54 protein-coding genes (2 of these 54 running past the window's edge) are annotated in these 57,054 nt (G+C 69.0%); 18 read left to right on the top strand and 36 right to left on the bottom strand.

All coding sequences use genetic code 11. The features are described 5' to 3' along the window. Both ABD808_RS29560 and ABD808_RS29555 read right to left on the bottom strand, forming a co-directional pair. Positions 1 to 146, bottom strand: the 5' end (the start) of a protein-coding gene (locus ABD808_RS29560; protein ID WP_344903365.1) for a MerR family transcriptional regulator. It extends 613 nt beyond the left edge of the window; only the first 146 of its 759 coding nucleotides appear in the window; it begins with the start codon at positions 144 to 146; its stop codon lies beyond the left edge, outside the window. 48 nt (positions 147 to 194) lie between these two features. After that, positions 195 to 1,295 (bottom strand): CapA family protein, encoded by a 1,101-nt coding sequence (locus ABD808_RS29555; protein ID WP_344903362.1) that lies wholly within the window; start codon positions 1,293 to 1,295, stop codon positions 195 to 197. Positions 1,296 to 1,473: 178 nt separating this feature from the next. Between ABD808_RS29555 and ABD808_RS29550 the strand changes: the two genes are divergently transcribed. Next, positions 1,474 to 2,388: a Rieske (2Fe-2S) protein gene (locus ABD808_RS29550; RefSeq protein WP_344903359.1), complete on the top strand. Its 915-nt coding sequence runs from the start codon at positions 1,474 to 1,476 to the stop codon at positions 2,386 to 2,388. Between the two features lie 23 nt (positions 2,389 to 2,411). On the opposite strand, the gene ABD808_RS29545 is transcribed toward ABD808_RS29550, so the two are convergent. From ABD808_RS29545 to ABD808_RS29530, 4 genes are all read right to left on the bottom strand, one after another. Beyond that, positions 2,412 to 2,891: a hypothetical protein gene (locus tag ABD808_RS29545; RefSeq protein WP_344903356.1), complete on the bottom strand. Its 480-nt coding sequence runs from the start codon at positions 2,889 to 2,891 to the stop codon at positions 2,412 to 2,414. A gap of 157 nt (positions 2,892 to 3,048) precedes the next feature. Continuing rightward, the gene (locus tag ABD808_RS29540; protein ID WP_344903353.1) at positions 3,049 to 3,288 is read right to left on the bottom strand and encodes a hypothetical protein; all 240 of its coding nucleotides are present in this window, start codon (positions 3,286 to 3,288) and stop codon (positions 3,049 to 3,051) included. Positions 3,289 to 3,367: 79 nt separating this feature from the next. Next, complete coding sequence (locus ABD808_RS29535; protein ID WP_344903350.1) at positions 3,368 to 4,138, bottom strand: sulfite exporter TauE/SafE family protein; 771 nt, start codon at positions 4,136 to 4,138, stop codon at positions 3,368 to 3,370. 106 nt (positions 4,139 to 4,244) lie between these two features. After that, entirely contained in the window at positions 4,245 to 5,033 is a 789-nt protein-coding gene (locus ABD808_RS29530; protein WP_344903347.1) for an ABC transporter ATP-binding protein, read from the bottom strand. 208 nt (positions 5,034 to 5,241) lie between these two features. On the opposite strand from ABD808_RS29530, the gene ABD808_RS29525 reads away from it, so the two are divergent. Continuing rightward, complete coding sequence (locus ABD808_RS29525) at positions 5,242 to 5,997, top strand: hypothetical protein (protein WP_344903344.1); 756 nt, start codon at positions 5,242 to 5,244, stop codon at positions 5,995 to 5,997. A gap of 96 nt (positions 5,998 to 6,093) precedes the next feature. On the opposite strand, the gene ABD808_RS29520 is transcribed toward ABD808_RS29525, so the two are convergent. The 5 genes from ABD808_RS29520 to ABD808_RS29500 all read right to left on the bottom strand — a co-directional run bounded on the left by ABD808_RS29520 (position 6,094) and on the right by ABD808_RS29500 (position 10,409). Next, entirely contained in the window at positions 6,094 to 6,810 is a 717-nt protein-coding gene (locus ABD808_RS29520; RefSeq protein WP_344903341.1) for an RDD family protein, read from the bottom strand. Positions 6,811 to 6,899: 89 nt separating this feature from the next. Beyond that, positions 6,900 to 7,349, bottom strand: a complete 450-nt coding sequence (locus ABD808_RS29515; protein WP_344903338.1) for a DUF2752 domain-containing protein — start codon at positions 7,347 to 7,349, stop codon at positions 6,900 to 6,902. 412 nt (positions 7,350 to 7,761) lie between these two features. Continuing rightward, positions 7,762 to 8,547: a PP2C family protein-serine/threonine phosphatase gene (locus ABD808_RS29510; protein ID WP_344903335.1), complete on the bottom strand. Its 786-nt coding sequence runs from the start codon at positions 8,545 to 8,547 to the stop codon at positions 7,762 to 7,764. Between the two features lie 36 nt (positions 8,548 to 8,583). After that, complete coding sequence (locus ABD808_RS29505; protein ID WP_344903333.1) at positions 8,584 to 9,270, bottom strand: response regulator; 687 nt, start codon at positions 9,268 to 9,270, stop codon at positions 8,584 to 8,586. After that, positions 9,267 to 10,409 carry a GAF domain-containing sensor histidine kinase gene (locus ABD808_RS29500; RefSeq protein ID WP_344903330.1) on the bottom strand — a complete coding sequence of 381 codons (1,143 nt, stop codon included), beginning with the start codon at positions 10,407 to 10,409 and terminating at the stop codon, positions 9,267 to 9,269. Before ABD808_RS29500 ends, ABD808_RS29505 begins: the two co-directional genes overlap by 4 nt. Before the next feature lie 213 nt (positions 10,410 to 10,622). Here ABD808_RS29500 and ABD808_RS29495 point away from each other — a divergent pair, with 213 nt between their 5' ends. The 5 genes from ABD808_RS29495 to ABD808_RS29475 all read left to right on the top strand — a co-directional run bounded on the left by ABD808_RS29495 (position 10,623) and on the right by ABD808_RS29475 (position 17,507). Then, the gene (locus ABD808_RS29495; RefSeq protein ID WP_344903327.1) at positions 10,623 to 11,297 is read left to right on the top strand and encodes an SDR family oxidoreductase; all 675 of its coding nucleotides are present in this window, start codon (positions 10,623 to 10,625) and stop codon (positions 11,295 to 11,297) included. Continuing rightward, entirely contained in the window at positions 11,294 to 12,679 is a 1,386-nt protein-coding gene (locus ABD808_RS29490) for an MFS transporter (RefSeq protein ID WP_344903325.1), read from the top strand. The genes ABD808_RS29495 and ABD808_RS29490 overlap by 4 nt, the downstream gene beginning before the upstream one ends. Beyond that, positions 12,676 to 13,716: an S-adenosylmethionine:tRNA ribosyltransferase-isomerase gene (locus ABD808_RS29485; protein WP_344903322.1), complete on the top strand. Its 1,041-nt coding sequence runs from the start codon at positions 12,676 to 12,678 to the stop codon at positions 13,714 to 13,716. The genes ABD808_RS29490 and ABD808_RS29485 overlap by 4 nt, the downstream gene beginning before the upstream one ends. A 56-nt stretch (positions 13,717 to 13,772) precedes the next feature. Further along, entirely contained in the window at positions 13,773 to 14,972 is a 1,200-nt protein-coding gene (serB, locus tag ABD808_RS29480; RefSeq protein WP_344903319.1) for a phosphoserine phosphatase SerB, read from the top strand. Between the two features lie 777 nt (positions 14,973 to 15,749). After that, positions 15,750 to 17,507 carry an FUSC family protein gene (locus ABD808_RS29475; protein WP_344903316.1) on the top strand — a complete coding sequence of 586 codons (1,758 nt, stop codon included), beginning with the start codon at positions 15,750 to 15,752 and terminating at the stop codon, positions 17,505 to 17,507. A 57-nt stretch (positions 17,508 to 17,564) separates the two neighbouring features. Here the strand turns inward: ABD808_RS29475 and ABD808_RS29470 are convergent, their stop codons facing one another. The 5 genes from ABD808_RS29470 to ABD808_RS29450 all read right to left on the bottom strand — a co-directional run bounded on the left by ABD808_RS29470 (position 17,565) and on the right by ABD808_RS29450 (position 22,900). Then, positions 17,565 to 18,029: a SixA phosphatase family protein gene (locus tag ABD808_RS29470; protein WP_344903313.1), complete on the bottom strand. Its 465-nt coding sequence runs from the start codon at positions 18,027 to 18,029 to the stop codon at positions 17,565 to 17,567. Between the two features lie 340 nt (positions 18,030 to 18,369). Then, positions 18,370 to 20,814, bottom strand: a complete 2,445-nt coding sequence (locus ABD808_RS29465; RefSeq protein WP_344903310.1) for a sodium-translocating pyrophosphatase — start codon at positions 20,812 to 20,814, stop codon at positions 18,370 to 18,372. A 798-nt stretch (positions 20,815 to 21,612) separates the two neighbouring features. Then, entirely contained in the window at positions 21,613 to 21,972 is a 360-nt protein-coding gene (locus ABD808_RS29460; RefSeq protein ID WP_344903307.1) for a hypothetical protein, read from the bottom strand. 117 nt (positions 21,973 to 22,089) lie between these two features. Next, positions 22,090 to 22,530 carry an ATP-binding protein gene (locus ABD808_RS29455; protein ID WP_344903304.1) on the bottom strand — a complete coding sequence of 147 codons (441 nt, stop codon included), beginning with the start codon at positions 22,528 to 22,530 and terminating at the stop codon, positions 22,090 to 22,092. 16 nt (positions 22,531 to 22,546) lie between these two features. Further along, positions 22,547 to 22,900 (bottom strand): STAS domain-containing protein, encoded by a 354-nt coding sequence (locus ABD808_RS29450; RefSeq protein ID WP_021597910.1) that lies wholly within the window; start codon positions 22,898 to 22,900, stop codon positions 22,547 to 22,549. A 253-nt stretch (positions 22,901 to 23,153) separates the two neighbouring features. Here ABD808_RS29450 and ABD808_RS29445 point away from each other — a divergent pair, with 253 nt between their 5' ends. After that, positions 23,154 to 25,478: a DEAD/DEAH box helicase gene (locus ABD808_RS29445; protein WP_344903300.1), complete on the top strand. Its 2,325-nt coding sequence runs from the start codon at positions 23,154 to 23,156 to the stop codon at positions 25,476 to 25,478. 411 nt (positions 25,479 to 25,889) lie between these two features. Here ABD808_RS29445 and ABD808_RS29440 read toward each other — a convergent pair whose 3' ends face one another. The 10 genes from ABD808_RS29440 to ABD808_RS29400 form a co-directional block, all read right to left on the bottom strand. After that, entirely contained in the window at positions 25,890 to 26,261 is a 372-nt protein-coding gene (locus tag ABD808_RS29440; protein ID WP_344903297.1) for a hypothetical protein, read from the bottom strand. A gap of 2,063 nt (positions 26,262 to 28,324) precedes the next feature. Then, complete coding sequence (locus ABD808_RS38680) at positions 28,325 to 28,726, bottom strand: Rv3654c family TadE-like protein (RefSeq protein WP_425548991.1); 402 nt, start codon at positions 28,724 to 28,726, stop codon at positions 28,325 to 28,327. Positions 28,727 to 29,013: 287 nt separating this feature from the next. Continuing rightward, on the bottom strand, positions 29,014 to 29,358 hold the full coding sequence (locus ABD808_RS29435; RefSeq protein ID WP_344903294.1) for a TadE family type IV pilus minor pilin: 345 nt from the start codon (positions 29,356 to 29,358) through the stop codon (positions 29,014 to 29,016). An 11-nt stretch (positions 29,359 to 29,369) separates the two neighbouring features. Then, positions 29,370 to 29,558, bottom strand: a complete 189-nt coding sequence (locus tag ABD808_RS29430; protein ID WP_344903291.1) for a DUF4244 domain-containing protein — start codon at positions 29,556 to 29,558, stop codon at positions 29,370 to 29,372. Between the two features lie 226 nt (positions 29,559 to 29,784). Then, complete coding sequence (locus tag ABD808_RS29425; RefSeq protein WP_344903288.1) at positions 29,785 to 30,339, bottom strand: type II secretion system F family protein; 555 nt, start codon at positions 30,337 to 30,339, stop codon at positions 29,785 to 29,787. A 996-nt stretch (positions 30,340 to 31,335) separates the two neighbouring features. Beyond that, complete coding sequence (locus ABD808_RS29420; RefSeq protein ID WP_344903285.1) at positions 31,336 to 32,031, bottom strand: type II secretion system F family protein; 696 nt, start codon at positions 32,029 to 32,031, stop codon at positions 31,336 to 31,338. Continuing rightward, positions 32,028 to 33,179: a TadA family conjugal transfer-associated ATPase gene (locus ABD808_RS29415; RefSeq protein ID WP_344903282.1), complete on the bottom strand. Its 1,152-nt coding sequence runs from the start codon at positions 33,177 to 33,179 to the stop codon at positions 32,028 to 32,030. Before ABD808_RS29415 ends, ABD808_RS29420 begins: the two co-directional genes overlap by 4 nt. 586 nt (positions 33,180 to 33,765) lie before the next feature. Continuing rightward, positions 33,766 to 34,845, bottom strand: a complete 1,080-nt coding sequence (ssd, locus tag ABD808_RS29410) for a septum site-determining protein Ssd (protein WP_344903279.1) — start codon at positions 34,843 to 34,845, stop codon at positions 33,766 to 33,768. A 956-nt stretch (positions 34,846 to 35,801) separates the two neighbouring features. Continuing rightward, positions 35,802 to 36,458: a pentapeptide repeat-containing protein gene (locus ABD808_RS29405; protein ID WP_344903276.1), complete on the bottom strand. Its 657-nt coding sequence runs from the start codon at positions 36,456 to 36,458 to the stop codon at positions 35,802 to 35,804. Beyond that, positions 36,451 to 37,212 (bottom strand): Fic family protein, encoded by a 762-nt coding sequence (locus ABD808_RS29400; RefSeq protein ID WP_344903273.1) that lies wholly within the window; start codon positions 37,210 to 37,212, stop codon positions 36,451 to 36,453. The genes ABD808_RS29405 and ABD808_RS29400 overlap by 8 nt, the downstream gene beginning before the upstream one ends. 250 nt (positions 37,213 to 37,462) lie before the next feature. On the opposite strand from ABD808_RS29400, the gene acs reads away from it, so the two are divergent. The 5 genes from acs (at position 37,463) to ABD808_RS29375 (ending at position 42,757) form a co-directional block, all read left to right on the top strand. Further along, on the top strand, positions 37,463 to 39,430 hold the full coding sequence (gene acs / locus ABD808_RS29395; protein ID WP_344903270.1) for an acetate--CoA ligase: 1,968 nt from the start codon (positions 37,463 to 37,465) through the stop codon (positions 39,428 to 39,430). A 211-nt stretch (positions 39,431 to 39,641) separates the two neighbouring features. Beyond that, positions 39,642 to 40,877 (top strand): Na+/H+ antiporter NhaA, encoded by a 1,236-nt coding sequence (gene nhaA, locus ABD808_RS29390; RefSeq protein WP_344903267.1) that lies wholly within the window; start codon positions 39,642 to 39,644, stop codon positions 40,875 to 40,877. Positions 40,878 to 40,892: 15 nt separating this feature from the next. Continuing rightward, positions 40,893 to 41,324, top strand: coding sequence for a phage holin family protein (locus ABD808_RS29385; RefSeq protein WP_344903264.1), 432 nt, complete (start codon positions 40,893 to 40,895; stop codon positions 41,322 to 41,324). Between the two features lie 8 nt (positions 41,325 to 41,332). Continuing rightward, entirely contained in the window at positions 41,333 to 42,256 is a 924-nt protein-coding gene (locus ABD808_RS29380; protein WP_344903261.1) for an alpha/beta fold hydrolase, read from the top strand. 141 nt (positions 42,257 to 42,397) lie between these two features. Then, positions 42,398 to 42,757 (top strand): DUF309 domain-containing protein, encoded by a 360-nt coding sequence (locus ABD808_RS29375; RefSeq protein WP_344903258.1) that lies wholly within the window; start codon positions 42,398 to 42,400, stop codon positions 42,755 to 42,757. Positions 42,758 to 42,828: 71 nt separating this feature from the next. On the opposite strand, the gene ABD808_RS29370 is transcribed toward ABD808_RS29375, so the two are convergent. From ABD808_RS29370 to nth, 3 genes are all read right to left on the bottom strand, one after another. Further along, complete coding sequence (locus tag ABD808_RS29370; RefSeq protein ID WP_344903255.1) at positions 42,829 to 44,025, bottom strand: MarP family serine protease; 1,197 nt, start codon at positions 44,023 to 44,025, stop codon at positions 42,829 to 42,831. Between the two features lie 174 nt (positions 44,026 to 44,199). After that, complete coding sequence (locus tag ABD808_RS29365; RefSeq protein WP_344903555.1) at positions 44,200 to 44,796, bottom strand: NUDIX hydrolase; 597 nt, start codon at positions 44,794 to 44,796, stop codon at positions 44,200 to 44,202. Between the two features lie 160 nt (positions 44,797 to 44,956). Then, positions 44,957 to 45,697 (bottom strand): endonuclease III, encoded by a 741-nt coding sequence (nth, locus tag ABD808_RS29360; protein WP_344903252.1) that lies wholly within the window; start codon positions 45,695 to 45,697, stop codon positions 44,957 to 44,959. 321 nt (positions 45,698 to 46,018) lie between these two features. On the opposite strand from nth, the gene ABD808_RS29355 reads away from it, so the two are divergent. After that, the gene (locus tag ABD808_RS29355) at positions 46,019 to 46,705 is read left to right on the top strand and encodes a Crp/Fnr family transcriptional regulator (protein ID WP_117397539.1); all 687 of its coding nucleotides are present in this window, start codon (positions 46,019 to 46,021) and stop codon (positions 46,703 to 46,705) included. A gap of 57 nt (positions 46,706 to 46,762) precedes the next feature. On the opposite strand, the gene ABD808_RS29350 is transcribed toward ABD808_RS29355, so the two are convergent. The 5 genes from ABD808_RS29350 to ABD808_RS29330 form a co-directional block, all read right to left on the bottom strand. Then, on the bottom strand, positions 46,763 to 47,566 hold the full coding sequence (locus ABD808_RS29350) for an MBL fold metallo-hydrolase (protein WP_344903247.1): 804 nt from the start codon (positions 47,564 to 47,566) through the stop codon (positions 46,763 to 46,765). Positions 47,567 to 47,706: 140 nt separating this feature from the next. Next, positions 47,707 to 48,582, bottom strand: coding sequence for an NUDIX hydrolase (locus ABD808_RS29345; protein ID WP_344903552.1), 876 nt, complete (start codon positions 48,580 to 48,582; stop codon positions 47,707 to 47,709). A gap of 52 nt (positions 48,583 to 48,634) precedes the next feature. Then, positions 48,635 to 49,096 carry a RidA family protein gene (locus tag ABD808_RS29340; RefSeq protein ID WP_344903242.1) on the bottom strand — a complete coding sequence of 154 codons (462 nt, stop codon included), beginning with the start codon at positions 49,094 to 49,096 and terminating at the stop codon, positions 48,635 to 48,637. Positions 49,097 to 49,143: 47 nt separating this feature from the next. Further along, positions 49,144 to 49,302, bottom strand: coding sequence for a Sp36 family protein (gene sp36 / locus ABD808_RS29335; RefSeq protein WP_021591512.1), 159 nt, complete (start codon positions 49,300 to 49,302; stop codon positions 49,144 to 49,146). Between the two features lie 408 nt (positions 49,303 to 49,710). Then, the gene (locus tag ABD808_RS29330) at positions 49,711 to 50,754 is read right to left on the bottom strand and encodes a slipin family protein (RefSeq protein WP_344903239.1); all 1,044 of its coding nucleotides are present in this window, start codon (positions 50,752 to 50,754) and stop codon (positions 49,711 to 49,713) included. Positions 50,755 to 51,010: 256 nt separating this feature from the next. Between ABD808_RS29330 and bagA the strand changes: the two genes are divergently transcribed. Beyond that, a complete protein-coding gene (bagA, locus tag ABD808_RS29325) occupies positions 51,011 to 52,006 on the top strand; it encodes an ATPase BagA (protein ID WP_344903236.1) in 996 nt (331 codons plus the stop codon). Between the two features lie 142 nt (positions 52,007 to 52,148). Continuing rightward, positions 52,149 to 53,348: an ATPase BagB gene (gene bagB / locus ABD808_RS29320; protein ID WP_344903233.1), complete on the top strand. Its 1,200-nt coding sequence runs from the start codon at positions 52,149 to 52,151 to the stop codon at positions 53,346 to 53,348. A gap of 243 nt (positions 53,349 to 53,591) precedes the next feature. Here bagB and ABD808_RS29315 read toward each other — a convergent pair whose 3' ends face one another. Then, positions 53,592 to 53,909: a putative quinol monooxygenase gene (locus tag ABD808_RS29315; RefSeq protein WP_344903230.1), complete on the bottom strand. Its 318-nt coding sequence runs from the start codon at positions 53,907 to 53,909 to the stop codon at positions 53,592 to 53,594. A gap of 63 nt (positions 53,910 to 53,972) precedes the next feature. Here ABD808_RS29315 and ABD808_RS29310 point away from each other — a divergent pair, with 63 nt between their 5' ends. Next, positions 53,973 to 54,353 carry a MerR family transcriptional regulator gene (locus ABD808_RS29310; RefSeq protein ID WP_344903227.1) on the top strand — a complete coding sequence of 127 codons (381 nt, stop codon included), beginning with the start codon at positions 53,973 to 53,975 and terminating at the stop codon, positions 54,351 to 54,353. Between the two features lie 487 nt (positions 54,354 to 54,840). Here the strand turns inward: ABD808_RS29310 and ABD808_RS29305 are convergent, their stop codons facing one another. Then, positions 54,841 to 55,152: a WhiB family transcriptional regulator gene (locus ABD808_RS29305; protein WP_117397528.1), complete on the bottom strand. Its 312-nt coding sequence runs from the start codon at positions 55,150 to 55,152 to the stop codon at positions 54,841 to 54,843. 330 nt (positions 55,153 to 55,482) lie between these two features. Here ABD808_RS29305 and ABD808_RS29300 point away from each other — a divergent pair, with 330 nt between their 5' ends. Then, positions 55,483 to 57,054 carry the 5' portion of a penicillin-binding protein gene (locus tag ABD808_RS29300; RefSeq protein WP_344903220.1) on the top strand. Its footprint extends 753 nt past the window's final position, so only the first 1,572 of its 2,325 coding nucleotides appear in the window; its start codon is at positions 55,483 to 55,485; the stop codon falls past the right edge of the window.

Below are 57,054 nucleotides of genomic sequence, written 5' to 3'. Positions count from 1 at the left end.
TGGGACGGCCGGTAGTACCGGTAGCCGGACGCCGGGTCCGTCCACGCCGGGACCAGCAACCCCAGGTCGTCGTAGTGCCGGAGTTGCTTGACGGTCAACCGGCACAGCCGCGCGAACCGTCCGATCGGCAGGAGATCCTCACTCACGGGCACCACCATGTCCTCTCCCCTAGTGGGAGAGTCCAACCGACGGGTTCAGGACGGGTGCGCCTGGAGCCCGGTGCAGTCACGCAGGCCGTTCCACCGTTGCAGGGCCGACTTCGCGGCCGCGCCCTTCAACGGGATGGGAAGACCCCCGGAAATCCGTGCCGGCGCCCACTTGTCCTTGACGACCTTGCCGTCCTGCACCTTGAGGAGCAGCACACCGGACTCGGCCGTCTTGCCGCTCGCGGAGTAGAACACGAAGTTGCCCATGCCGTAGTGGACATACGAGCCGTTCATGTAGCCGCCGCCCAGCGGAATGTGCGCGTGACCCCCGACCACGATGTCCGCGCCAGCCGCGACGAGCTGTTTGGCGAGTTCCTGTTGGCGTGGCAGCGGGCACGGCTTCAGCTCAGCGCCCCAATGCAGGTGGACGATGACGACGTCGGAGCCCTTACGCGCCTCCTTCACCGCCTGCACCATCCGTGGGACGTCCTTGGCCGACGCGAGCCCACCCTTGGTGTCGGTGGCCGTCCACGCCTGGATCAGGTTGTCGTCCAGTACCTGGGTCGCCCCGACGATGGCGAGTTTGTTGCCCTTCACAGTGACGCGGTAGGGACGGAACGCGGCATCGGCGTTCGCACCAATGCCAACGACCGGAAAACCACTGCGCTTGATGGCGGCCAGGGAGTCACGGAGCCCGCTCTCCATGTAGTCCATGCCGTGGTTGTTCGCCATGGACACGACGTCCACACCCGCGGCCTTGAGCGCCTTGAACGCGGTCGGCGGAGCACGGAACGTGAACGACTTGGGCGCGGGTGTCCCACCCGTCGTAATGGCCGTCTCCAGGTTGAGCATGGTGAAATCGGCCGCGCGCAACTGCTTCGCCACCGGCCCGAGCGCGGTCTCAACGTTCCCGAGCCGAGCCCTCAACTGGCCCTCGAAGTGCGTGTCACCCCCGAACGCCAGGATGATCGGCTCCTTGGCGGGCTTCTCCGGGCTCTCCGGACTCTCCGCGCCCGGCGACCCCTGACCGCCCGGCGCCGCCGTCGCGCCCTGCGCCTCGGGCTCGTCCGACCCGCCGCACCCCGCCGCGGCCAGCGCCAACGTCCCGGCCACGGCCACCGCGGCGACCGCCTTCCCACGCGCGCCCACAGCCCACCTCCGCCCTGGCCCGCCATGGACCTTCACCATCGAACGCGCCCAGCATGCCATGTGGGGCGTCGGGGGCGTGGTTTAGGGGATATCGGGCGCAGGTACGTATGACTGGTTGCGCCTGAACGCGGAAGACTAGTGTCGCGACGGGGTTCCAGCACGGCTGTGAGGGAGGGACATGAATCGCAGGGCGAACATCTTCCGGCGCGTGTCCCGGCCGCAGGGGTCGGCGCGGTTGGCCGACGCCACGGACAGCCTGGAGCAGATTCGCGGGCTCGACCACCTCATCCGCGTGCTGTCCACCGGGGTGCGGCGGACGCTGCGGCCCGGGCCCGTCAAGGACGCTCTGCACGGCGTCCCGCTCGGGCATCCCGCGCATCCGCGCCTCAACGATGTGCCCATGGGGTTCTGGATCTCCGCCGCCCTTCTGGATCTCATGCCCGGCGCGGGCCGCGCGTCCAGGACGCTCGTGGCCGCCGGGCTCGCCAGCGCCGTGCCGACCGCCCTGACCGGCATCGCCGACTGGTCGGCGCTGCACCGCGAGCAGCAGCGGGTCGGCCTCGTCCACGCGGCCGGGATGGCGACGGCGAGCACGCTGTACTCGGCGTCGCTCGTGGCCCGCTACCAGGGGCGGGACGGCGCCGGACGCGCCTTCGGCTTCGCGGGCCTCACCGTCCTGTTCGCGGGCGGCTTCCTCGGCGGCCATCTGGCGTTCCGGCAGGCCGCGGGCGCCAGCCACGCCGACCAGGTCGGCCACCTCGTCTCGCTCGGCTGGCACGACCTGTGCGCGGCCGACGAACTGCCCGACGGCTGGCCCGTGCACCGGCGCCTCGGCTACATCGGCCTGTTCGTGCTGCGAACGGGCGACGACATCCACGTCCTCGCCGACCGGTGCAGCCACCTCGCCGGGCCGCTGCACCAGGGCCGGATCGTCACCGACGACAACGCCGACATCTGCGTCATCTGCCCGTGGCATGGCAGCACGTTCCGCGTGCAGGACGGCTCGGTCGTCCACGGCCCCGCCACCGCCCGCCAGCCCGCCTTCGAGTCCCGCGTGACGGACGAGGGCACCGTCCAGGTCCGCCCCACCTGACCCGCCCCGCCCCCGCCCGGCGGTCAGGTGTGCTGGGTGGTTCGGCGGGGTGGACGGTAGGCCCGCGGCCATCTGAAGGCGCGGGTGTCGGTCAGGACCTCCTCGTGGACGTCGGCGGGAGCGGTGTCCGCGGGCTGGTTCTGGGGTCCGGTTCCGCGGCCCGCGATCTCGGACGAGGTGATCGTGAGGTCGTAGTGGGTCCAGACCATGGCGGCGTTGTCGAGGCGGTGGGCCTCGGCGTGGAGGAGGTGCACGTCGGGGGAGTCGGCGACGATCAGCAGGACGGGCGCGCCACGGTCCAGATCGGTCGCGACGGGGTCGTCCGGCCAGATCGCCACGCGCAGGTGCCGGTCGTCGAGCACGCGCAGTTCCCCGCAGTCGGGGACGCTGATCCGCGGCGTGCCGTCCTCGGCGTTGATGATCATGATGGTGGGGCGCCGGCGCGCCTGGGAGCTCTTGATCGCGTTGAGGGACGTCGACAGGACGTCGGGCGCGACTGTCATCCGCATGTTCGCCTTACGTCGAAGGTCGGGTCGGGCCAGGAGCGATTCCGGGCGAACCGCTGCGTCCGCCCGGCCGAGCGGGAGCCGCTCGAACCTAACCAGTAGAACATGCGTTCGATTCTAGTGGAACGGTCTGACAGTCGTCACGCGGGTTCCGTCAGGCACCGTCCTCGGGATGCTGGTCGGACGTCGGATACTCGACCAGCGCGAGAACCCGGCTGGACATGAAGCGGGCCGTCCGGACGGCCGTGCCCGTACGCGTCACCTCGCTGACCTCCACGACCCCGCGGCGGGTCGCGATCTCCACGCGGCGGCCCGCCCGGCTCGCCACGACCTCGTACGTCCGCGTTCCCTCGCCTCCGGCGTCGATGACGATCTCGACCCTGTCGCCCTTCATCCGCGCGAACCTCCGGTAGTCGAACGTATATTCGACCTATACCCGCGAACCCGGGTCGCCAACCGTGCGGAAAGGCAGGTCAGGCCAGCAGATTCACGATCGCGACGGTGCCCACGACCACGATGACGACGCGCAGCACCAGCGGCGGGATGCGGCGGCCGACCCTCGCCCCGATCAGCCCGCCGGTCGTGGCGCCGGACGCGATCAGCAGCACCGCCCACCAGTTGATCTCGGTGTCGGAGAACAGCCACATCGCCGTGAACACCACGGCGGCGGACCCGTTCACAACGGCCGACAGCACGTTCTTGGCCGCGTTCACCCGTTGCAGGTCCTCGTCCAGCATGATGCCGAGGAGGGCGATGAGGATGATCCCCTGCGCGGCACCGAAGTAGCCGCCGTACATGCCCGCGAGCAGCACGCCCACCCACAGGGCGGGGCCGCCGTGCGGACGGTGCTCGCCCTCGCGCCGTCCCAGCACCCACTTCTGGAGGCGCGGCTGCGCCACCACCAGGATCAACGCGACCAGGATCAACGCGATGACGATGATGTCGAACGCCTCCGCCGGGAGGCCGAGCAGGAGGAGCGCGCCGACCACGGCCCCGACGATGGAGGCGCTGCCCAGGCGCAGCAGCCGTCCGCGCTGCCCACGCAGTTCCTCGCGGTATCCGTAGGCGCCGGTCGCGCTGCCGGGGACGAGCCCGATGTTGTTGGACACGTTCGCGACCACGGGCGGGTAACCGAGCGCCACCAGCGTCGGGAACGTGATCAGGGAGCCGGACCCGACGATCGTGTTGATGCCCCCGGCGGCGACCCCCGCCGCGAACACCGCGACCGCGTCCAGCACGTCCAAGTCAGAACCACCCCGGTATTAGGAGTTCCCAACGGCGCACACATCGTAGGGACATCCCTGTTACGCACCGTCAATCGGGGGTGGTTCGAGAGCCGATCAGACGAAATCAGCGGGTGGAACGTGCGTACCAGCGACCGTTCCGGCGGTCCACGGTCAGCGGAATCCCGAAGGTCGCGGACAGATGCTCGGCGGTGAACACCTCGTCCACCTTGCCGTGCGCGACGATCCCGCCGCCGCGCAGCAGCAGCGCGTGCGTGAAGCCCTCGGGGACCTCCTCCACATGGTGCGTGACCATCGCCATCGTGGGCGCGGCCGGGTCACCGGCGAGGGCGGCGAGACGCTCGACGAGCCGTTCGCGCCCGCCGAGGTCGAGGCCCGCCGCGGGCTCGTCGAGCAGCAGCAGCTCGGGGTCGGGCATCAGGGCGCGGGCGATCTGGACGCGCTTGCGCTCCCCCTCCGACAGCGTGGTGAACGTGCGCCGCATCAGGTCGGCGCAGCCGAGCGCGTCGAGCAGCGCGACCGCGCGGTCGACGTCGGTCGTGTCGTACTCCTCGCGCCAGCGGCCGAGGATCGCGTACGACGCGGTCAGCACCAGGTCGATGACCGTCTCACCGGACGGCACCTTCTCCGCGAGCGACGAACTGGCGAGGCCGATCCGGGGACGCAGCTCGAACACGTCCGTGCGGCCCAGCTCCTCCTCCAGGATCTCGGCCGTGCCCACGGTCGGGTGCGTCATCGCGCCCGCGATCTGGAGCAGGGTCGTCTTACCGGCGCCGTTCGGACCGACGATGACCCATCGGTCGCCCTCGTCCACCGTCCATGTGATGTCGCGCAGCAGCATCGAGCCGCCACGCCTGACCCCGACTCCGCGGAGTTGAAGCACCTCGCCGGCCATAGCGCGCCTTCATCCCCAATCCGCTGGTCCCTGATTCTCAGGAAAGAACCTATGCGATGCCGTCGCGGACGTGGCCCCCGGGTTTGCCCGCCGGAGACGGGCGCGCGGGGGCCACCCGCGGCGGGAGAGGTTCGTTACGACCGATGGCAGCGTCGGTCGGAGCGCTTAAGGTGGTTCGCATGCCCATCAGGGAGTGTTGGGAACGGCGATGAGCAAGGACGTTGCAACGGCGTTGGTCGCCTGGGGCAATGCCTGGCTGACGGGTCACGTCGGCCTGGACGAGGCGGTCGACGCGGTCGAGAAGAGTTGCGGGCCGCAGATCCTGGACGGCCGGCCCGCCGAGACGACGTTGCGCCGCGGCCTCGGCGACCTGCGCGTCGCCGGGATGTCGGCGCTGCGGCTGGCCCTGCCCCAACCGGGCGACCCGCTCGGGCTGACCGGGCCGCCCGACCTCAACCGCGCCGCGATCGACGCGGGCGCCGCCGTCATCGCCGTGCTCGGCGACCGGACGATGGGGCTCGTCCCCTCCGAGGACCTGCGCGGCTCGTCCTACGTCGGCGTCCGCTGGACGACGCACGGCGCGGCCCCCGGCATGCCGGACGTGCCGTCCCTCGCGGAGGCCGACCGGCAACTCACCCTCGCGATGCGGGACGCCACCGAGACGCTGCTGACCGTCGACGACGTCACCGGCGCCGCGCCCGAGGTCACCGACGCGCTCGCCGCGCTGCGCGACCCGGGGCGCGGCGACCATCCGCTCGCCCCCGGCTACCCGCCCCGCGCGCACCGGCTCGCCGCGCTCGCGGGACGGCTGTCACTCGTCGTCGACCTCGCCCGGCGGATGGACGACGGCGGGCTCAGCTCCGACCAGATGCAACGTCGCGGCGCGGCCCTGCGGTTGCTGGACGGAGCCGTCCGCCGGGCGCTCGTCGCCGCGTGCAACAGCGCGTTCGACCCCGTCCCGTAGAGTCCCGCAGAGTCCCGTAGCCGGGTCCCCCGACCAGCCCGGGCATAAGAAAACGGGGCGCCACGGAAGGGACGCCCCGCTCTTACGAACCCCTGATCAGGAGCGGACCACGATGGTGTTGCACACCTTGTCGGCGAAGGTCTGCTTGCGCTCGTCCCACAGCGGCCACAGGAAGCCGATGTAGCACAGCGCACCGTCGAGGAAGTGCGCGAGCCTGCGCACGAACGCCATGCCGAAGCCGATCGGCTGACCGGTCTGCGCGCTGACGAGGCGGATGCCCATCTGCCGCTTGCCGATGCTCTGCCCCGTCGTGCCCTCCTGGTAGCACAGCCACAGGCTCAGGCCGAACTCCAGCGCGAGGGCGAGCAGGTAGAACAGCACGGCGATCACGGCGGCGCCGCCACCGGCACTGGCGAGCAGGGCGGCGATGATGAAGAGCACGATGGTCGGTCCGGCGACGACCAGGCCGTCGATGATGGTGCCGCCCGCCCGCGAGCCCCACTCGGCCAGCTGGCCGGCCGACCCGTAGTGGTGGTGGTGGACCTCCTGGTAGGGCTGGCCCGCCTGCGCCGGGGGCTGCGCGCCGTAGCCGGGCTGCGCGGGCTGACCGTAGGGCGGCTGCGCGGGCGGCGGCGCGCCGTACCCGGGCTGCGCCGCTGGCTGACCGTAACCCGGCTGAGCGGGCTGGCCGTAGCCGGGCTGTGCGGGGGGCTGGCCATAGCCAGGTTGAGCTGGGGGCTGCTGACCGTACCCGGGCTGTTGCTGCCCGTAGCCCGGCTGCTGCTGACCGTAGGGGTCGTAGGGGTTACCCACACTTGCTCCTTATTGATTGACCCTTGTGGTTGTGTGACGCCCGCCGGACCCGGTGGGCTCCGCAAGTCTGGCTCAGGACCGACCTCGGCTCAAACTCGCAGAACACCGAACCGAACGAGCTGCCACAGTTCCGACCCCACGAGGGCGGCGCCGAGCATCCAGGCACGGGTCTTCGGCTGGAGTGCCCACCACCGTCCACCCGTCCCCAGCGGCGCGAACGCGAGGGCGATCGCACCGGTGAGGGCTACCGGGTTCGCGAGTACGGCCCGGCCCGGGTGGCCCGAGCCAAGCTCCGTGAACACGGTCGTCCCTCCGCAGAGGGGGCACGGGATTCCGGTGAACGCCCGAAGGGGACAGAGCACGCCGGGGTCGTTGACGCGGTGGATCCAGGAGACGGCGACGGCCGCGACGGCCATCGCCGCGACACGCAGCACCACACCCAGGGGTCCGTGCCGTGCCGCGGTGAGGGTCCGGCTGACGATCGCTCCGAGCGCGCCTTCCGGCACACCGGCGGCCGTCGCCCCGGGTGGTCCCCCCAACGAATCCTCCGCATCGAATGACATACAGATGAGTGACCCGTCATATCGGGTGCACCCGGAGGCGGGTCAAGCCCGGGCGACGATCCGCGATCGGACCGTTACCCCATGCTCGGTGACACCGCCCCAGGGCAAGAGTAGGACAAACCACCAGCTACGTGGGCGCCCTTTGATGCGATGTTTCGGACGAATCCCGGCGAACCCACCATTGACGCACCCCAGGTCACACGACACGCCACGACAAAACAGCAGCAAGAGCGAACCAGTCAGGGACGTACAAACCACGGCCACAAAAACACAACACGCGACAACACAACACGCGGAAGCGACACGACCCAGCACCGACAACACGGCGACAACACGCGACAGCAGGCGGCCAGGACGGACGCGGGCGGGGGGACGGGCTGCGAAAGCGTCAGGACTGCGCGGCGGCGCCCACGATCAGCGGCGCCTCGGCACCGGTCCGATGGTCGGCCTCGATGACGTCGGCGACGACGGCGGTGATGTTGTCGGGACCGCCGTTCTCACGAGCGGCCTCGATGAGCCGGTCGACGGCGCGCTGCGGATCGGCCTCGGCGGAGAGGATCTCGTAGATGCGCTGGGCGTCGACGGGCCCGCTCAGCCCGTCCGAGCAGAGCAGGTACCGGTCACCGAGACGTGCCTCGCGCAGCCGCAGGTCGGGCTCGCGGTCCTCGCGGCCGTCGAGCACCCGGTACAGGACGTGCGACAGCCGCGACGTCTCCGCCGGGTCGGCCGTCTGGCCCGCCTGTTCCGCCTCCGCCTTGAGGAGCTCGTCCATGGTGTGGTCCTGCGTCATCTGGAACAGCTCGCCGTCGCGCAGGAGGTAGCCGCGCGAGTCGCCGACATGCGCGAGCGCGACGGAGTCGCCCGACCACAACATGGCGGTGAGCGTGGTGCCCATCCGACTCAGGTCGGGACGTTCCTCCCGGACGATGCGCAGCTTCTCGTTCGCCTCGGCCACGGCGCGGCCCAGCATCTCGACGAGGTCGTCCTTGTGGGCGTCGGTGTCCAGTGAGCGCAGTGAGCCGATGACGGTGGAACTCGCGACCTCGCCGCCCGCGTAGCCGCCCATGCCGTCCGCGACGGCGATCAGCCGCGCACCGGCGTACCCCGAGTCCTCGTTGTTCTCTCGGTTGCAGCCGATGTCGCTGCCTGCTGCGTATCTGATAGCTACGTTCATACCAATTTCGATGACGATCCGGTCAGAGGAGTTGTATCAGTCGCGGGCGGCCGGCTCACCATCGGCGCCGGACGTGCCGACGCCGTGCCGGACGGCGAACAGCGCCGCCTGCGTTCGATCCTGGACTCCCAGTTTCATGAGCAGATTACTGACGTGCGTCTTGACCGTCTTCTCGGACACCACGAGCGCGCGGGCGATCTCACGATTGGATCTGCCCCGCGCGATGTGCACGAGCACCTCCCGTTCCCGTTCGGTCAGCGCGGCCAGGCCGCGGTCGTTGTGCGCCCGCGGCCCGCCCGCCAGCACCGCCTCGGCCGCGTCGGCCGCGAACAGCACATGGCCGTCGTTGACCGCGCGGATCGCCTGGACGAGTGCCTGCGGGTCGACGTCCTTGTACAGGTACCCGGCCGCCCCCGCCTGAACGGCGGGCAGCACGTGCCCCCGTTCGGTGACGCTGGTCAGGACCAGGACCCGTGCGGTCACCCCGCGAGCCCGCAGCTCCGTCAGCGCGGTCAGGCCGTCGGCGCCCGGCATCTTGAGGTCCATGAGCACGATATCGGGCTCCAGGGATTCGGCCAGCTTCACGGCCGACACGCCGTCCCCGGCCTCGCCGACGACCTCGATGTCGTCCTGGATGCCGAGGAAGGTGCACAGCCCCTGCCGGACGACCGGATGGTCGTCGACGATCAGGACCCGGATCGGCGCGCGCCCGGCGACGGTCACAGCGGCACCTCCAGCCGGACGGTCGTGCCCCGTCCCGGCGCGGCGTCGATCGTGAGGTCGCCGCCGATGGAGTCGGCGCGGTCGCGCATGGACGCGAGGCCCAGCCCGTTCTGCTGCTCGGGCGCGCCGGACGCGTCGAACCCGGACCCGTCGTCGGCGACCTCCAGGACGGCCTGTCCGTCGCGGGTGCAAAGACGTACTTCCACGGTTCGCGCACCCGCGTGCCGGAGCGCGTTGTAGAGCGCTTCCTGGGTGATGCGGAACGCGACGGCCTCCTGGTCTTCCGGGAGAACGACGGCCTCGTCGGCGGCGATCCGCACGTTCGCCTCGTGCGCCCGGTCGAGGACCTCGACGTGCTTGCGCAGCGAGGCGACCAGGCCGTCGGCGAGGTCGGCCGGACGCAGCTCGAAGATCACGGTGCGCAGCTCGGCGAGAGCCTCCGCGGCGAGCCGTTCGACCTGCTCCAGCTCCTTCACGGTCCGCACCGGGTCGCGTTCGGCCAGCGCGGACGCGGTACGGGCGGTGAGCCGCAGCGAGAACAGCTTCTGCGCGACGGCGTCGTGCAACTCGCGGGCCATGCGGTTGCGTTCGGCGACGACCGTCAGCTCGCGGTTGTGCTCGTACAGGCGGGCGTTCGTGATGGCGATCGCGGCGTGCGCGGCGAACAGGGTGAGGAGGTCTTCGTCGTCCTGGGTGAAGCCGCCGGGGCTGCGCTTGTTCGCGAGGAACACGATGCCGAGGACGTCCTCGCCGTCGCGGATCGGCACGCCGAGGAAGTCCTTCAGGACGGGATGCGCCTGCGGCCAGCCCTCGAACTCGGGCTCGCGGCGGATGTCGTCCAGCCGCTTGGGCGTGTCACCGCGCAGCATCGCGGCGAGCATGCCGTGCTGGCGGGGCAGCGGGCCGATGCGCTCCCACCGCTCCTCGGACACGCCCTCCACGACGAACTCGGCGAACGAGCCCTCGTCGTCGGGCACGCCGAGCGCCGCGTACCGGGCGCCGAGCAGCCGCGCCGCCGCCCGCACGATCACCTGGAGCACCTCGTGCACGGACAGGTGCCGGGTCACCGCGAGCACGGCGGAGCTCACGGCGTGCAGGGTCGCGCCCTCATCGCCGCGGACGCCGTCGCCCGTGTTCATCCCGGCCTCTCGTCTTCGCTGGCCGAGCGCCTGGCGGCGCTCACATGTGAAGACCGTACTCGCTGCGCGTCCGTTCTCGAATCCGCCCTCGGGAGGACCCGTCCGCCCGGGTGGCGCGGGTGCCCGGGACGCCGGTCCTACGACCATCTGACCACGGCCGGGACGGCCCGTCGGCCGATGCCGGAAACGCCACGCCTTCCTAGCGTCGAGAGCATGAACACAGCACTGATCACCGGGGCCTCGCGGGGACTCGGCCGGGCGCTGGCGCGCGAACTCGCCCGGGACGGCTGGCGGCTCGTCGTCGACGCCCGGGACGCGGCCGCGCTGTCCGCCGCGGCCCGCGACATCGGCGGTGACGTCACCGCCGTCACCGGGGACGTCACCGACCCGGCGCACCGCGCTGACCTCGTCCGGGCCGTGGACGGCGGGCTCGACCTGCTCGTCAACAACGCGAGCACCCTCGGCCCGACGCCGATGCACCGACTCGCGGCGCTGCCCGTCACCGACCTGGCGGACACGTTCGCGACGAACGTCCTGGCACCGCTCGCGCTGATCCAGAACGTCCTGCCGAGCCTGCGGTACCGGCGCGGCGCGATCCTCAACATCACCTCGGACGCGGCCGTCGAGAACTACGAGACGTGGGGCGGCTACGGCACGTCGAAGGCGGCGCTGGATCAGCTGTCGAACGTCCTGGCGGCGGAGGAGCCGGACGTCGCCGTCTGGTGGGCGGACCCGGGCGAGATGAACACCGACATGCTGCGCGCGTCCGGCGAGGACGCCGACGCCGCCCCGCCCCCCGAGGTCGCCGCCGCCGCGCTGCACCACCTCGTGATCGACCGGCCGCCGAGCGGCCGCTACCGGGCCGCCGACCTGGCCGAATCGCGATGACCGCCGTCCTCGAACCCGAGCGGGCGGCGCCCGACGCCGCGCGGGGCGTGCTGGGCGCCGGGTTCCGGGGGACGACGTTCGGGATCGTCATGGTCGTCACCCTGCTCGCGTTCGAGAGCATGGCCGTCGGCACCGTCATGCCGGTGATCGCGGACGACCTGGACGGCCTGTCCCTGTACGCGTGGGGCTTCAGCGCCACACTGATCATGAGCCTGCTGTCGACGGTGCTGGCGGGCGGCTGGATCGACCGGTCGGGCCCCGCGCGCCCGGTGATGGTCGGGCTCGGCACGTTCGTGGTCGGGCTCGTCGTCGCGGGCGCGGCGCCGTCCATGTGGCTGTTCGTCGGTGGACGCGCCGTCCAGGGCCTCGGCACGGGCGTCTCGCTGGTCGCGATCTACGTCGCGATCGCCCGCGTGTACCCGGAGGGCCTCCGCCCCCGCGTGTTCGCGGCGCTGTCGGCGGCGTGGGTGCTGCCGTCGCTGGTCGGCCCGGCGCTCGGCGGCCTCGTCGCCGAGCGGGCCGACTGGCGCCTGGTGTTCCTCGGGCTCGTCCCACTGGTGGTCCCGCCGACGCTGCTGCTGGTCCCCGCGCTGCGCGGCATCACGAAGGCGGACGGCATCACGAAGGCGGACGGCGTCCCGCCCGCGTCCAGGGGACGGCGTCCCGTGGCGGCCGTCGCGGTGGCGGCGGGGGCCGGGATCCTCCTGTACGGGCTGGACAGGCCCGGCTGGACGATGGCGCTCGCCGCCGTCGCCGGGCTCGCGGGCCTCGCGTTCGGGCTGCCGAGGCTGCTGCCCGCCGGGACGCTCCGGCTGCGGCGCGGGTTGCCGAGCGTCGTCCTCGTCCGGGGGCTGCTGTCGGGCGCGTTCGTCGGCATGGACGTGTTCATCCCGCTGGCTCTGACCCGGCTGCACGGGTTCAGCGCGACGCAGGCGGGGCTCGTGCTGACCGTCGGCGGGCTCGGCTGGTCGGCGGCGTCGCAGATCCAGGGCCGGTCGACCCGGCCGCGCGAGTTCTACGCGCGACTCGGCGCCGTCCTCGTCGGCACCGGGATCGTCTCCGCCGCGATCGCCGTCCAGGTCTCCGGCTGGCTCGTCGCGCCCGCGTGGATCATCGGCGGCGCCGGGATGGGATTCGCCATCAGCAGCCTGTCCGTCCTGCTCCTCGGCCTGTCGCCCGAGGACGAGCAGGGCGTCAACTCGTCCGCGCTCCAGATCAGCGACACCCTCGGCTCGTCCCTCGTGGTCGGCGTCGCGGGCGCGCTGGTCGCCGGTCTCGGCACCGACAGGCTCGGCACGGGCCTCGCCGTCGCCGGAGCGCTGTTCACCGTGATCGCGGCATCCGGGGTGATCGCCGCTCTTCGGCTGGAGGTCAGGACATGACCGTAAATTTCACTCTTCCTAGTGCTCTGGAGGCCCATGAGCCTCCGGAGGCGCGCGGCCGGACCCGCGACGGCGTCCGGCTCCTGGTCTCGCGCCGCGCCACCGACGAGGTCTCCCACCACGAGTTCCACGACCTGCCCGCCCTGCTCGACCCGGGCGACCTCCTCGTGGTCAACACCTCGTCGACACTTCCTGCCGCCGTCCGGCTCGACCGGATCAGCATCCACTTCTCCACCCCCGTCCCGGGCGCGGACGAACGGCTCTGGCTGATCGAACTGCGCCGCCTCACCGGCAAGACGAGCCACCCCTACAAGGGCGGCTGTCCGGGCGAATGGATCCCCCTCCCCGGCGGCGCGACCCTGACCCTGATCGGACGACACAAAGGCCATTCAGGGGAGGGATCGGACCGGCTCTGGGAGGCCCGGCTGAGCACGGACGTCGTCCCCTACCTGCGGACCCACGGCGTGCCGATCCGGTACGGATACGTGCGCCGCGACTGGCCGACCGCCGCCTACCAGACCGTCTTCGCCCACGACCGCGCCACCGGAAGCGCCGAGATGCCGAGCGCCGCCCGCCCGTTCACGACCGAACTGGTGACCCGGCTCGTCTCGCGCGGCGTCCTCATCGCCCCGATCACGCTGCACACCGGCGTCGCGTCCCCCGAGGCGCACGAACCGCCGTACGCCGAACGCTACGACGTCCCCGAGGTGACGGCCGCGCTCGTCAACCACGTCCGCGCCCGCCACGGCCGGGTGATCGCCGTGGGCACGACCGCCGTCCGCGCGCTGGAAACCTCGGCAGACGCGTCCGGCCACGTAAAAGCGTCCAGCGGCTGGACGGAACACATCGTGACCCCTGAAAACGGCGTCCGGGCAGTGGACGGCCTTATCAGCGGTCTGCACGAACCTCACTCGTCCCACCTGATGATGCTCACCGCCATCGCGGGCCGCGAGCTGCTCACCGCCACCTACGACGCCGCGCTCACCGAGGGTTACCTCTGGCACGAATTCGGAGACATCAATCTCATCCTGCCCTGAGCGGTGGACCTCGTGCACAAGCCGTTCACCTGGGCCCGGTACCGTTGTGTGCAGTTATGGACGGGTCAGCGCAGCGCACACTGCTCATCACGCTCACCGGACGCGACCGCCCCGGCGTGACGTCGCGTCTGTTCACCACACTCGCGGACTTCCCGCTCACGGTCGCCGACGTCGAGCAGGTCGTCATCCGAGGCAGGCTGATCCTCGGGGTCCTGGTGTCCTACACCGAGGGCGCCGACATCGGCCGCGTCTGGAACGCCGCCGAACGGGTCGCCAACGACCTCGACATGGAGATCGAACTCTCCACGGGCCGCGACAAGCGGACCCGGAGGCGCAGCGGCCGCCTGCACGTCACCGTCCTCGGCGCGCCCCTGAAGCCCGCCGCCATGGCCGGGATCGCCGGACGCATCTCCGCGCACGGCGCCAACATCGACCGCATCGGACGGCTCTCGCACAACCCCGTCACCTGCATCGAGATGAACGTGTCCGGCGCCGACCCCGACGCCCTGCGCGCGGGCCTGGCCGCCGAGGCCGCCGAACAGCAGGTGGACGTCGCCGTCCAGCAGGGCGGCCTGCACCGGCGCGCCAAACGCCTCATCGTCATGGACGTCGACTCCACCCTCATCCAGGGCGAGGTCATCGAACTGCTCGCCGAACACGCCGGGTGCCTGGACGAGGTCGCCAAGGTCACCGAGGCCGCCATGCGCGGCGACCTCGACTTCGAGGGCTCCCTCCGCGAACGGGTCGCCCTCCTCGCCGGGCTCGACGCGTCCGCCATCGACGACGTCCGGGGCGAACTCCAACTCGCCGCGGGCGCCCGCACCATGGTCCGCACCCTGAAACGCCTCGACTACGAGTTCGCCATCGTCAGCGGCGGCTTCACCCAGGTCACCGACGCCCTGGTCGACGACCTCGGCATCGACTACTCCGCCGCCAACACCCTGGAGATCGAGAACGGCACGATCACCGGCCGCATCACCGGCCCGGTCATCGACCGCGCGGGCAAGGCCACCGCCCTGGAACGCTTCGCCCGCGAAGCAGGCGTCCCCATCAGCCAGACGGTCGCCATAGGCGACGGCGCCAACGACCTGGACATGCTCCAGGCCGCTGGCCTGGGCATCGCCTACAACGCCAAACCCGTAGTCCGCCAGGCGGCCGACACAGCGGTCAACGTCCCCTACTTGGACACGATCCTCTTCCTCCTGGGCATCTCCCACGAAGAAGTAGAAGCCGCAGACGCCCAGGATGGGTGTTAGGGGGAGGTCAGGGGGCGACCCCTGGAACCCCTAACCGTGGCTGCGATTCTGTCCAAGTTGCCGGGACACGACTCAGCCCAAGCCCCATTTCGGTGACCACGCAGGGGCTCAACCGTTGCGATCGCGTCCGAAGGCTGGTGCGAGCGAAGCGAGAACCAGATCGCGAAGCGAGCCGCTAGGCGAGTCGAGAGCGATGCAGCGATCACACCGCAGTTCACGACGGTGGATTCCCTCCAGGGCCGAAGGAGGAGTGCACTGCAATAAACACAGGGTAAACAGATGAGTGTGTTGGGGCGGGTGCGGGCGGCCTTTGCCGGGGTTGGTGGGGCGGTGGCGCCGTTTTATGGGGTCGCCGCTGCGGTTGCCATGGCTGTGCCGTTGCTCGTTGGGTCGCTGACCGGGCACGGGGCGCAGGGGTCGATGATCGCGCTGGGCGCTTATCTGGTGGCGCTTCGGACTCCTGAGGGGCCTTACGGGGCTCGGGCCAGGGATCTTGGCGTTGGGGTGCTGGTCGTTTCGGTTGGGTCGGCGGTGGGCGGGTTGCTTGCCGGGCATGCCTGGCCGTCTGTCGTTGTTGTGCCGCCGCTGATCGCGCTTGGGGTCGCGGTGCCGCGGATCGGGCCTACGGCGGGGTTGGCGGTTCTGTTGAGTGCGGTTCGGCCGCCGTCCGCCGATGTCATTGGCATTGGGTTGCTGGAGTTGGTCGGTGGGCTGCTCACCGCTGGGCTGTTGCTGGCGCCGTGGCCCGCGCGGCGGTTGCGGCCCTTGCGGGTGGCGATGAGCGAGACCGCGGACGCCGTCGCCGAGGCGTTGGACGCGGTCGCGCAGGACGTCGGGTCGCCCGACGGCAGCCCTCTCGACGCGGTCGACCTCACGAATCCGGATCTGCTCGCCGTCACCCGCATCCCGGACTGGGAGGTCAAGCGGCGGGCGGCGTCCGCGGCGCTGACGGCGGCGCGCGCCACCTACGCGCTGTACCGGGCGGGCGGCGGGCGGAGCGACCCCACGAGACCCGAACGGCTCATCGACGCGCTGGGACGTGTCCTGCACGAAACTGTCACGCTCCAAGCCGTCCTGGAGGCCGCGAAGAACTACCCGCCGGACCGCGAATGGGAGCTGGAGACGCGGACGGCGATCTCGGCGCTCGCGGCGCGGCTGCGGCTGCTGTCCGGCGCGGTCGCCACGGCTGGTGAGGCGCCGCTCGGCGGGGAGGAGTCCGCCGCCGTCCGCCGGATGGGACGCGCCGCCGAGCAGATCAGACGCGCCGGGCTCGCCGGGGACGAGGATCTCGTCGCGGTCTCCCTGATCGAGCAGGTGCGCCGGTCCATCGACCGAATCGCGGGTGAGGTCGCGTCCACCCGGCGGCTCGTCACGGGCGGGCTGCGGGTCGGGCTGCACGCGCCCCGGATGCCGGACACGCTCGACCCGCTGCCGGTCTGGGTCCGGGTGCGCCGCGCCGTGCACACTCGCTCACCGACGTTCCGGCAGGTGGCGCGCGTCTTCGTGACGGCCGTCGTGTCGATGGCGATCGCGGCGGCGCTCGGTCTGTCTCACGCGCACTGGATGACGATCACGGCGATGTTGAGCCTGCGCGCCACCTACGGTGAGACGGTCGACCGGGTCGTCCAGCGCGTTGGAGGGACGGCGGCGGGCTCGATCGTCGCCGCCGTGATCCTCACCCTCGCGCCGGGCCCTCCGACCATCGCCGCGATTGTCTTCTGCTTCGCGCTGGCCGGTTTCGCCATGCGCGCGGTGAACTACGCCTACTGGGCCTTGTTCGGGACGCCCCTCGCGATGATGCTGCTCGACTTTTCCACCCCCGCCGACTGGCGCACCGCAGGCGAACGGATCATTCTGACCTTCGCCGGGACGCTCCTGACGTACGCCGCCGTCCGGCTGCTGTGGCCCGCCGGGCATCTCGAACGGCTGCCCGTCCAACTCGGGCGTCTCCTCGGCACGCACGCCCGCCTCGTCCGGACGACGGCGACGGTCCTCGCCGGGGAACTCGTCCGGCTGCCGCACGACGCGATCGTCTCCGCCGAACGGTCGGCGGAGGCCGTCGACCAGACCCGGACCCGGCTCGGCCAGGAACGGCTCCCCGACACCGATGTGATGGCCGACCTGCGCACAGCCGTGGACGCCGCGCACCGCACCCGCGACCACCTCATCGCCGTCGCCAGGCTGTCCCGCGCCGAGGCCGTGGACAGCGGCCCGATCCCCGAGATCCTCGACCGACTCGCCGACCAGATGGAGGAGGCCGCCGAGCAACTGGAGGACACCGACGATCTCGACCCGAAGGCCACCGCCCCCGCCGAGGAACTCCGGGCGGAACTCGCCGACCTCGACTCCCACCTGTCCAAACTCACCCGGCGGCGCCGCGCCGAGATCAAGTCGGGCGTCGGACGGGACGACCTCACGCCCGTGCAGCACGCCCTCGTCCAGGTGTCCGGCACCCGCTACACGATCAGGGCGCTACGCCGCGACACCGTCAAGGTCATCGAATCGTCCCTGGCGGCCGCCGCACCGCGCGCCTAGCCCTTTCGGCGTGCGGAGGGCAGGCGCCTAGCCCTTCGGCGTGCGGAGGGCAGGCGCCTAGCCCTTCGGCGTGCGGAGGGCCCGGAGCGTTCCGACGCCCGGCCGGACGTCCGCCCACGCCCCCGGCAACTCGATCACGGCGAGCGCGCACGTCGGAAAGGCGTCCGGCGCCTCGCCGGTCAGATCATGGACGAGCTGGTGCACCGACGGGTTGTGCCCGATCAGCAACACCCGCTCGACGTCGCCCGGCACCTGGTTGACCAGGTCGAGCAGCCCATCCGGGTCGTTGTCATAGATCCCGGACTCGAAGCTCACCTCGGCGTCGACATCGAGCCGCGCCAACGTCTCGCGCGTCCGCGCCGCCGTCGAACACAGCACGAGGCCGGGCACCAGATCGTGAGCCCGCAGCCACTCCCCGGTCGCCGTGGCGTCCCGCCGTCCACGATCGTTGAGGGTCCGGTCGATGTCAGGAATCCCCAACCCGGCGACAGCCTTGGCATGACGAAGCACGATAAGCGTCATCGTCCGATTGTATTTCCGTGCCCTGGCCCCTTACGTGGGTGCTCTGTCATGGGCACGCGGGACCGGCCATACGCTGTAGCCAAAGCGCGGTGTCCGCCGGACGGACGCCGGAGCATGGGAAGGCGGGAGGCGCTGTGGCGAGCGGCGACAAGTCGACGGTGTCGGGACCAAAGGGCTTCGCCATCATGCTCGGCGCGATGCTCATCATCATGCTGCTCCTCTGGGGCCTGGCCGCCCTCGTCGCCCCCTGACGAGTGCCGCGACATCCGTTCGCACGACCTTTGAACACAGCACAGAGCCCGGTGGCGGGTGCCACCGGGCTCTGTGGTCGTCGGAATGGTCAGGCCGTGTTGGCGGACGATTCCTCGGTACCCGAGTCGGACGCGGCGGCGCCGTTGGAGTCGGCGCCTACCGTGGCCTCCTCAGGGGCACTGTCCTCGATGGCGCCCCCCTTGGCCTTGCCGCTCTCCGTGGCCGCGGGCCCGCCGGTGGACTCGGCGATCGGGTCGGCGCGCCGCTTGGAGACGAGGATGGCGGCCACCACCACGGCGACGGACAGCGCGGTCACGACGACACGCAGGACGGTGTTGCCCGCGTAGGTCACGACCGCGTCCGCGATCAGCAGCGCGACCAGGTTCATCACCTTGATCAGCGGGTTGATGGCGGGACCGGCGGTGTCCTTGAAGGGGTCGCCGACCGTGTCACCGATGATCGTGGCCTCGTGCGCCTCGCTGCCCTTGCCGCCGAGGTGGCCCTCTTCGACGAGCTTCTTCGCGTTGTCCCAGGCGCCGCCGGAGTTGGAGAGGAACACCGCCATCAGGACGCCCGCCGCGATCGCGCCGCCCAGGTAGGCGCCGAGCGGCGCGTACCCGAGGGCGAAGCCGACCGCGATGGGGCTCATGATCGCCAGCAGTCCGGGGGTGGCGAGTTCGCGCTGCGCGTCCCGGGTGCAGATGTCCACGACCCGGTCGTAGTCGGGCTTCTCGGTGTAGTCCATGATCCCGGGCTTGGTGCGGAACTGCTCGCGCACCTCGACCACGACGCGTCCGGCCGCGCGGCCGACCGCCGAGATCGCCAGGCCGGAGAACAGGAACACCACGGCCGCGCCGACGATGAGGCCGATCAGCACGTTCGGGTTGTCGATCGACAGGCTGAAGGTGCTGAAGTCGCCCAGGGCGTCCTTGGCGTCGGCCGACGCGTCGTTCAACGCCGAGATCACCGTTGTTCTGAACGAGCCGAACAACGCCGTCGCGGCGAGGACCGCCGTGGCGATCGCGATGCCCTTGGTGATCGCCTTGGTGGTGTTGCCGACGGCGTCCAGCCGCTCCAGGATGGACGCGGCCTCGCCCTGCACGTCCCCGGACATCTCGGCGATGCCCTGGGCGTTGTCGGACACGGGGCCGAAGGTGTCCATCGAGACGATCACACCGACCGTGGTCAGCAGCCCGGTACCGGCCATCGCCACCGCGAACAACGCGACGGTGGTGTTGCCGAACCCGAGCAGGAACGCCCCGTACACGGCCCCGGCGATCACGAGCGCGGTGTAGACCGCGGACTCCAGGCCGAGCGAGATGCCGGACAGGATGACGGTAGCGGGGCCCGTCCGGGCACTGTTGGTGACCTCCTGGACGGGCTTGCGGTTCGTCTCGGTGAAGTAGCCGGTCAGCAGCTGGATCGCGCTGGCCAGCACGATGCCGATGATGACGGCGCCGAGCGCCACGAGGCGCGGGTCGGCGTCCAGGCCGCGGATCTCGGGGTCGGTGACGCCCTTCAGGTCGGCGAACGACGAGGGCAGGTACGCGAACGCGGCGATCGCTACCAGCACCGCCGAGATGGTCGCCGAGATGAAGAAGCCGCGGTTGATCGCGGTCATGCCGGAGCGGTCACCGGCGCGGGGCGCCACGGCGAAGATGCCGATCACCGCGGTGATGACGCCGATCATCGGGACGATCAGCGGGAACACCAGGCCCTCGGTGCCGAACGCCGCGGTGCCGAGGATCAGCGCCGCGACGAGCATGACCGCGTACGACTCGAACAGGTCGGCGGCCATGCCCGCGCAGTCGCCGACGTTGTCGCCCACGTTGTCGGCGATCGTCGCGGCGTTGCGGGGGTCGTCCTCCGGGATGCCCTGCTCGACCTTGCCGACGAGGTCGGCGCCGACGTCGGCGGCCTTGGTGAAGATGCCGCCGCCGACCCGCATGAACATGGCGAGCAGCGCGGCACCGAAACCGAAGCCCTCCAGCACCTTCGGCGCGTCACCCTGGTAGGCGAGGACGACGATCGCCGCGCCGAACAGACCGAGGCCGACGGTGAACATGCCCGCGACGCCGCCGGTGCGGAACGCGATCCGCATCGCGGTCCGCTCGCCGTCCTTCTCCCGCGCGGCCGCGGCGACCCGGACGTTGCCCCGGACCGCCAGCCACATGCCGGTGAACCCGGTGACGGCCGAGAACAGCGCACCGATGACGAAGAAGACCGACCGGCCGATCCGTTCACTGGTCGAGTCGGCGGGCAGTAGGAGCAGAACGAGCGGGATCAGGACCACGAAGACCGCGACCGTTCGGAACTGACGTTTCAGATAGGCGCTCGCACCTACCTGAACCGCCCGCGAGATCTCTTGCATTTTCGCGGTGCCCTGGCCCGCGGCCAGAACGTCGCGCACGAGACCCGCGGCGACGGCCAGTGCCAACAGTGCGATCACTGCGACGACGACGACCAGGGAGAGGTCGCCGCCGCCGAGATCCACTTCTGCGCTGGCCGGGCTTGACAGGGAAAGCCCAGACATCCGTCCTCCTCGACAGGGGTGTTGCGATCTCAACCGTCAAAAGACGATCTTTACCGCGTACCCCGCGAGTCATGATTTCGAACGCCTCGCACGGCAGCGCGGGTCCCGGGAGTCTACGCACGTGGCAGTCGAATGTTAAGGCCGCGCGGCCATGGACGATGATGTCGCCGAATTGCAACAAACGATACGCCGGAAATTGACATAAACGCCAGCCCATGCGGCATCTCCGCAGGTCAGCGAGGGTTAGCCCACTATTACCCCACGGCTACCACGACTCCCGCGCACCACGCCCGACACATCAGGCGTTACCCGTGCCACATTTAAGCTAGGCATTAACACGGAATATGTCCAGACCCAAATTTGTAGAACCAAGATCAACCACGCCAGATACCCACCTCTCACACCCCACCAACCCCACCCGTCCCACCACCCACGGCCCCCGCCGACCCACCACGCCACCCCACTCGGCCGGGTCAGCACCCCCGCGTCAGGAACACCACCAAAGCAACCCCAGCCCCGTCCTCCCCCACCACCTAACGCAGGCGAACGCGGGCCCCGGCTACGACGCGGCCGGAAACCACACCCACTACACCGACGGCCGAGACAACCCGACGATCCACTGAGTCAACAACCCGGGCCTGCCGGAGTCGGTCCCGTCGCCCTGCACCAACCACCCGCCCACAAGCCCGACACCACACCCCACCAGCCCGACACCACACCCCCCTAGTCCGACACCACACCCCACCCGCTCACCAGCTCGACACCACGCCACGCCCCACCCGTTCCAGCGAGCGTGTGTCAGTGCAGCCATCGGAGGGCGGCGTCGGCGGAGTCTTCGGGGGAGGTGTTGAAGGCGATGGCCGCGTCGGGGGCGTGTTGGCGGACCAGGTTGACGACCCTCTCGAAGAGTTCGAGCAGCGGCTCGTGCGTGCGGATGCCACCGCCTATCACCACGCAGGCGTACTCCGCGGCCCTCAGCGCCTCCGCGATCACTTCCTCGGGGCTCTCGTCTGGCACGACCAGGCACATGTCGGCGTCGATGCCGTACTCGTCGAAGCGGGCCCGGCCACGTGCCAGCGCCGCCAGGACCGGTGCGGGGTCCCAGCCCTCGATCCTGGCGGGGTCGACACCGACGACCAGTACTCGTCCGGCTGGCATGGCGTCCTCCTTCTCGCAGGGCTTCTCCGCCCCCGTGTGTGTTGCCCGTCGGGGGCGGAGAAAAGGACGGCGAAGGCCCCGCCTTGGGTGGCGGGGCCTTCGTCGGACGGGCGCGTGTCAGATGGTCGCCTCGGCTTCGGCCGGCCAGCTCATCCGTATCTGGACCCCCTTGGGCGTCGCGGCGATCTCCACGTCGTCGGCGAGCCCGGCGATGACGGCCAGGCCGAGTTCGGCGGTGCCCTCACCCAGGCCGAACTCGAACTCCTCGGTGTCCGGGGGCGCCGGGAGACCACCGGCCTCGTCGTCGCCGGGGACGGTGTCGCTCACGGTCACCTCGAAGCGCCGATTGGCGCCGCTCAGTTCGAGGCGGACGGGCTCGTCCGGGCAGTGCCGGCGGTGTGCCTCCACCGCCCGCGAGCACGCCTCCCCGACCGCGAGCCTGACCTCGTCCAACAATGGCTCCGCGACGCCGCTGCGGCGGGCCACGGCGGTCACGATCAGCCGGGCGGTCCGGACATGGACGGGCAGCGCGCTGAAGGACAGTTCAACAGTCGACATCTCAGCTACGGGCCGCCTACTTGGCGCCCTTGCGCTTCTCCTCGGCCTCGGCGATCGAGTCGTGGATGCCGAAGACCTTGGTCAGACCCGTGATCCGGAAGATCTTGAGGATCCGTTCCTGGGTGCACACGAGTTCCAGCGAACCGTCGTGGGCGCGCACCCGCTTGAGCCCGCCGACGAGGACGCCGAGGCCGGTGGAGTCGAGGAACTCCACCTTCTCCATGTCCACGAGCAGATGGAACTTCCCCTTGTTGACCAGGTCGATGAGCTTCTCGCGAAGCTTCGGCGCCGTGTAGACGTCGATCTCGCCCTCCACGTTGATGACGGTCAGGCCATCGTCGGTGGTGTAGTCGTTCACCTTCAGGTCCACAGATCCTCCAGCGCGCCGTGCAGCACTATCCAAGCTCGATTTTCCGACACCCCCGGGGAGGCGGTCGGCCATCGAGACAACGCCGTGATTCAACCACGCTCCAGCGCCCGGCACGCACGTTATCGCCCACACGGACGTAAGTTCGCGCCATCCCGTCTGACCTGCTGATCTCAGGGCCAGGGCAGGGGGGACGGGGCCCTCCGGCGCCAGGGCGTTCCCGTAGTTTTGCCCCGGCTGGCAAACTGAAAACCTCATGGGCGCCCAAAGAACCTCACCCCCTCTCGACCGGTTGCTCGCCGACCCCACGAGGCGCGAACGCATCACCCATGTCGAGAACGTTCCCGCACGTCAGGGCCGTCGTGCCGGATGGCCCGCCTGGTCCACGCCGCTGCTGGTCGAACGGCTCGCCGCCGCCGGCATCGAGGCGCCCTGGGAACACCAGGCCGCCGCCGCCGAACACGCCCACGCGGGCCGCTCTGTGATCATCGCCACAGGGACCGCCTCCGGGAAATCGCTCGCCTACCTGCTGCCTTCCATCGAAGCGATCTACGCGGAGGAGGAAAATCCGCGCCACGGGGGGACGGTGCTCTATCTGTCGCCCACCAAGGCGCTCGCGTCCGATCAGCTTCGCGCGCTCCGTTCGCTCCAGCTCACCCGCGTGCGGGCCGCGACATACGACGGCGATACACCACAGGACGAGCGAACATGGATCCGGCAGCACGCGAACTATGTGCTGACCAACCCGGACATGCTGCACCGGTCGATCCTGCCAAGCCATGCCCGCTGGTCGTCGTTCCTGCGCCGCCTCCGATACGTCGTCGTCGACGAGGCGCACGGGTACCGCGGCGTCTTCGGTTCCCATGTCGCGCACGTCCTGCGCCGGTTGCGCAGGCTCTGCGCACGCTACCGAGCGACTCCGACATTCATCCTCGCCTCGGCCACCACGTCCGAACCGGCGGCCGCCGCGTCCCGCCTCACCGGCCTGGACGTCGTCGCGGTCGACGACGACGCCTCACCGCGCGGCCCCGCGACATTCGCGCTCTGGGAGCCGCCGCTGACCGAGTTGCGCGGGGAACGCGGCGCACCCGTCCGCCGCACCGCCACAGCCGAAACAGGGGACCTGCTGGCCGACCTCGTCGTCGAGGACATCCAGACGCTCGCGTTCGTCCGTTCCAGACGCGGCGCGGAGTCGGTGGCCCTCAGCGCCAAGCGCGCTCTGCACGAAGTCGCGCCCGCCTTGGCCGAACAGGTCGCCGCCTACCGCGCGGGCTATCTGCCAGAGGAAAGGCGCGCCCTCGAAGCCGCTCTGCGTTCCCGTTCTCTCATCGGCTTGGCTAGCACGAACGCCCTCGAACTCGGTGTGGACGTCTCCGGGCTTGACGCCGTCGTCGTCTGCGGTTGGCCCGGCACCCGTGCGTCCCTGTGGCAGCAGGCCGGACGCGCCGGACGTTCCGGGCAGGCGTCCCTGTCCGTCCTGGTGGCCCGGGACGACCCACTCGACACGTTCCTCGTCCACCACCCCGAGGCGATCTTCGGAACTCCGGTCGAGGCGACCGTGCTCGACCCCGACAACCCGTACGTCCTGGAACCGCACCTTTGTTCGGCAGCGTCCGAGATGCCGCTCACGGAGGACGACTTCCCGCTGTTCGGCCCGGCGACCGCCGACCTGCTGCCCGACCTCGTCCGCCGCGGCTTCCTCCGCCGCCGTCCCGCCGGTTGGTACTGGACGCGCCGCGAGAAGGCCACCGGCTTGGCCGATATCCGAGGCACAGGCGGCGAACCCATCCAGGTCGTGGAAATGGGCACCGGACGCCTCCTCGGAACCGTCGACGAAGCGTCCGCGCACACCACCGTCCACGACGGCGCCGTCTACATTCATCAGGGCGATTCGTTCATCGTCCAAACCCTGGACCTGGACGACTCCGTGGCCCTGGTCGAACCAGCCGACCCCGACTACTCGACCACCGCCCGCGACGTCACCGACATCACGATCGTCGAGCAGCTCCGCTCCACCACCTGGGGTGACGCGACCCTCTCCTTCGGAACCGTAGAGGTCACCCGCCAGGTCGTCGCGTACCAGATGCGCCGACTCCAGACGGGCGAGATGCTCGGCGAGAAGCCCCTGGACCTTCCACCCCGCACCCTCCGCACCCGCGCCGTCTGGTGGACCCTCTCCGAGACGCAGATCTCCCGCCTGGACGACCTCGACCTCAGCGGCGCCGCCCACGCCGCCGAGCACGCGTCCATCGGCCTCCTCCCCCTCTTCGCCACCTGCGACCGCTGGGACATCGGAGGCGTCTCCACCGCCGCCCACCCCGACACCGGCCTGCTCACCGTCTTCGTGTACGACGGCCACGAGGGCGGAGCGGGCTTCGCCGAACGCGGCTACGCCGACGCCTCGTCCTGGCTCCGCGCCACCCGCGACGCGATCGAGTCCTGCGAATGCGAAACCGGCTGCCCGTCCTGCATCCAGTCACCCAAGTGCGGCAACGGCAACGACCCCCTGGACAAACACGGCGCCCTGGACCTCCTGGCCGTCCTCCTGTCCGAGGCCCCCAACCCCCCACCCACCCCCTGACCACCCAAACGAGCAGGCGAGACTTCCGCCCCGCCCCCGCTGACTCGCCGAACCCTCACCACAACCAGCACTGACCAACCCTGAACGGCGCGTCCACCATCCCGCCCACCCGAGACCCGCCGCCGCCTCCACACACAGGCCACCAATTCCAGCCGCCTACCGGCGAATACCTCCGCTTATGCGACGAACCGCGATGATCACTCCAGAAGGCATCACGCCACGCCGTGAAACCGGAGCCACCCACCCCTAAAGATCAAGCGGAAGCCCTCGAACAACGAGCCGAATCGCACCGGCCCCAAGCGTGATTCAAGCCACAACCCACCCACAGGAAGGCCTTCAAACTCGCCCGAATTAGCGACGGCGTCCTCGTTCGGCCCCATCACTCTCGATCATGGAGCGGCCCGGACGTGATCAGTTGGGAGCAACCCGCTGGACCGGCACCGCCGCCTGATCGTCCATCCCGCGCCGCGCCTGGGCAAGCGCCTGCTGCAACTTCCGCCGCTCCATCTCCAGCGTCTGCATGGACTCCTCATGCTCGTCCCGCAGGTCCTTGAGCTCTCGCCGCACGCCGATCGAACGCTTGAGTCCCAACGCCGCGATCATGACGCCGACCATCAGAACGATCGCGACCACGGCCCCGGCGAGGAACACATGCCACTGCTGTGTGATCCCCGGAATCTCGTCCCCGAACAGGACCATCTGGGCCTCACCTGAGTTGTCCAAAACCCCCGCGACACCCACCGCGACAGCGGCGAACACTACGATCAACCCCAAGAAGATCATGCGGAGGGTCTCCTCTCCATCGGGCCCTTCACCAGGGCCGAAGTCTCGGACGACAGGCGCGCATTGCCGGACTATCCGGGCGATCCGACTGGCAAGGCAGCCTAGACCCTGTCCAAACCGGTCGCTAGTCCCTCCTGATCAAGACAATCAACACATCCCCAAAACCGCCGCAACAACATCCACAGAACCCCCACCCCCAAACCACACGAACTCCCCACACACGAGCCACCGAGCCACCGAGCCACCGAGCCACCGAGCCACCGAGCCACCGAGCCACCGAGCCACCGAGCCACCGAGCCACCGAGCCACCGAGAACGGCCTACACCCGCGAAGCCCACACCCAAAGCCGCGACCTCACTGAACCAACCACCCACCCACCTCGCTGGCCGGCCCCGCTCTTCACACCAGCCCAGGAACCCCACACGCACCGAAACTCACCAAAACATCCCGATACTCCCCTGATGGTCCGAGACTCCTCGCTGTCGCAGCCATCCCCACCAAGACACAAGCGATCAGAACAGCATCACGCTCGATGACGCGCCCACCCACAGCCGCGACCCACCAAGAGGGCTCACTACGGCGGCAACCCGCTGAGACTGCTATCTACGGCGACGACCGCGCCCGGTCTTCGCACTGGAGCGGGATCGCGCGATACGGACGTCCACACCGCTCGAACGCCTCCCGGACGACACGGCCCGTCGCGGGGCCCTCGTTCTCCTCGCCGACGGCACGACGACCGCCGAAGTGTGGGAACGCGAATCCTTCACTTCTCTGGAATCGTCCTCCGAGCCACCGACGACGGGCGCCGCAGCCGGGGTCGTCTTCGCAAGTGCCTCGGCCTGCGCAATCCGCCGACGCGCCTGACTCACCCGTTCACGCCCGGTCCCGCCACGCGCGATGCGGGCTGCGGTGCCTCGGTCACTCGATCCAGCGAGAGCACCATGCGACCTGCGCGTCCAAGCCCCGAGATGAGCAGCTGCGACCAGCAGGATCAGCGCGATGCCGACACTCTTGCCCCATTCAAGGCGGCCGGTCGCCGCGACGTTCTGAGCTCCCGGCGACTCGGCCGCGACCTGCGGAGCCGGGTACGCGACTCCGGGCGTCGCGCCATCGGGCCGAACAGACGGAAGTGTGATCGGCGACTGGCCATTGAGCGGCGTCAGTGCGGCTCCGCCACCGGGCGATCCCGCACCCAGCCCCGGGGCCAACGGAGCGCCCCCGGTCAGCGCCGCCGAACCACCACTCACCGTGGCGCTCGCAGTCGCGGTACCCGAATACAACGATCTACCCGTTCCCGCAGGACGGCGCGCTCGGACGCCCACAGAGACCGGACCACTCGTCCGAGTCACCGGAAGCGTGGCGGAGCACTTCGTCCCCTGGCAGAGCGAGCCGACCGAACCAGACGTCGACCCAACCCCAGAACCCGAAAGCGTGTAACCAGTCAGGTCGTCCTCGGCACCGCGATTCCAGCCCACAACAAGCTCTCTGCCAGACACCCGCGCGGAGACCCCACTAGGCGTGGCTGGCGCAATGCGCACCTTGATGGTGCTGGAGTCATAAGTGTGACCGCTCTGCTTACCTCTCAAGGACACCGTGTAGTCGCCGTTCCGGTGGATGGGGAACGTCCCCGACAGGTTGCCCATGAGGATTCGCTCCTGCAGGAGCTTGCTACCGACCCCCGGTCCCTCGACCCACAGCTGCATCGTGAGAGCAAGGTCGAAGTGCGCCCTGGCGGTCAACTCCGAGCCACTCGTGACCACAGTGCGATTCGCAGGACTGATTACGCCGGTCGAAGCGGCCTGCGCAGGGAACGCGCCGAATACTGAGACACCCATCGCAAGCGGTGCCGCTAGCACGACCGCACCGATCCTGCGAATGATGGCCACGGCCTGACCCCTTCGACAACGTCCTGCTCGTCTCGTCCCGCCGAGGGCCGCCGGGACACCGTGCCGAGTGATAACTAGCTGCTACGGCACAGTAACGTACCACCGAGTAGCAAGGGTCACAGAGCAATGACGAAGAGCAATATGCTTCACCTTCCTCGACACCTCTCCCATTGACACTCAGTCCAACGAGCCGTGTCGTGAGGCTACGCCGCTCCGCACCACCGGACCAGCCCTTGCCCGCGACACCACCCTCAACTCGCCGAGACCCATCGGCGCCCCCACCTCCACCGTCACGGTGACCAGCACGTCCTGCCCCATCACCTGACAGCGCACCAGGCTCGCCCCAGACTCAAGGGCGATACTCCGCGCCTTCCCGCACGCGGACCCCGCCCCCTCCACCGCCCGACCGGCACCCGCCAGAGCCGCCAGATCAGCCGCCGCGTCCGCCCGATGCCGAGCACCCCGAACTCCGCCGACCCCCATCGCGGCGACTCCACCAACCCAGATAACAGCCGCAAAGGCCACAACCCAGATCGACCCCGCCCCCCGATCAGACCTCCACAAACCCAAGCCCCTCACCAACCCCCTCCACTCGCCACACCCCCAACGACCCACCCAGCAGCCCACGCCCAACGCCCAGCGCGGTGCACGAACAGCGCAGTGCACGAACAGCGCAGTGCACGAACAGCGCAGTGCACGAACAGCGCAGTGCACGAACAGCGCAGTGCACGAACAGCGCAGTGCACGAACAGCGCAGTGCACGAACAGCGCGGGGGGGAAGGGCTGCGCCGGGGGGGCAGCGCGCGGGGGGCGGCAGCGCGCGGTGGACGAGCAGCGCGCGGTGGGCGGTGGGGTGTGGGCATGGCTTAGCTTTCATCTGGGGGGACGCCGGGTTCTGTGGCGGCGGTTGCGCGGCCGTGGACGGTGAGGGCTGGGAGGTGCGCGGCCGCAGGTGGATTGACTGCGGCGGAGATGTCCACTTGGACGGTGGCTTTGTCTCGATGGACCTTGATCGTTGCCCCCTTGGGGACGGCCCTCGCTACGAACTCGCGCACGGCGGGGAGGGGTTCACCTCTTGCTGCGGCGCGGGCGCCGGCTTGGGCGGCATCCGTGCACGTGAGTTGGACGGAGGCGACCTTCAGACCCCACAGGGCGATCGCAGTGACCAGGACCAAGGCGGGGAGGGCCACGGCTATCTCCGCTGTGGCCATCCCGCGATCGTTCAGGCGGCGAGGTTGAGGGCCCTCTCGATGATCTGTAAGAGGAGAGACTTCACCTGTGAGCTGGTCACGATCTTGAACAGCACGCCGGCGAAAGCAGCTGCGGCGATCGTGCCGACCGCGTACTCGGCGGTCGACATCCCTTGGTCGTTTCCGGAACATCGGCGCACCACCACTTGTATGGCCCGCATACGGGCTCCTCATCGGTTCTGGAGTAAGCCATCCGGCAGACTCCTGGGCTGGTAGGCAAGGCGGCTGACAGGTAAGCGCTCTGGGCTCTTGGATGCCGCCTTCTGATGAAGGTTGTGCTTCTGTCGGTCGGGCGGGGAGTTGGTCGTGTTCGTTCGCGGTTCTCTTCCAGGCTGCTGGGGCATGGGGCCGGGCGGCGTGTGAATGCCAGCCTGTGGAAAACCCGGGTTATCCGGGGAGGACGATCGTTGAGGCGATCCCAGCGATGGCCGGAACGACTCCGAGCAACACGAAGGCGGGCAGGAAACACAGACCCAGTGGCGCGAGCGCTTGGATGCCAGCTGCTCGGGCTCTGGCGGCGGCTGCCGTGCGCGCGGCCTGCCTTTGGTCCCGCGCGAGGCGGCTGAGTGACGTCGCCAGCGCCGCACCAGTGGATGAGGCCCGAGCCGCCGTGCGCGCCAGAGGCGCGAGTATCGGTTCCTTACCGAGCGCAGACCACGCGGCGGCCGGATCGGCTCCTAGGCGGATCTGGATGGAAACACCTTCCAGTTCGTCTCCGAGTGGCCCGCCCACTGCATCTGCGACGGCGGCGACCGCCTCGTGCCAGGCAGCACCGCCACGCAGACAGGCGGCTAAAAGGTCCACCGCTATGGGGAGGTCGGCGGTGAGGCGTGCCTGCCTTCGTCTCCGTTCCGCATTGCCGAGGCGGCCGAACGAGAACCAGACGGTGGCTGCGAGCAGGACTCCGGTCACCCCGCCTACCGGCCCACCGAGCGTCACCATGCACAGCGCCCCTGCTGTGCCAGCTGCGATGCGTTGGAGAAGAACGTCGCGTCGTTGGGACGTTCCCGATGGTTGGTCGCGTCCGTTGTTGGCTGGTTGGTGAGGTTGGGTCTCCGCGACGCCGGAAACTCCGCTGGGCTGGTGGCGTGCGCTGTGAGGTTCCTGGTTCGTGAGACTGGGCCGCTCTTCTCGAAGATCATTTCTTCGCGACCAGGACGACCTGTGAGGACGGGCAAGCCTCCAGAATGATCGTCTCTTGGTTCTCCGTGACGGTTGTCTTCTGTTCTCTGCGCTTGCCCGGTCTCGGTGACCTTCCCCGTCGGCAGGTTGCCAGGTGACCCCTAACATGCGGGTCCCGGGACTCGGCCTCTCGCACTGCGGGCTCTGCTCCCAACGCCGGGGACTCTCGTCGTCGCGAGACTCGTTGTTGCGGCTCTGGCCTCCGATCCCTACGGGCCTTGTTTCATTGGCGGTGGGGCCGGGCGCTGCCGTGTGTGCGTCTCGGTCCTGGCACTGGATGGTGTTCTTGCCACCGTCTCGACTCGCTTCGCCTGTACCCGTGCCACGGTGAAGTTCGGTGTGTGCGAGTCGCGTTCTTAGGCCTTGGGGCACCCTGTCGGGGTCGGGGCCGTCTCCGTAATGAGGCTGCCCATGTGGTCGCTCAGGCACCTCATCGTCAACGGTCGGCTGGTTGATCTTCGTCCTGTGCGTGGCGCTGGCGTGGGTCTTTGTGGGTGTCTGGGCTGGCGCTTCTGTTTGGGGTGTAGGTCGGGCGTGGTTTGGATTGTCTTCTACGGAGTTGCTGGTCGGTCTTGGGGCGTGCTCGTTCGGTGGCTGGTTGCGTTGATGGGTTGCGGTTCTTGAGTGGGGTTGGGGCGGTCTTTGGAACTGGTCGGCGAGTCTCCGTGTGGCTGGGGGCGCGCCCCTGGCTAGGAAGAAGGCCGATGCTGCTGCGCAGAGCATGACCAGCAATGCCGTCATTGGTTTCACCTCCGGTCAGCGGGGGGATTCGGCGGATTTGGCCAGGTGGCGGGTCCAGTAGAGGCCCGTCAGGTTGAGGGCTGTGCCCGTGATCAAGCAACCGAGGCCCGGGAGCGTTCCGAGGAGGAAGTGGAGCGGGTGCACGCCTAGAGCTACGGCCAACGCCAGCCCTAGTAAGGGAAGTGCGGCGAGGAGGCGGGCTGTCGCACGAGGGGCGGCGAGCTGAACGGCTACATCCTGGCGTTGTGTCTCCTCATCGCGTAGGGCGGTGGCCAGGCCATCCAGGACGGTAGCGAGGGCTCCGCCGCGTTCGGCCCCTACGCGCCAGCAGGCTGCCAGGAGACGAAGGCCTTCGGCGCCTGGCCGTGTCGCCAGTCTTCCTAGGTGGTCGGATGGAGGGCTGGGGACGCTGAGCAGTTCCTTGGCGATGTGCGGGTCCAGGACGGTCGTCGCCGCGGTGAACGCCTCGTCGGGGGTTCGACCGGCGGAGAGCTCGGCGGCCATGGCGTCGCAGAGTTCGATCACTGAAGTGCGGCGTCGCTGGGGGAGGGTGCGTTGTTCGCGCCAGGCTTCGACTTTGGTCTTTACGAAGCCGAACGGGTCGCTGGATGGGTGAGTGACGAGGCGGTTCAGGCGGCGGACGGCGGGTGGCGGGGCCAGAAGCGTCCAGACCGCAGCGGCTGCGCAGAGGGCCACGGGTGTGTTGATCATGTGGTTCTCGCCAGCCGGGCGGAGAGGGCGGTAGCGCCGGGACCGGAGATGACCTCGCCGGATACGGTGAACGACACCGCCGGAACGACGCCGACCAGGCCGTCCGGGGCCCGGTTGAGGAGGCAAATCTCGGCCACCCGCCGGAGCCCGCCGCCAGGGTCACGAACCAGATGGACGACGATGTCCAAGGCTGCGGCCAGTTGGCTGTGGACGGCTTCCCGAGTCAGGCCCGCCGCACAGGCCAGTGCTTCGAGTCGAGCGGGCACGTCAGCCGCGGTGTTCGCGTGGAGTGTGCCGCATCCACCTTCATGACCCGTGTTCAAAGACTGGAGGAGCACTACTACTTCAGAGCCCCTGCACTCGCCTACTACGAGGCGGTCAGGGCGCATGCGGAGGGCTTGACGAACCAAGTCGTTCAGGGTGACGCCTCCGGCACCCTCCATGTTGGGTGGACGCGATTCCAGGCGGACCACATGTGGGTGGGACGGTCGCAGCTCGGCGGAGTCTTCGACCAGGACGAGCCGTTCTCGGGGGTCGGCCAGGGAGAGGAGGGAGCTGAGAATAGTCGTCTTGCCGGTTCCCGTGGCACCTGTGATCAGGAAGGCGGCGCGGGACTCGATCATGGCGGCGAGGAGTTCGGCGCCCTCGGGCGGGACGGTGTTGGCCGCGACCAGTTCGTCCAGCGTGAAGGTGCGGCGGCGGGGAAGCCGCAAGGAGATGCATGTCCCGGTGGCGGCTATCGGCGGGAGGATGGCGTGTAGGCGCACTCCTCCCGGGAGACGGGCGTCGGCGAAGGGAGAGGCGTCGTCGAGTCGGCGTCCGGCGGCTGCCGTGAGGCGCTGGGCCAGGCGGCGCACCGACTGTTCGTCCGGGAACCGCAGAGGGGTGCGGACCAGGCCGGAGCCGGTGTCGACCCAGATCTCGTCCGGGCCGTTCACAAGGACATCGGAGACGTCTGGGCTGCGTAGAAGTGGCTCGAGCGGTCCTGCGCCCACGAACTCGGCGCGTAACTCGTCGGCGAGCGTCAGGATCTCGCGGTCGCCCAGCAGGCGTTCTTCGGCCCGCAGGGCTGCGGCGACCCGTCCGGTGGTCGGTTCGCCGCCGAGATCGGCCAGTCGATCGCGGACGGCGTCGGCGAGCCTGGTCATGCTTCCTCCTTGTGGAAGGCGACCCTCCGTGCCCAGGGAAGGCCGCCCTCATCGCCCGACTTGCGCCCCGTTACGCGTCCGGGTGGCAGGGGTGGCCCCGCGCCTAACACAGGAGCTGTGGTCAGGGTGTTGTTGGCGGTTGGTTAGCCGTCGGCCTGTAATCGGCAGACCTGCGGCTAGCGGACGGCGGAGAGCTGCGGCTTGGGGACGGCCGAGCGGCTCCCGTTGGCGGTCGGTGGGGCTGCGACTTGGGGTGGTGAGAAGCCGCGGCGAGGCGGCCGGGGGCGGATAGTAGGCAGCCGGGCTGCGGATAGTGGGCGACCGGGTGGCCGCCGTTAGTGGTCGGGGGGAGCTACAACTTGGGGTGGTGAGAAGCTACGGCTGGTGGGCGGTCGGGTGGCTGCCGTTGGTGGTCGGTGGGGAGCTGCGGTTAGTGGTCGGTGGGGAAGGGGCCGTTGGTTGTAAGTGGGGAGTTGCGGCTTGTGGGCGGTAGGGAAGCTGCGGCTTGTGGGCGGCTGGGGGTGTGGTTAGAGGGCGGCCAGGGGTGTTGCTTGTGGTGGTGGAGGAGTTGTGGTTGTTGGGTGGGTCAGGCTGCTTCTTCTCGGTAGGCATAGGGCTGGAGGGCCAGGTCGGCGAGGGTTTTGGAGCAGAACTCGGTGAGTGGGCCTCGGCGGAGGGCTCGTTCGAGGGCGCCCTCGTCGATGGCGGCGGGGAGGCGGCGGTCGCGTTCGAAGGAGCCTGCGGACGTGAGGTCGAGGGCGTGGGCGACCGCGTCGGGGGTCAGGCCGCCGGGGGCCGGGCCCTGGACGACCAGGCGCAGCTCGGTGGTGTGGCGGCGGAGGGCGGTGGCGAGGCCGTCGGCGGCGACGGTGGCGCGGACCTCGGCGGGGACGAGTAGGAACGTGTTGTCGGCGGCCTGTAGGGCCGCGCGGCCGACGTCGCCCGGGTAGCGGGGGACGTCCACGATGACCAGGTCGAAGCCGCGTGCGGCCGCGTCGAACAGGGAGCGGGCCGCCTCGTCGGAGACGGGGACGGGCTCGCCGCGCCGCCATGACAGGACCGACAGGTCGCCGCAACGCGGCAGTGTCTCGTGCAGGGTGGCGGTGTTGAGTCGTCCCTTGCGTTCGGCCAGGTCGTGCCAGCGGACGCCCTCGTGTTCCTCCAGCCCGAGCATGAGGTCGACGCCGCCGCCGAACGGGTCGGCGTCCACGAGGAGGGTGCGCAGGCCCTGGCCGGAGGCTGTGAGGCCGAGCGCGGTCGCCAGGACGCTGGCGCCCGCGCCGCCTCGGGCGCCGACGACGCAGATGGTGGTGGCCCAGCCGCTCTCGGGTTCGCTGGCGCTGGCGAACGCGTCGATCAGCCAGTCCTCATGGTCGGGGAGGGCGGCGACGTCCTGGGCGCCGACCTCCACCGCCAGGCGGTACGTCTCGGGCGTTGCGGTGGCGGGTGTGACCAGGACGACGCCCGGACGGCGCTGGAGGCCGGTGGACGCCACGTCCTCGGCCATGTCGGCGCCGACGAGGATGAGGGCCGGCCACGTCCAGGCGGCTCTGGCCTCATCGGCGCCGTAGGCGACCTCCGCGTGGGCGTCGGCGGCGGCGGCGAGGCGGAGCAGGCCGTCGGCGAGGGCGGAGTCGCCGGTGACGATCAGTGCCGCGAGATTCATCGGATGCTCCTTCAGCGTTCGGAGACATCCACTCTGCGGCCGCCGACGTCGACCATGAAGACTTTCCGTGAACTGTGGATAACTTCGGCCGGCGGGGTGTCGACAGGCCTCTGAGCTGCGATGGAGCGCTGTCGCGGGGGTGCCAGTGGCCGTTGGAAGGCGGCGGGCGGTGGCACTGGATCGCGCCACCGCCCGGCCGCTATGTCTGGGCGACCCCCGCTGGGGGGGATAGCGGGGGTCGCCGGACGGTCCGACTCCGGGGGGGTAGAGCCGGCCCGCTTTCCCAAGAAAGTCTGGGGAGTTCGGCTAAGCCGTCGCAAGTTCGCTCTATAGGAGAGTCAAACTCACTGGCTCCAGTCTAGGCAGCTTCAACATATGCTGCCCGATCCTTGAGAGTTCCGTCGAGGCGCAAACTCGCCCGGCGGGTGACGATTTTTCTCATCTGGTTGGGACGATCATCACGACATGCGGCGCGACAGTACCGCACACTCCCGGCGGAACCCACATCGCCCTGTACAAGGGGTGTATCGGTCCAGGAGTCGGAGCGTACCGGAGAACTCAGAATCTTTCCGACCGATTCCGTTCACCATAGTGATGATCACAGTGAGTGATAATTTTTGGAGCCGAATGATAGTTCCGGTTAGTCCGGAATAGAGGACTTCATCCCGTGTTGGCGGTATGGGGTCATCCGTGCCCTTCTCTGGCGCGCCGGCCGCCGGGTGGACGAGTTGTCCGAACAAGGGCTTGTCAACTGGGCAAATAAGGCGTACACAGGTCTTACGGACCACGTGTCCGGGGCACGGCAGCCGGGCACCCACGCGCGACCAGCCGCGGGAGGCGCGTCGAGACGGGCTTGACCCGATCCGACGGATATGAGGTGCACGCTTGGTAACCCGGTGTGACGTGTTTGGCGGCGGCGTCCCAGGCGAGGGACGCCGTTCGCTTTGCTCAGAGCGTCAGTCGCGGACGTCCAACCCCAGGGACGTCGCCAGGACGACCGCCTGATACGGGTCGATCACCGCGCGCCGCAATTCCGTGGTCAGCGGGTCCAGCGCCGAGATGTCGCTTCCGCGTAGATCACATCCGGAAAAGTCGGCCTTGTGGAGCCAGGAGCCCGACAGGTCGACACCGCGAATCGTGGCCCCGGCGCATCTCGCGCCGGTCAGATCGGTCTCGCGCATGCGAACGTCGGTGAACGACGCGCGACGCAGATCGGCTCCGGGGAGGCCGGTGAACGACCAGTCGCCGCCCGCTACCTTCAACAGGTCGTACGTGCAGTCGTCGAACATGCTGCCGACGAATTTGCACCCGGTGAAGGTGGCGTCGAAGAAACCGCAACGCACGAAGGTGCAGTTTACGAACGCACCATCGGTGTGGGTGGAGGCGTTGAAACGAACACCGCGGAACGTGCAGTCGGTGAAGACGGCACCGACGCCGGTGGCCTCGGTCAAGTCGGCGTCCACGAAGAGGACACGCTCGTGCTCTTCACCCGTCAGGTCACGCGAATCCCAGTTCACCGCAGTGATAGTGGTTTCGGTGGTCGGAGCAGGACGTCCATGCTTGCGATCGGCCATCAGCACAGCATGCACCAGGCCACCGACAACGTCAGCCACGCATGAACGCCTCACAGATGGCCTGGGAGTCTCGTGCGGCTGCGGCGACCGCTGCGGAACAGTGCGCGATCCACTGTGCGACGCCCTCCGCGGTACCGGACGAGTAGGCGCTGAGCGCTTCGCCGTACTCGTCGGCGAGTTCCAGGTGTCCCACCTCTGGGGCGACAAGCGATTTGGGGTCGAGGCCACGCGCGATAAGGGTGAGACGCTGCGCGGCACGCGCGACGAGCCCGTCTCCCCAGCCGAACGGGCGCACTGTCAGTAGTTCGCCGTGAACGATGGCCGCGACCACCAGCGCGGGTGCTTTCGTCGGCTCTGTCAGTAGCGTGCTGAGTACGTCCAGGCGAGCGGCTGCCTCGGATGGTGAAAGCGCGTCGGCGCCTGTGCGTAGGCGTCCGAGGTCGGTGCTGTCGACCGCGTTCGCCGCGGCGAGGGCGTGGAGGCGTGCGAGGGCCTGCCGTGGCGCATTCCGCCACGTCTCCGTCAGCGTTCCCAGTTCGGCCGACACACGCAGAGACCCCTGGACGACCGGATCGGACGGGTTCTCGGTAGTGCGCAATGCGTCCAACGTGACGGTGGCCCCGTCCAGGACGGCCGAGGCCCTGGCGCCGCGTAGCGCGGACTCGGTGGACACCTCGGCGCTGCGTCGCCGCAGGATGCGATGGCCCAAAAGGCGGTCCACGGCGCCGCGCGCCTCGTCGACGGCGCCGGAGACGCCGGGCAGGTTCGCCACATCGGCAAGGGCATCTGTCACGGCCCGACCCTATGCGGTGGGCCACAAGCATGGACGTGCGGGTACGCGGGCGCGTAAAACGGAAGCGATTCTCTGACCAGAGACTGGGAAGGTCTGTGGCGTCGGGTATCGCACAACACCATCGACGGCCGTCAGCGCAGGTCGCACGCATCCACGACATACACGGGCGCGGCCTTGTGGGACCGAGGACCTTCCTGGTGAAGTGGGGATACCGGGCGAGCCCCGCTTCAGCTACCAAGGAGTATTCGCGTTGAGCCAGAGCCAAGAGACACTGTCGAACCTTCTGCAGGAGACGCGCCGCTTCTCCCCGCCCGCAGAACTCGCCGCGTCGGCCAATGTCAAGGCCGAGGCGTACGAGCAGGCGTCCGAGGACACCCTGGGGTTCTGGGCGGAGCAGGCGGATCGGCTGTCCTGGACGAAGCGCTGGGACGACGTCCTCGACTGGAGTAATCCACCCTTCGCCAAATGGTTCGTGGGCGGCGAACTGAACGTCGCGTACAACTGTGTCGACCGTCATGTCGAGGCAGGACGCGGAGCCACGGTCGCGTTCCACTGGGAGGGTGAGCCGGGCGACTCCCGTACCATCACCTACGCCGACCTTCAGCGTGAGGTGAACCAGGCGGCCAACGCCCTGCTGGAGTTGGGTGTCCGCAAGGGTGACCGGGTCGCGATCTACCTACCGATGATTCCGGAACTGCCGATCTCGATGTTGGCGTGTGCCCGCATCGGCGCGACCCACTCGGTGGTGTTCGGCGGTTTCTCGGCGGAGGCACTGCGGACCCGGATCGACGACGCGCAGGCCAGGCTGGTCATCACCGCGGACGGCGGGTTCCGTCGCGGCAAGCCGTCCGACCTGAAGGGCATCGTCGACGAGGCCGTCGCGCAGACGCCGACGATCGAGCACGTCGTGGTCGTGCGCCGCACCGGCGAGCCGGTGGCAGAGAACGACCGCGACCTGTGGTGGCACGACGTCGTGGGTCGGCAGAGTGACCAGCACACCGCCGAGCCCATGGACGCGGAGCACCCGCTGTACATCCTGTACACGTCCGGGACGACGGGTAAGCCCAAGGGCATCCTGCACACCACGGGCGGCTATCTGACCCAGTGCGCGTACACGCACTGGGCGGTGTTCGACCTGAAGCCGGAGACGGACGTCTACTGGTGTTCGGCCGACATCGGGTGGGTCACCGGACACTCCTACATCGTGTACGGACCGCTCGCCAACGGTTCGACCAGCGTCATTTACGAGGGGACCCCCGACACCCCCAACAAGGGCCGTTGGTGGGACATCATCCAGAAGTACAAGGTGAGCATCTTCTACACCGCGCCCACCGCGATCCGTACTTTCATGAAGTGGGGCGACGACATCCCCGCGCAGTACGACCTGTCATCCCTGCGCGTGCTGGGTTCCGTGGGTGAGCCCATCAATCCGGAGGCGTACGTCTGGTACCGCGAGAAGATCGGCGCCTCGCGGACGCCGGTGGTCGACACCTGGTGGCAGACGGAGACGGGCGCGATCATGATCAGCCCGCTGCCGGGCGTGACGGACGCGAAGCCGGGCGCGGCGATGCGTCCGCTGCCGGGCATCGCCGCGGACGTGGTCGACGACCAGGGCCAGTCCGTGCCGAATGGTGGCGGCGGGTTCATGGTGGTCCGGGAACCCTGGCCGAGCATGCTCCGCACGATCTGGGGCGACGACGAGCGCTACATCAAGACGTACTGGTCCCGTTTCGACGGCCTGTACTTCGCCGGTGACGGCGCGAAGCGCGACGATGACGGCGACATGTGGCTGCTCGGCCGCGTCGACGACGTCATGCTCGTGTCCGGGCACAACATCTCCACGACGGAGGTGGAGTCGGCGCTGGTGTCGCACCCGAAGGTCGCCGAGTCGGCGGTGGTCGGCGCCACCGACCCCGTCACCGGGCAGGCCATCGTGGCGTTCGTCATCCCGCGCGGCGACGCGGAGGGGGACGTGGAAGGCGAGGAGTTCCTGCGGGAGCTGCGCGACCACGTGTCCAAGACCCTCGGCCCGATCGCGAAGCCCCGGCAGATCATGATGGTGCCGGAGCTGCCGAAGACCCGGTCCGGCAAGATCATGCGGCGGCTGCTGCGGGACGTCGCCGAGAACCGCAGCATCGGCGACGTCACCACGCTCGCCGACAGCACGGTCATGGACCTGATCTCGGAGAAGCTGCCGAGCGCCAAGTCCGAGGACTGACGCGACTGTGTGGACGGCCCGCGTCCCGGTGCACGAACCACCGGGCGCGGGCCTCCGCACGTCCGGGCGGGGTCACGGCTAAGGGCAGCGGCCTTGTTGCAGGTAAAGTCGTACGTGGTGTGCCGGGAAGTCTGGTCGGCGGTGTTCTGACCTGTCGCGTGTGGCGGGTCGGGGCTTGTCCGACCGTCCGCCACCTTCCCGGGGGTTTTTCATGACGCGCCCTGTGCGTCGCCGTGTCGCCGCGACGTGGCCGTTTCGTCCGACCGTCCGCTATGGGACGCAGGTCGCCATGGCGTTGCGCACGGAGACGATCGGCGGCGTGGTGATGCTGCTCGCGGCGGTCGCCGCACTCATCTGGGCCAACACGCCTTGGGCGGACGCCTACGACAGCCTGCGGACGTTCGAGTTCAGCCCCCACTGGCTGCACCTCGGGCACATGGACGTCCAGCACTGGGCGTCCAGCGGCCTGCTGGTGGTGTTCTTCTTCATCGCCGGGCTTGAGCTGCGCGAGGAACTGACACACGGTGAGTTGCGCGATCCGAAAGACGCCGCGCTGCCGGTGCTCGCCGCCGCCGCGGGCGTAGCCGTCCCAGCGCTGGTGTTCCTCGCGGTTAGCGCGGGTGAAGCGGGCGCGGCGCGCGGCTGGGCCGTGCCGACAGCGACGGACATCGCGTTCGCGCTGGCGGTACTGGCGGTGACGTTCACAGCGTGCCCGGCGCCCCTGCGCGCGTTCCTGCTGACCCTCGCCGTGGTGGACGACCTCATCGCCATCACAATCATCGCGTTGTTCTACAGCGAGCAGCTCGATTGGGTGCCGCTCGGCTTCGGAGTGATCCTGATCGGCTTGTACGGGTTGCTCCAGCGTAGGAACGTCCGGTCGCCATGGGTTTATGTACCGCTCGCCATACTGGCCTGGTACTGCCTGCAACGGAGCGGCGTCCACGCGACCGTTGCGGGTGTGGCACTCGGAATGCTTACCAGTCCGAAGGAGACACCGGACGGACGTCCGACCAACGCGGAACGCGCTGACCATGTGCTGCGCCCCTTCTCAGCAGGGCTGTGCGTACCGGTTTTCGCGTTCGTCTCAGCGGGCGTAGGGCTCGGTGTGTCGCAGCTGGGTTCGGTGTTCACCGACCGGGTGGCCCTCGGTGTCATCGCGGGGTTGGTGGTCGGTAAGTTCGTGGGAGTGTTCGGCGGCGCCTGGGCGGCCGTACGGCTCGGCCTGGCGACGATCGGGGAGGATCTGCACTGGCATGAGATCGGTGGGGTCGCCGCCCTGGCCGGGGTGGGTTTCACCGTTTCGCTGCTGATCGGCGGTTTGGCCTATACCGACCCGGCACAATTCGAGAGAGTGACGACTGCGGTCCTGATCGCGAGTGTTCTCGCCTCGGCGGCCGCGGCCGTCGTCTTCCGGAGAAGGGCACGCCTGCGCGCGCCCGGGGGCTAAAGGAGAGCAAGCGATATGTCCGAGGCTGTGCCGGACGATCGAATCGAGGACAGGTCTCTTGGAGACCTGGTCGCGCTGGCGTTGAGCGACGTCTCCGACACCATCAAGCTGGAGATGGAGCTGGCCAGGGTCGAGCTCAAGGCCGACGCCAAGAAGGCCGCCGTCAGCAGCGTGATGTTCACCATCGCCGCGGTGATGGGCGGGATCGTCGTCATCCTGCTGTCGATCTCCCTCGCGTACGGGCTGGTCGGGCTGGGCCTCTGGCGATGGCTCGCGTTCCTCATCGTCGCGGTCGTGTACGTGGTGCTCGCGATCGGCCTGATGCTCATCGCGAAACGCTTCATCAAGAAGATCGAGGGCGCGAAACGGACCCGTAAGTCCCTGAAGAGCGACCTGTCGAAGCTGCGCCGCCGCGGCGACTCCGACGTGCCCGAGCTGACGGACTGACCGACGCCATGTCCGGGCACGACCGGGCCCTCGTCGAGGTCGACGGGCCGTGGACCCACCGTCAGATCAGTGCGGGCGGGACGCGGTTCCATGTCGTCGAGGCCGGTGAGGGGCCGCTCGTCCTACTCCTGCACGGTTTCCCCGAGTTCTGGTGGTCATGGCACAACCAGTTGGTGTCGCTGCCAGCGGCGGGTTACCGCGTCGTCGCCGTGGACCTGCGCGGCTATGGCGGGAGCGACAAACCGCCACGCGGCTACGACCTCGTCACGCTGGCAGGGGACGCCGCCGGGCTCGTCCGCGCGCTCGGTGAGGCGAACGCGATCGTCGTCGGGCACGACTGGGGCGGGCTGCTCGCCTGGACGATGGGCGTCTACCACCAGAAGGTCGTCCAGCGGCTGGCAGTGGTGAGCGCTCCGCATCCGTTGCGGCTACGTCAGGCCGTAGCGGGTGACCCACGCGGGCAGGGTTGGGCTACACGCCACACGTTCGGTTTCCAACTGCCGCTGTGGCCGGAACGGCGTCTTGTGCGGGACGACGCCGCGCTGGTCGGAAAGCTCCTCCACGAGTGGTCAGGCCCGGGTTGGCCGGACGAACGCACTGAACGGCTCGTCCGGAAGGCGGTGCAGATTCCTGGGGCGGCGCACAGCGCGCTGGAGTACCACCGTTGGCTCATACGCTCACAGGCCCGTCCGGACGGCATCCGCTACGCGCACCGTATGCGCGCCCCCATCCAGGCGCCGACGCTCCAACTGCACGGTGCGGTGGACACCTGCACACTCCCCGCCAGTGCCCAGGGTTCTGGCCGCTATGTACGGGCCCCGTACCGCTGGAAGCTCATCGACGGCGCCGGACACTTCCCGCACCAGGAACGTCCTGGCGCGTTCGACGAACAGTTCCTCGGCTGGCTCTCCGACCCTGAACCCGAACACTGAACCCTGCCGACCTAGACCGGGACCACGCGGGCGTACGTTTGAGGGATGCGGGATCGGGACGAAGCTGGACGCCCACGCAACGCACGTCCACGGGATGCGTACGGACGCCCCCTGCCCCATGGCGCGACCGGCGTACCCACCATGCCGGACGATCTCGATCTGCCACCGGCGGAAGCCCTGGTAGAGGCTCAACACCTTCTGGACGCCGACCGTCCATTCCATGCGCACGAGGTACTGGAAGCGGTCTGGAAGGCCGCTCCGGAAGCTGAACGGGAACTGTGGAGGGGGCTCGCACAGGTTGCCGTGGGGATAACCCACCTCCGGCGAGGAAACGCCCAGGGCGCCGAGGCCCTCCTCAGTCGCGCGGCGGACCATCTCATCCCGTACGAGAACGCCCCTCCGCACGGCATCGACGTCACAGGGGTCGTGACGCGGGCCCGCGACCTGGCGTCCAGAGCACCCCAGGAAGGCCCGATGACCCTTCAGCTCATGCAGGCGTAGCTCTGCCAGCTCTGGCGCCCTGCCAGCTCTGGCGCCCTGCCAGCTCTGGCGACTCTGGTAGCTCTGGTTGCTCAGTCGGAGCATTTCTGCGTGGACACCGCTGCCGTCGCGTTCGCGCCCGCGCGCGCGTCTGGGGCGACCTCGTCCGCAGTGAGCGCGTACCCGGTGGACGGGGTATCCAGAGCGGCCGCGAAGATGACGCCGTAGACACGGCCATCAGTGGACAGCAGCGGGCCGCCCGAGTTTCCGGGCTCGACCTTGCCGCGGATGGCGTAGATCTCGCGGGTGACCTGGCCGGAGTGGTAGATGTCCGGGCCGCGTGCCGTCTGACGGGCACGGATGCGGGCGGCACCCGGTGTGAACGGGTGATTCTTCGGGAACCCGGCGATGATCGCGTTGTCGCGGACGCGGGCCTCGTCCGCGAACCGCAGTGTCGGCGCCTGCAAGCCCGGCACGTACAGCACGGCGACGTCGCGTTTCGGGTCGTACAGGACGACCCGGCCGCGGCTGGTCTCGCCGTCCACGGTGGCGACGGCGGACGACCCACGTGCCCCCGCCACGACGTGCGCGTTGGTCATGACGTGTTTCGGCGCGAACACGAACCCGGTGCCCTCGATCCGGCGCTGGCACTGCGGCGCCGTGCTGACGATCTTCACGATGCTGTTCCTGGCGGCCCGCAGACCCCGCGTGTTCAGCACGGACTCGTCCGGCGGCGGCACCTGCACCACCGACTCGCCGCCGAGCCCGTTGAAGACCTGGGGGAAGTCGCTGTTCTTCACGAAGCCCTGGAACGAGGTGAACCACGTCTGGGCCTGCGGCGGCATCACGTCGTCGACGCCGTTGATGATCGAGGAGCCCTTGACCTGCGTCCGGACGGGCCGGAACTCGGAGTTGGCGACCAGGCTCCCGAAGAACCAGGCGACGATCAGCAGCGACATGGCGCTGACGACGGTTCCACCGACCGCGTCCACCGTGCGGGCGTTCATGCCGGTCACCCGGTTGCGCAGGACGGCGCCGAGCGACGACGCGACCAGTTGCCCGAGGGTCGCGGCCAGGAACGCGATCACGATGGCGAGGAGCGCCTGCTGGGCGGCGCCGTCCACGGCGGCCTCGGCGATCGGCGGCGCGATGAGGACACCGGCGACACCGCCGCCGACGAAGCCGACGAAACTGAGCAGGCTCACAATGAAGCCCTGCCGGTAGCCCGAGACTCCGAAAAGCACGACGAGCACGAGCAGTATCAGGTCCAGAACGTGGTCGTGCAGCACCGCTTCACCGTACTGTGCCGCGCCGCTGCTTAACGTCCCCTCGATGTACCAGATTGGGGCGTGTTGCGTAGCCACCGGGTGGGATGCAAGGTCACTATCGGCGGCCTCCAAGACGAGAACAACCGTATGACCTGCGCCGGACACATCGTGAGGGTCGCCGGGGTAGGCGAGCCGTCAGTCGCGGGTCGCGAGCCTCAGGACGTCTTGCGGCAAATCCTCGACATGGTCCGTATCCCAGGGTTGGTTCCATCCGCCCGCGTCCAACACGCGGGTGAGCAACGCCGCCGTGAAACCCCACACGAGCATGTCGCGGACGCGGAACGCGGGCCCGATCCTCAGCCCGGTGCTGTTCCGCACCATCAGCCGGTTCTCCGGTTCGACGAGTTCGGAGATCGGAACGCGCGCGACCGCCGCGACCTCGCCGGGATGGCCGGGCGCGATCTCCGACGGTTCCCGCCACCAACCGGCGACCGGCGTGACCCGGTGCTCGCTGTGCGACAGGTACAGCTCTGGAAGCGTGCACAACACGTCCACGCCGGACGGTTCGACGCCCGCCTCCTCCCAGGCCTCCCGCAGCGCGGCGGCGACCGGCCCGTCGTCCTCGGGGTCGATGCGGCCGCCGGGGAACGCGGGCTGCCCGGCGTGCTTGTTCAGGGTCGCGGCACGCTCGGTGAGCAGGATGTCGGGACCGTCCGAGCCCTCGCCGAACAGGATCAGGACGGCGGCGGCACGTCCGCCCTGGACGGGCTGGAACATCGGCGGCGCCGCCATCCGGGGTCCCTCGGCACGGAACCGGGCCAGCCAGGGCGGGCCGATGGGGGAGATGTCGGTCACGTCCGTCCCAACTCCGGAACGCCCGCGTTCCTTCCCGCCGTCACCGCGCGTTCTCTCATGGTGGGACGACCCTCCACGCCTGCCTGGACGGCGCAGGTCACGAGAAGGGGCCGGGTTTGACGAGTTTGCGGGCCGTCTCCTCGTCGGTCGGCCCTTCACCGAACGACGGGCAGAGGGAGGCAACCGGGCACGCCCCACAGGCCGGACGGCGGGCGTGACAGATGCGGCGCCCATGCCAGATCAGCCTGTGGGACAGCATCGTCCAGTCTTTGCGCGGGACGAGTTCGCCGATCTCCTGTTCAACCTTCACCGGATCGTCTTCGGACGTCCATCTGAAACGGCGGGCCAAACGACCGAAGTGCGTGTCGACGGTGATGCCCGGAACGTCGAAAGCGTTGCCCAGGACCACGTTGGCCGTCTTGCGTCCAACACCGGGCAGCGTGACGAGGTCTTCGAGCCGTCCCGGAACCTCACCGCCGAACTGGTCTCGCAAGGCGGCGGACAGTCCCATGACTGACTTGGTCTTGGCTCGGAAGAAGCCGGTGGGTTTCAGGATCTCCTCGACGTCCTCCGGATTGGCGGAGGCCAGATCCTCGGGTGTCGGGTACTTGGCGAACAGTGCCGGCGTGGTCATGTTCACACGCATGTCAGTGGTCTGCGCCGACAGAACCGTGGCGACCAGGAGCTGGAAGGGTGTCCCGAAGTTCAGCTCACAGTGCGCGTCCGGATACGTCTCGGCCAGTATCCGGTTGATCCGGCGCGCCCGCCGCACCAGCCCCAGCCGCGTCTCGTCCTGCCATTTGCGGGCCCGTGGCCTCCTGGACGCCTCCGTCGCCATACCGGCCAGCCTAGAGCCTCACCGGCTGGAGCCCGGGCGTTACAGCCCGACCGGAACCCCGTGGGACGGGGCTCGGCGAAGTATCGGGCATCCGATCAGATTAAGGCATGACCGGTACCCGTCCAGGATGCCCGGTAACGGGGGGTGAGACCGGTGTGATGGCATTCACCCAATGGTCCGTACACTGGGCGAACAGGACCGCGGCGGTCCGGCGAGGTCGGTGAACCGGGGTCTTGCGTTTCGGCGCGCCGTGACCCTGCCATCACACAGGCGGTGGGACGTACGTCACACTAGGCATGTCGGTGTTCGAGGAGGAGAAGCGTGACCGATCGCGACGTGGACGTTCTGAGCAGAGCCCCGCTCTTCGAGGCCCTCGACGAGCAGGGCGCCAAGGCGCTGCGCGCCAACGTGGCCGAGGTGCGTCTCGCCCGCGGTCAGACGCTGTTCAACGAGGGCGAGACCGGGGACCGGCTGTACGTCGTCCTGGAAGGAAAGATCAAGCTGACCAGGACGGCTCCGGACGGGCGGGAGAACCTCCTGAGCGTCCTCGGCCCGAGCGAGATGTTCGGCGAGTTGTCGCTGTTCGACCCGCGCCCGCGCACCGCGAGCGCCATAGCGGTGACCGAGTGCCGTCTAGCGGGGCTCGGCCACGACGACCTGCGGCCCTGGCTGACCGGTCATCCGGAGGTCGCCGTCCAGCTCCTGCGGGCGCTGGCGCAGCGGCTCCGCAAGACCAACGACGTCATGGCCGACCTGGTGTTCACCGATGTGCCGGGACGTGTCGCCAAGGCGCTGCTCGACCTGGCCGAGCGGTTCGGACAGCCGTCCGAGGCGGGTTTGCACGTGCACCACGACCTCACGCAGGAGGAGCTGGCGCAGCTGGTCGGCGCGTCCCGCGAGACGGTCAACAAGGCGCTCGCCGATTTCGCACAACGGAACTGGCTGCGCATCGAAGCTCGCGCGGTCGTGATCCTCGACATCGAACGCCTTCGCAAGCGCTCCAAGTAACAACCTGGGTCCGCGCTTGAGCCAGCGCGTGATTCAGGCAGTGGTCTGGCGCATGGTTCAGACAGCGCCGTCTGAACCCTCGTGCCCTTTCAGATAGTCAAGCTGCGCTTGGACGGACGCCTCGGCCGCCCCCCACAGCGACTTGTCGACGTCCGCGTACACACGTTCGACGACTTCGCGTGCCGTCCGCGCACCCGCCGCTACGGCGGCCTCCACCTGGGCGAGACGCTCGCGCCGGTGAGTGATGTAGTGATCGAGGACGGCGATCGGATCGTCCAGCTTCGGCCCGTGACCTGGGAGGATCGTGGCGGCCTCGACCTCTGTGGCGAACGCGCGGAGCCGGTCCAGCGAGCCGAGATAGTCGCCGAGACTCCCCTCCAGGACGGTCGTCCCGTAGCCGAGGATGGTGTCGCCGGTCAGGACGGCGCCGTCCGCCGGAAGCCAGAACGTCAGCGAGTCGTCGCTGTGCCCTGGCGTTTCCATGATGCGCAATTCCAGCCCGCCGGTGACGACGACGTCACCCTCGGCCAGGCCCTCGTCACCGAGCCGGTGCCTCGGATCCAGCGCCCGCACCTTGACGGAACCCCCCGCGAGGCGTGCGAACTTCCCCGCCCCGGCCGAATGGTCGGGATGGCCATGCGTGAGCAGGACGAGCCCAACGCGGCGACCCTGGGCTTCGACCGTCTTCAGGACGCGCCTGAGGTGCTTGCCGTCCTTGGGGCCGGGGTCGACGACCACGGCCTCGTCGGAGCCCGGCTCGGCGATGATCCACGTGTTGGTGCCGTCCAGGGTCATGACGGACGGGTTCGGCGCAAGCACGCAGGTCGCTCGTTCGGTGCCCATTCCGTCGATCTCCGTCATGTCCCCCATCCTGCCCGAGGCCCGATCCGGGGGACGGACCGGGTTCCAGCCGAGACGATCAAGATGCCGAAGGGCCGACGTCCCCGCCAGGCGCCACATCACGGCCTTGGCCACCGCGTCCCTGCGCCGCACGCCTCCGCTCACCCCCGGTCCGCGCGCTCATCTCGTTTGTAGTGCCGCGCGGCGGACTCCGGCAGCACGAGATACGCCTCCCCGTCGATGATCTCCGCAGTGGGCTCGTGGGCGATGATCCGGCGCGACGCGGCCAGCACGTCCGCGACCGAATCGAATTCGGCCAGCTCGGCCAGCGTCGCGACGGTCGGCGGGAGCATCGGCCACTCGCCATCACGGCCCCGCTCGGCGGCCTCCGCCGGACGCACCCAGGCCACCCGGTCGGCCTCCGTGCTGACGTCCCCGGCCCGCTGCCCCGCGGGGATCGCGGCGACGAAGAACCGGGTGTCGTAGCGCTTCGGCTCGATCTTCGGGGTGATCCAGTGCGTCCACGGCCGGAGCAGATCCGAGCGCAGGACGAGACCGCGCCGGTCGAGGAACCCCGCGAACGACTGGGAACGATCCAGCAGGGCCTGCCGGTCGGCTTCCCAGTCCGCGCCGCGCGTGTCGTCCACAACCGTCTCCGCCGTGTGGCCCGCGAGCAAGACGAGCGTCTCCTCGAACGTTTCTCGGACGGCCGCGCATACCAGTTCGCGCGCGAGCGTCCGATCCGCGCTGAACGCCTTGCCCCACTCGTCCGGTGACGGTCCCGACCATGCGAGATCCGCCTCACCGTCACGCGGATCTACGGAGCCGCCCGGAAACACGTACGCGCCGGGCGCGAACGCCATGGACCGGACGCGGCGCAACATGAACGCCTGCAACCCGTACTTCTCGTGGTCACGAAGCACCGCGACCGTGGCGGCGGGACGCGCGGGAACGGGCTCGGCCCGGCCGCTCCGGACGTCCTCGATCCGGCCTCGGAGCGACTCCGGCAGCTTCAGCCCGTGCACCGTGATCCCCATGGCGGCCCATTCGGACACACCGCACGACATTCCGTCAACCGGGCCGGAGCGGTCAGGCGATCTCGGCGATCAGCTCGACCTCGACGGGCACGTCCCGCGGCAGGACGGCCACGCCGACGGCGCTGCGCGCGTGCTTGCCCGCGTCGCCGAACACCTCGACCAGCAGATCGCTCGCCCCGTTGATCACCTGGGGCTGACCGTGGAAGTCCGGCGCGCTGGCGACGAAGCCGACGACCTTCACGATCCGCGCGACGCGGGACAACTCGCCGACCTCGGCCTTGAGCGCCGCGATCGCGTTCAGCGCGCAGATCCGTGCCTGCCGGGCGCCCTCCTCCGCGTCGACTTCGGCGCCCACCTTGCCGGTCGCACCCAGTTCACCCTTGACCAACGGGATCTGCCCCGCCGTGTAGACGAGCGACCCCGTCCGGGCCGTCGGAACGTACGACGCGACCGGCGGGACCGCTTCCGGCAGCTCCAGCCCCAGCTCGCGGATTCTTTCCTCTGGCGTGCTCATGGCCACTCCTCCTCGTTGAGGGGTCACGACTGCACTCTCGTTGAGGGTCAGGACTGCACTTCGCGCTTGAAATAGGCCACGAGGTTCTCCGGGTTCGGCCCGGGCAGGACGGTGACGAGCTCCCACCCGTCCTGGCCCCAGTTGTCAAGGATCTGCTTGGTCGCGTGCACCAGCAGAGGAACGGTCGCGTACTCCCACTTCTTCATGCGCCTCACACTAGCGATGGCTCCACACGCGTCCCGTTGGAACCCACCCGTCCGCATCGCCTTCCACACTGGCTTTCTGTCGCCAACCCACGGATCACGGGTTTTCGGCACGGAGCATGATGCGGCGAAGCAGATCCGACAGGGTTCGGCGCTCCTCCGCGTTCAGTTCGCCAAGCAGCCCCTTCGCGGCCGGGACTTCCGGCTGCTGTTCGGCGCCCGCGTCCTGTCGTCCTGCCTGGGAACAGCGGCCGTCCCCGGCGTGCGTCGGCTGGCCATGCCGACCCGACAACCCACGCCACGGCTCGACGCCCCTGAGCCCGCCCGTTGAGACCCCTACAAGCCCGGAAATTGGCGAACACGGCACCTGCGGGAGCCTGCCTCCCAGGGTTTCACCTCCAGGTTGTCGGATTAGGCGCCGTCGGCGTGGGGTTCGTCGGTCTGGGGCTGGCCGCTGGTGAGGCCGCGCTGGTCGTCGGACGGTGGCTGTGCGGGCTCCGACTCGGCATGAGGCTTCGGCTCGTCCAGCCCGATGACCGGCGGAACCTCGTCGGCGGACTCCAGGGACGGGGTGGACTCCGCCGCCTTCGCCAGCTCCTCCTCGGCCTTGGCGAGCCGCTCGCCGAGGTCCGGCTTGGCCTCCCCGCCTCCGGTTCCGCTGTCACCGGAGTTGCTCGTGACGCGGTCGAAGAAGCGCAGGATCTCGACAGGCAGCGGCATCACCAGCGTGCTGTTCTTTTCTGCGGACACCTCGACGACCGTCTGCAGCAGCCGAAGCTGGAGGGCCGCCGGGTCCTGGGACATGATCTCGGCGGCGGCGGCGAGCCGCTTGGACGCCTGGAACTCGCCGTCCGCGGTGATGATGCGGGCCCGGCGCTCCCGCTCCGCCTCCGCCTGCCGGGCCATCGACCGCTTCATGCCCTCGGGCAGCGAGACGTCCTTGATCTCGACCCGCTCGATCAGGATGCCCCACGGCCCCTCGGTGATCTCGTCGATGATCGACCGCAGCCGCAGGTTGATCTTCTCGCGTTCGCCGAGCAGCTCCTGCATGTCGGCCTGGCCGATGACCGACCGCAGTGACGTCTGCGCCACCTGGGAGACCGCGTAACCGTAGTTCTGAACGTTCACGATCGCCTTCACCGGGTCGATGACCCGGAAGTACACGACGGCGTCGACGCGGACGCTCACATTGTCCTGGGTGATGCCGTCCTGCCCGGGGACGCCCATCGTGACCGTCTGCCTGCTGACCTTCTGCATCCGTTCGACGACCGGCACGATCGTCGTGATGCCGGGCGGACGGATCGCGCTCGGCCGCAACTGATCGCCCTTCTGTACCTGGCCGAACCGGAACACGATGCCGTGCTCGTACTGCTGCACGATGCGGATCGACGACGACAGGACGATCAGCCCGCCGACGAGGATGACGAGCACGATGACAAGAATGACCGCTTCCATCACGGACACCTTTCTCGCGTGGTCGGCGGGACCGGGGGAGGTCCCCTTGGGCCCCGGCGGTTCTGAACGGTGACGAATACCGTGCCGTCCAGGCGGAACCACCCGGGGGTGGTTCACGTTTCCCAGCTAACCGCGCGGGCAGGCCGATTGACAGTGTCCGCGGCGGTGATCGTGGACGGAACCGTGTCAGGGATCACTTGCACGAGGACGGGCCGCACCCCAAAGTGTTTGCCGAGTGAACGATATGGTCGATCGGGTGAGCGCGAGAGACACCGACTGGGACGGCGTACGCCTCCATGTGGTCACCGGAAAGGGCGGGACCGGAAAGACCACCGTCGCCGCCGCGCTCGCCCTCGCGCTGGCCGCCGGAGGCCGTAAGGTCCTGCTCGTCGAGGTCGAGGGACGGCAGGGCATCGCCCAGCTGTTCGACTGCCCGCCTCTTCCCTACGAGGAGCGGCGCGTCGCCGTCGCGCCGGGCGGGGGCGATGTCTACGCGCTCGCCGTCGACACCGAAGAGGCGCTCCTCGAATACCTCGAGATGTTCTACAACCTCAAACGCGCCGGGAAGGCGATGACCCGGCTCGGCGTCGTCGATTTCGTCACGACCATCGCACCCGGCCTGCGCGACGTGATCCTCACCGGGAAGACGAGCGAGTCAGTCCGGCGCAAGAAGAAGGACGGTTCGTTCATCTACGACGCCGTCGTCATGGACGCCCCGCCCACGGGTCGCATCACGAAGTTCCTGAACGTCAACGACGAGGTCTCCGGGCTCGCCAAGGTCGGCCCCGTCCGCAACCACGCCGACACCGTGATGAAGGTTCTGCGCAGCCCCGAAACAGCCGTGCACTTCGTCACCGTCCTGGAGGAGATGCCCGTCCAGGAGACCATGGACGGCATCCGCGACCTCACCGACGTCGGCCTGCCCATCGGCGGGGTCGTCGTGAACATGGAGCACCAGCCCGTCCTCACCGAGGACTCCCTCGCCGCCGCCGCGACCGGCGCCCTCGACCTGGACGAGATCATCCGTGGCGTGAAGGCCGCCGGGCTCGAACACGACGCCGAGTCGATCGCCGCCGTCCTCGCCGCCGGGGCGGGCGACCACGCCCGCCGCACCGCCCTCCAGCGCCGCGAGAAAGAACGCCTCGAAGCCATCGATCGCCCCCACTACACCCTCCCCTTCCTCTCCGACGGAATGGACCTCGCCGGCCTCTACGACCTGGCCGCCGCCCTCCGCGCCCAAGGCGCCGCATGACCACAAAAGACACACAGCCCCACCGGCTCCGTTTCCCCGCACCCGTGGTCGACGCACACCGGCATCCGTCGATCGCCGCGGCGCGCAACCGCGGTCTCCACCAACCGACGTACCCTTCCGGTAGGACGGGAAAGGTGAACGGATGAGCTCGACCGGGGGCAAGACCCCGCCCGCTCTCGACGTCGACGCGCTCCTCGACGACCCCCGCACGAAGATCATCGTGTGCTGCGGCTCCGGCGGCGTAGGCAAGACGACGACGGCCGCGGCCCTCGGCGTCCGCGCGGCCGAGCGGGGACGGGACGTCGTCGTCCTCACCGTCGACCCGGCCCGGCGGCTCGCCCAGTCGATGGGCCTGTCCGAACTGGACAACAACCCGCGCAAGATCGAGATCAACGGCGACGGCGAACTGCACGCCATGATGCTCGACATGAAGCGCACCTTCGACGAGATCGTCGAAGCGCACGCCGATCCGGACCGGGCCAAGCAGATCCTCGCCAACCCCTTCTACCAGTCGCTGTCGTCCAGCCTGTCCGGCACGCAGGAGTACATGGCGATGGAGAAGCTCGGCCAGCTGCACCGCTCCGGCGCCTGGGACCTCATCGTCGTTGACACACCCCCTTCCCGAAACGCCCTCGATTTCCTGGACGCACCCGAACGAATGGGCCGCTTCCTCGACGGCCGCTTCATGAAGCTCCTGGCCGCCCCGGCGAAGACCGGCGGACGATTCGGCGTCAAAGTGATCAGCGCCGGCTTCGGCGTGTTCACCGGCGTGCTGAACAAAGTCATCGGCGTCCAGCTCCTCCGGGACGTGCAGACGTTCGTCGCCGCGTTCGACACGATGTTCGGCGGGTTCCGGGAACGAGCCGAGAAGACGTTCAAGCTCCTCCAGACCCCCGGCACCGCCTTCCTCGTCGTCGCCGCACCAGAACCGGACGCGCTCCGCGAGGCCTCCTACTTCGTCGAACGCCTCGCCGCGGAACGCATGCCCCTCGCCGGCCTGGTGGTCAACCGCGTCCACGAGCCCGCCGCAGACACACTCTCCGGCGGAGGCACGACCACCTCCCGGAACGATCTCCTGTCCGCCGCCCGCGCCCAGGCCGCCGCCGAGACCCTGGAAGAACGCGGCGAACACACACTGACCGCCGCCCTCTTCCGCCTCCACACCGACCGGATGCAACTCGCCGCCCGCGAGGAACGACTCCGCGACCACTTCGCGTCGACACACCCGTCCGTCCCGGTCACGGCGGTCCCCGCACAGGCAGAAGACGTCCACGACCTGGACGGCCTACGCCAGGTAGGCGAAGACCTCGCCGCCCCCACCGCACCCCCGACCGCCGCCTAACAGTGATGATGGGTGAGCACCTCCCCGCCGGGGTCTGACCCACCGCCCATGCCAGGCCAGCGGCCAACCGAACTTTCATGCACCCCAGCCTCCCCGCCGCACCACCCCCCAGCAATCAAAACGCCACCCTGTGGATAACCCTCCGCTCCCGAATCCCCACCGGCCCACACCAGGAGCGTCACGGTCACCGACCCACTTGCGGCCACCGACCCACTTGCGGCCACCGACGCACCTGCGGTTGGGTCAAACGGACGGGTACGGGCTGGTCATGGTGTCGAAGTACGCCTCCGGGGCCTCTTCGAGGTAGTCGAGAACGTTGGCGAGGAACTCGCGCAGCGGCGGGTACTGGTTGTGCTGGTCCAGATCCTCCTGCGACCTCCAGACCTCGTACAGGAAGAACCGTCCATCCGGTTGCTCGTGCAAGTGATACTCCAGGTTGCCCTCTTCCCGTCGCGTCGACTCCACCAGCGAGGACAGCAGGGCACGCACCTCAGCGGCACGTTCAGAGCGTGGCCGCAGGAAACCGTAGAGGGCGATCGGCATTCGTTCAGTCGTGTTCATGGGTCAACGCTAGAATCTGACATCAATGTGAGTTTCAAGGCGAAGCGGTATGGAGTGGATCACATGAGGATCGGGGAGTTGGCACGCGAGACGGAAGTGTCCGTCCGCCTACTGCGCTACTACGAGCAGCAGGGTCTTCTCCCCGCCGAGCGGACGACCGGTGGCCACCGGCAGTACGCACCCGACGCACCGGTCACCGTCGCACGGATCCGCACACTGCTCGCGGCGGGGCTGCCCACCCGGGTCATTCGCGACCTCATGCCCTGCTTCGCCGGTGACGGCATCGAGTTGCAGGCGTGCGTCCTCGACCATCTCAAAACACAGATGTCGGACCTCGACACCCGCATCGCCGAACTGACCCGCGCCCGCACCGCCCTCGGCGACCTCTTCGACGCCTCAGTCCAGACCAACAACCAGAACGCACTAACCACAACCACGCCCTAACCACCCCGCAGCCCAGCCCGACGCCCCCTGTCAACCGCAGACCACCGCATCTGTTGCGGGACTCCTGCCGAGCACTTCGGTGAGTGCGGACAAGTAGCTGTGGACGGGCGTCGGGTTGCCGAGATGCTCGGGCAGTCGGCGTAGCGGCGTCGAGAGATCTGGCCCGTCCACCAGCGTTGCGATGGCGTTGCTGATGAGGGCGGGGCGAAACAGGCTGCGGACCCGGTGGGCGAGTTGTTCGTTCTCTGGGCGCTGCGCGGCGTTGGGACGCGGCGCAGGCCGGCAGCGGTCAGGGTGGTCGTGCGGCCGCTCGTGGGTGGCGCAGGGTGGCGGGCAGGGTGGAGTCCGCGTGGCGTTCGTATCGGCAGGCTCGTACCTCGAAAGGTACGAGCCTGCCGTCACGCTCTTTATTAGACCCTGCCGGTCATCAGCCCTGTAGAGGACGGACCGCTCTCCAAGTCCGTGGCAACTGGACGACCGCCGTGGGTCAGCTCGCTACGAGTTCCTGCTCGTCAACGTCCACCGACCGCTCGTACTCTTCCTTCGCGGTCTCCAGCAGGTCGCGCCATGAACGTACATCCGGCCGACGGCGCAGCAGTGCACGTCGTTCCCGCTCAGTCATTCCGCCCCACACACCGAACTCGATCCGGTTGTCGAGGGCGTCAGCGAGACACTCCGTGCGTACCGGGCAACCGCGGCAGATCATCTTGGCTCGGTTCTGCGCCGCTCCCTGCACGAACAGGGCGTCCGGATCCGCGTTACGGCAGGCGGCGCGGGCGGTCCAATCCGTGATCCACATCTTGGCCCCACTCCCCTAGGGTCTGTGTGTCGATTTGCGCTCCTTGGCCGGACGGGCGCGGACGTCAGGCCGCCAAACGAAAGCCGTGGGGAAGAACTTACGGAAGCGAGGGACGTTTCAACAGTCCCCGATGGGCCCATTCTCGATATGGCCCACCGGGGCCATATCGCCGGAACGGACTAGTTACCTGTAGTTGACGCGCCAGACACGGCACAGGTTGTCATCATGAGGGCATAAGGGACGAACATCATGGTCAGCCCCAGCCCGGAAGGTGCGGCTACGGGGGACGTGGTCCCAAATGCACTGGTCATCCCGCGTACTCTAGACCCCGTGCGCGTTGCGAATACGGATCGGATGAAGGCGGCATCCACGCTGATCAGGCTTCTTGGGGCCGGAGTGGTCGCAGGTGTCCTCCTCGCGTTCATCGCGTTGCCCGCGGTCGGGAGTGCCGGGCTGACCGCCCGCGACGCCGCGAACAACTTCGAGGACATGGACAGCCATCTGAAGACGACACCACCGTCCGAGAAGACGGTGGTGTACGACTCGGACGGCAAGCAGGTCGCCACGTTCTTCGACAAGTACCGCGAGTCCGTCCGGCTCGACCAGATCAACCCCGTCATGCGGCAGGCGATCATCGACATCGAGGACTCGCGCTTCTACGAGCACGGCGCCCTCGATCTGAAGGGCACCATCCGCGCGCTGGCGTCCAACGTGGAGTCCGAGCAGACGCAGGGCGGTTCGACGCTCACCCAGCAGTACGTCAAGAACCTGCTGGTCGACGCCGCCAAGACGCCGGAGGAGTACCGCGAGGCCACCGCGACGACCGTCAGCCGCAAGGTCCGCGAACTCCGCTACGCGCTCGACATCGAGAAGCGGCTGACCAAAGACCAGATTCTTGAGGGCTACCTCAACATCTCCTACTTCGGCGCGGGTGCGTACGGCGTCCAGGCCGCGGCGAAGCGGTACTTCAGCGTCCCCGCCTCGCAGCTCACCGTGGGGCAGGCCGCGCTGCTCGCCGGCATCACGCAGAACCCCACCGCGTACGACCCGATCCGCAATCCGAACGACGCGCGCAAGCGGCGCGACGTCGTCCTCAACCGGATGGCCGAGCTAGGACACATCACCAAGCCGCAGGCCGCCGCAGAGGCCGCCAAGCCCATCGAGCTGAACCCCACCGACCCTGTCGGCGGGTGCGAGACCAGCAAGGCGCCCTACTTCTGCGAGTACGTGAAGTACGACATGCTCAACATCCTGTCGGACGGCAAGTACTGGCAGCTGGAACCGAAGCAGCAGCAGAACGTCGTCAACAAGCTGAACCAGGGTGGTTACACGATTCGCACCACCCTCGACATGCAGGACCAGCGCTCCGTCGACAAGACGCTGCGCGGAGCCGTCCCGCCGGGTGGAAACCGCGTCGCCGCAGAGGCGATGGTCGAACCGGGCAGCGGCAAGGTCAAGGCGATCGGGGTGAGCAAGCGGTTCGGTCCCGGCAAGGGCAAGACCACCATCAACCTTCCCGCCGACTCCGCGCACGGCGGCGGTAACGGTGTTTCCGCGGGTTCGACGTTCAAGGTCTTCACGCTCGCGGCCGCCATCGACCAGGGCATTCCGGTCAGCACGACGATCAACTCGCCGCAGACGACGACCGTCAGTGGCTTCCAGACCTGCAAGTACAGCGGGATGTACCGGGGCAAGAAGGTCAAGAACGCGGTGCTCGGCGGCGGCACCTGGACGCTGTCCAACGCGGGTGACAGCGAGGCGGGCAACTTCAACCTCAAGACCGGCACCTGGCACTCGGTCAACACGTTCTACGCGCATCTGGAGAAGCGCGTCGGCGTCTGCAACGCGGTGAAAATGGCCGAGAAGTTCGGCATGAAGCAGGGCAACGGCAACCCGCTGCTG

Origin of the sequence: Actinomadura meridiana (genome assembly GCF_039537545.1) — a bacterium.
In the GTDB taxonomy this organism is placed as follows: domain Bacteria; phylum Actinomycetota; class Actinomycetes; order Streptosporangiales; family Streptosporangiaceae; genus Spirillospora; species Spirillospora meridiana.
The sequence above is the reverse complement of the archived record's forward strand: the minus strand, read 5'-3'. Positions and strand labels throughout refer to the sequence as shown.

Coding starts and splice junctions, on each gene's coding strand:
- ABD808_RS29550 (WP_344903359.1), top strand. CDS start 1,474: ATGAATCGCAGGGCGAACATCTTCCGGCGCGTGTCCCGGCCGCAGGGG.
- ABD808_RS29545 (WP_344903356.1), bottom strand. CDS start 2,891: ATGACAGTCGCGCCCGACGTCCTGTCGACGTCCCTCAACGCGATCAAG.
- ABD808_RS29540 (WP_344903353.1), bottom strand. CDS start 3,288: ATGAAGGGCGACAGGGTCGAGATCGTCATCGACGCCGGAGGCGAGGGA.
- ABD808_RS29530 (WP_344903347.1), bottom strand. CDS start 5,033: ATGGCCGGCGAGGTGCTTCAACTCCGCGGAGTCGGGGTCAGGCGTGGC.
- ABD808_RS29525 (WP_344903344.1), top strand. CDS start 5,242: ATGAGCAAGGACGTTGCAACGGCGTTGGTCGCCTGGGGCAATGCCTGG.
- ABD808_RS29510 (WP_344903335.1), bottom strand. CDS start 8,547: ATGAACGTAGCTATCAGATACGCAGCAGGCAGCGACATCGGCTGCAAC.
- ABD808_RS29500 (WP_344903330.1), bottom strand. CDS start 10,409: ATGAACACGGGCGACGGCGTCCGCGGCGATGAGGGCGCGACCCTGCAC.
- ABD808_RS29495 (WP_344903327.1), top strand. CDS start 10,623: ATGAACACAGCACTGATCACCGGGGCCTCGCGGGGACTCGGCCGGGCG.
- ABD808_RS29490 (WP_344903325.1), top strand. CDS start 11,294: ATGACCGCCGTCCTCGAACCCGAGCGGGCGGCGCCCGACGCCGCGCGG.
- ABD808_RS29485 (WP_344903322.1), top strand. CDS start 12,676: ATGACCGTAAATTTCACTCTTCCTAGTGCTCTGGAGGCCCATGAGCCT.
- serB (WP_344903319.1), top strand. CDS start 13,773: ATGGACGGGTCAGCGCAGCGCACACTGCTCATCACGCTCACCGGACGC.
- ABD808_RS29475 (WP_344903316.1), top strand. CDS start 15,750: ATGAGCGAGACCGCGGACGCCGTCGCCGAGGCGTTGGACGCGGTCGCG.
- ABD808_RS29470 (WP_344903313.1), bottom strand. CDS start 18,029: ATGACGCTTATCGTGCTTCGTCATGCCAAGGCTGTCGCCGGGTTGGGG.
- ABD808_RS29465 (WP_344903310.1), bottom strand. CDS start 20,814: ATGTCTGGGCTTTCCCTGTCAAGCCCGGCCAGCGCAGAAGTGGATCTC.
- ABD808_RS29460 (WP_344903307.1), bottom strand. CDS start 21,972: ATGCCAGCCGGACGAGTACTGGTCGTCGGTGTCGACCCCGCCAGGATC.
- ABD808_RS29455 (WP_344903304.1), bottom strand. CDS start 22,530: ATGTCGACTGTTGAACTGTCCTTCAGCGCGCTGCCCGTCCATGTCCGG.
- ABD808_RS29445 (WP_344903300.1), top strand. CDS start 23,154: ATGGGCGCCCAAAGAACCTCACCCCCTCTCGACCGGTTGCTCGCCGAC.
- ABD808_RS29440 (WP_344903297.1), bottom strand. CDS start 26,261: ATGATCTTCTTGGGGTTGATCGTAGTGTTCGCCGCTGTCGCGGTGGGT.
- ABD808_RS29435 (WP_344903294.1), bottom strand. CDS start 29,358: ATGGCCACAGCGGAGATAGCCGTGGCCCTCCCCGCCTTGGTCCTGGTC.
- ABD808_RS29430 (WP_344903291.1), bottom strand. CDS start 29,558: ATGCGGGCCATACAAGTGGTGGTGCGCCGATGTTCCGGAAACGACCAA.
- ABD808_RS29425 (WP_344903288.1), bottom strand. CDS start 30,339: ATGGTGACGCTCGGTGGGCCGGTAGGCGGGGTGACCGGAGTCCTGCTC.
- ABD808_RS29420 (WP_344903285.1), bottom strand. CDS start 32,031: ATGATCAACACACCCGTGGCCCTCTGCGCAGCCGCTGCGGTCTGGACG.
- ABD808_RS29415 (WP_344903282.1), bottom strand. CDS start 33,179: ATGACCAGGCTCGCCGACGCCGTCCGCGATCGACTGGCCGATCTCGGC.
- ssd (WP_344903279.1), bottom strand. CDS start 34,845: ATGAATCTCGCGGCACTGATCGTCACCGGCGACTCCGCCCTCGCCGAC.
- nhaA (WP_344903267.1), top strand. CDS start 39,642: ATGACGCGCCCTGTGCGTCGCCGTGTCGCCGCGACGTGGCCGTTTCGT.
- ABD808_RS29385 (WP_344903264.1), top strand. CDS start 40,893: ATGTCCGAGGCTGTGCCGGACGATCGAATCGAGGACAGGTCTCTTGGA.
- ABD808_RS29380 (WP_344903261.1), top strand. CDS start 41,333: ATGTCCGGGCACGACCGGGCCCTCGTCGAGGTCGACGGGCCGTGGACC.
- ABD808_RS29375 (WP_344903258.1), top strand. CDS start 42,398: ATGCCGGACGATCTCGATCTGCCACCGGCGGAAGCCCTGGTAGAGGCT.
- ABD808_RS29365 (WP_344903555.1), bottom strand. CDS start 44,796: ATGGCGGCGCCGCCGATGTTCCAGCCCGTCCAGGGCGGACGTGCCGCC.
- nth (WP_344903252.1), bottom strand. CDS start 45,697: ATGGCGACGGAGGCGTCCAGGAGGCCACGGGCCCGCAAATGGCAGGAC.
- ABD808_RS29350 (WP_344903247.1), bottom strand. CDS start 47,566: ATGACGGAGATCGACGGAATGGGCACCGAACGAGCGACCTGCGTGCTT.
- ABD808_RS29345 (WP_344903552.1), bottom strand. CDS start 48,582: ATGGGGATCACGGTGCACGGGCTGAAGCTGCCGGAGTCGCTCCGAGGC.
- ABD808_RS29340 (WP_344903242.1), bottom strand. CDS start 49,096: ATGAGCACGCCAGAGGAAAGAATCCGCGAGCTGGGGCTGGAGCTGCCG.
- sp36 (WP_021591512.1), bottom strand. CDS start 49,302: ATGAAGAAGTGGGAGTACGCGACCGTTCCTCTGCTGGTGCACGCGACC.
- ABD808_RS29330 (WP_344903239.1), bottom strand. CDS start 50,754: ATGGAAGCGGTCATTCTTGTCATCGTGCTCGTCATCCTCGTCGGCGGG.
- bagB (WP_344903233.1), top strand. CDS start 52,149: ATGAGCTCGACCGGGGGCAAGACCCCGCCCGCTCTCGACGTCGACGCG.
- ABD808_RS29315 (WP_344903230.1), bottom strand. CDS start 53,909: ATGAACACGACTGAACGAATGCCGATCGCCCTCTACGGTTTCCTGCGG.
- ABD808_RS29310 (WP_344903227.1), top strand. CDS start 53,973: ATGAGGATCGGGGAGTTGGCACGCGAGACGGAAGTGTCCGTCCGCCTA.
- ABD808_RS29305 (WP_117397528.1), bottom strand. CDS start 55,152: ATGTGGATCACGGATTGGACCGCCCGCGCCGCCTGCCGTAACGCGGAT.